The sequence below is a fragment of the Streptomyces sp. NPDC001315 genome (assembly GCF_042896175.1).
GTDB lineage: Bacteria > Actinomycetota > Actinomycetes > Streptomycetales > Streptomycetaceae > Streptomyces.
The window spans coordinates 1,545,971-1,602,286 of sequence record NZ_JBIAWZ010000001.1; the positions used below are offsets into that span (position 1 = coordinate 1,545,971).

General features: G+C 69.3%; 51 protein-coding genes and 1 pseudogene (2 of these 52 only partly in view). 21 read left to right on the forward strand and 31 right to left on the reverse strand.

What is annotated here, in order from left to right; all coding sequences use genetic code 11:
- Together ACFY16_RS06840 and ACFY16_RS06845 are read right to left on the reverse strand one after the other, a co-directional pair.
- A protein-coding gene (locus tag ACFY16_RS06840; protein WP_390645991.1) for a phosphoribosyltransferase crosses the window boundary here: on the reverse strand, positions 1-736 show its start. It extends 1,712 nt beyond the left edge of the window; 736 of the gene's 2,448 nt are visible here — the first part of the coding sequence; the start codon lies at positions 734-736; its stop codon lies beyond the left edge, outside the window.
- Positions 737-820: 84 nt separating this feature from the next.
- Positions 821-1,987, reverse strand: coding sequence for an HpcH/HpaI aldolase/citrate lyase family protein (locus ACFY16_RS06845; protein WP_390645992.1), 1,167 nt, complete (start codon positions 1,985-1,987; stop codon positions 821-823).
- 237 nt (positions 1,988-2,224) lie between these two features.
- Between ACFY16_RS06845 and ACFY16_RS06850 the strand changes: the two genes are divergently transcribed.
- Positions 2,225-3,055 (forward strand): TerD family protein, encoded by an 831-nt coding sequence (locus ACFY16_RS06850; RefSeq protein ID WP_390645993.1) that lies wholly within the window; start codon positions 2,225-2,227, stop codon positions 3,053-3,055.
- 126 nt (positions 3,056-3,181) lie between these two features.
- On the opposite strand, the gene ACFY16_RS06855 is transcribed toward ACFY16_RS06850, so the two are convergent.
- The 6 genes from ACFY16_RS06855 to ACFY16_RS06880 form a co-directional block, all read right to left on the reverse strand.
- A complete protein-coding gene (locus tag ACFY16_RS06855) occupies positions 3,182-3,919 on the reverse strand; it encodes a Tellurium resistance (protein WP_390645994.1) in 738 nt (245 codons plus the stop codon).
- A gap of 107 nt (positions 3,920-4,026) precedes the next feature.
- Complete coding sequence (locus tag ACFY16_RS06860) at positions 4,027-5,172, reverse strand: DUF475 domain-containing protein (RefSeq protein WP_390645995.1); 1,146 nt, start codon at positions 5,170-5,172, stop codon at positions 4,027-4,029.
- A gap of 161 nt (positions 5,173-5,333) precedes the next feature.
- Entirely contained in the window at positions 5,334-5,909 is a 576-nt protein-coding gene (locus ACFY16_RS06865) for a TerD family protein (protein ID WP_390645996.1), read from the reverse strand.
- Positions 5,910-6,092: 183 nt separating this feature from the next.
- On the reverse strand, positions 6,093-6,668 hold the full coding sequence (locus tag ACFY16_RS06870) for a TerD family protein (protein WP_390645997.1): 576 nt from the start codon (positions 6,666-6,668) through the stop codon (positions 6,093-6,095).
- A 112-nt stretch (positions 6,669-6,780) separates the two neighbouring features.
- Positions 6,781-7,239: a peroxiredoxin gene (locus ACFY16_RS06875; RefSeq protein ID WP_390645998.1), complete on the reverse strand. Its 459-nt coding sequence runs from the start codon at positions 7,237-7,239 to the stop codon at positions 6,781-6,783.
- 174 nt (positions 7,240-7,413) lie between these two features.
- Entirely contained in the window at positions 7,414-7,851 is a 438-nt protein-coding gene (locus ACFY16_RS06880) for a DUF3052 domain-containing protein (protein WP_351147379.1), read from the reverse strand.
- A gap of 363 nt (positions 7,852-8,214) precedes the next feature.
- Here ACFY16_RS06880 and aceE point away from each other — a divergent pair, with 363 nt between their 5' ends.
- On the forward strand, positions 8,215-10,947 hold the full coding sequence (gene aceE, locus ACFY16_RS06885; RefSeq protein WP_390645999.1) for a pyruvate dehydrogenase (acetyl-transferring), homodimeric type: 2,733 nt from the start codon (positions 8,215-8,217) through the stop codon (positions 10,945-10,947).
- A gap of 78 nt (positions 10,948-11,025) precedes the next feature.
- Positions 11,026-11,790, forward strand: a complete 765-nt coding sequence (locus ACFY16_RS06890) for a potassium channel family protein (protein WP_390646000.1) — start codon at positions 11,026-11,028, stop codon at positions 11,788-11,790.
- Between the two features lie 91 nt (positions 11,791-11,881).
- On the opposite strand, the gene ACFY16_RS06895 is transcribed toward ACFY16_RS06890, so the two are convergent.
- Positions 11,882-12,190: a small hydrophobic protein gene (locus tag ACFY16_RS06895; protein ID WP_390646001.1), complete on the reverse strand. Its 309-nt coding sequence runs from the start codon at positions 12,188-12,190 to the stop codon at positions 11,882-11,884.
- Between the two features lie 284 nt (positions 12,191-12,474).
- Positions 12,475-14,091 (reverse strand): MFS transporter, encoded by a 1,617-nt coding sequence (locus ACFY16_RS06900; RefSeq protein WP_390646002.1) that lies wholly within the window; start codon positions 14,089-14,091, stop codon positions 12,475-12,477.
- A 93-nt stretch (positions 14,092-14,184) separates the two neighbouring features.
- Between ACFY16_RS06900 and ACFY16_RS06905 the strand changes: the two genes are divergently transcribed.
- From ACFY16_RS06905 to ACFY16_RS06915, 3 genes are all read left to right on the forward strand, one after another.
- The gene (locus ACFY16_RS06905) at positions 14,185-14,826 is read left to right on the forward strand and encodes a TetR family transcriptional regulator (RefSeq protein WP_390646003.1); all 642 of its coding nucleotides are present in this window, start codon (positions 14,185-14,187) and stop codon (positions 14,824-14,826) included.
- Positions 14,827-14,921: 95 nt separating this feature from the next.
- Complete coding sequence (locus tag ACFY16_RS06910; protein ID WP_390646004.1) at positions 14,922-16,139, forward strand: alpha/beta hydrolase; 1,218 nt, start codon at positions 14,922-14,924, stop codon at positions 16,137-16,139.
- 45 nt (positions 16,140-16,184) lie between these two features.
- Positions 16,185-17,057, forward strand: coding sequence for a DUF4429 domain-containing protein (locus ACFY16_RS06915; protein ID WP_390646005.1), 873 nt, complete (start codon positions 16,185-16,187; stop codon positions 17,055-17,057).
- Between the two features lie 11 nt (positions 17,058-17,068).
- On the opposite strand, the gene ACFY16_RS06920 is transcribed toward ACFY16_RS06915, so the two are convergent.
- Positions 17,069-18,085 (reverse strand): aldo/keto reductase, encoded by a 1,017-nt coding sequence (locus ACFY16_RS06920; RefSeq protein ID WP_390646006.1) that lies wholly within the window; start codon positions 18,083-18,085, stop codon positions 17,069-17,071.
- Entirely contained in the window at positions 18,082-18,573 is a 492-nt protein-coding gene (locus tag ACFY16_RS06925) for a MerR family transcriptional regulator (protein WP_390646007.1), read from the reverse strand. The genes ACFY16_RS06920 and ACFY16_RS06925 overlap by 4 nt, the downstream gene beginning before the upstream one ends.
- Before the next feature lie 96 nt (positions 18,574-18,669).
- Between ACFY16_RS06925 and ACFY16_RS06930 the strand changes: the two genes are divergently transcribed.
- Positions 18,670-19,140, forward strand: a complete 471-nt coding sequence (locus ACFY16_RS06930; protein WP_390646008.1) for a GNAT family N-acetyltransferase — start codon at positions 18,670-18,672, stop codon at positions 19,138-19,140.
- Positions 19,141-19,159: 19 nt separating this feature from the next.
- A complete protein-coding gene (locus ACFY16_RS06935) occupies positions 19,160-19,981 on the forward strand; it encodes a serine hydrolase domain-containing protein (protein ID WP_390646009.1) in 822 nt (273 codons plus the stop codon).
- 54 nt (positions 19,982-20,035) lie between these two features.
- Here ACFY16_RS06935 and ACFY16_RS06940 read toward each other — a convergent pair whose 3' ends face one another.
- Positions 20,036-20,857, reverse strand: a complete 822-nt coding sequence (locus ACFY16_RS06940) for an SDR family oxidoreductase (RefSeq protein ID WP_390646010.1) — start codon at positions 20,855-20,857, stop codon at positions 20,036-20,038.
- A gap of 98 nt (positions 20,858-20,955) precedes the next feature.
- Here ACFY16_RS06940 and ACFY16_RS06945 point away from each other — a divergent pair, with 98 nt between their 5' ends.
- Positions 20,956-21,558, forward strand: coding sequence for a TetR/AcrR family transcriptional regulator (locus tag ACFY16_RS06945; protein WP_390646011.1), 603 nt, complete (start codon positions 20,956-20,958; stop codon positions 21,556-21,558).
- Positions 21,559-21,605: 47 nt separating this feature from the next.
- Here the strand turns inward: ACFY16_RS06945 and ACFY16_RS06950 are convergent, their stop codons facing one another.
- A complete protein-coding gene (locus tag ACFY16_RS06950; protein WP_390646012.1) occupies positions 21,606-22,262 on the reverse strand; it encodes a pirin family protein in 657 nt (218 codons plus the stop codon).
- A 95-nt stretch (positions 22,263-22,357) separates the two neighbouring features.
- Between ACFY16_RS06950 and ACFY16_RS06955 the strand changes: the two genes are divergently transcribed.
- The 5 genes from ACFY16_RS06955 to ACFY16_RS06975 all read left to right on the forward strand — a co-directional run bounded on the left by ACFY16_RS06955 (position 22,358) and on the right by ACFY16_RS06975 (position 27,304).
- Entirely contained in the window at positions 22,358-23,563 is a 1,206-nt protein-coding gene (locus tag ACFY16_RS06955; protein WP_390646013.1) for a PucR family transcriptional regulator, read from the forward strand.
- Between the two features lie 89 nt (positions 23,564-23,652).
- Positions 23,653-24,573, forward strand: a complete 921-nt coding sequence (locus tag ACFY16_RS06960; protein WP_390646014.1) for an ACP S-malonyltransferase — start codon at positions 23,653-23,655, stop codon at positions 24,571-24,573.
- A gap of 22 nt (positions 24,574-24,595) precedes the next feature.
- Positions 24,596-25,597, forward strand: coding sequence for a ketoacyl-ACP synthase III (locus tag ACFY16_RS06965; protein WP_390646015.1), 1,002 nt, complete (start codon positions 24,596-24,598; stop codon positions 25,595-25,597).
- Positions 25,598-25,698: 101 nt separating this feature from the next.
- Entirely contained in the window at positions 25,699-25,947 is a 249-nt protein-coding gene (locus ACFY16_RS06970) for an acyl carrier protein (protein ID WP_030341284.1), read from the forward strand.
- A gap of 85 nt (positions 25,948-26,032) precedes the next feature.
- A complete protein-coding gene (locus ACFY16_RS06975; protein WP_390646016.1) occupies positions 26,033-27,304 on the forward strand; it encodes a beta-ketoacyl-[acyl-carrier-protein] synthase family protein in 1,272 nt (423 codons plus the stop codon).
- A gap of 94 nt (positions 27,305-27,398) precedes the next feature.
- On the opposite strand, the gene ACFY16_RS06980 is transcribed toward ACFY16_RS06975, so the two are convergent.
- Positions 27,399-27,893 carry a DUF3145 domain-containing protein gene (locus tag ACFY16_RS06980; RefSeq protein ID WP_390646017.1) on the reverse strand — a complete coding sequence of 165 codons (495 nt, stop codon included), beginning with the start codon at positions 27,891-27,893 and terminating at the stop codon, positions 27,399-27,401.
- Between the two features lie 257 nt (positions 27,894-28,150).
- On the opposite strand from ACFY16_RS06980, the gene ACFY16_RS06985 reads away from it, so the two are divergent.
- The gene (locus ACFY16_RS06985) at positions 28,151-29,041 is read left to right on the forward strand and encodes an SGNH/GDSL hydrolase family protein (protein ID WP_390646018.1); all 891 of its coding nucleotides are present in this window, start codon (positions 28,151-28,153) and stop codon (positions 29,039-29,041) included.
- A 15-nt stretch (positions 29,042-29,056) separates the two neighbouring features.
- Entirely contained in the window at positions 29,057-30,028 is a 972-nt protein-coding gene (locus ACFY16_RS06990) for an aldose epimerase family protein (RefSeq protein WP_390646019.1), read from the forward strand.
- A 279-nt stretch (positions 30,029-30,307) separates the two neighbouring features.
- On the opposite strand, the gene ACFY16_RS06995 is transcribed toward ACFY16_RS06990, so the two are convergent.
- Together ACFY16_RS06995 and ACFY16_RS07000 are read right to left on the reverse strand one after the other, a co-directional pair.
- On the reverse strand, positions 30,308-31,096 hold the full coding sequence (locus ACFY16_RS06995) for an EI24 domain-containing protein (RefSeq protein WP_390646020.1): 789 nt from the start codon (positions 31,094-31,096) through the stop codon (positions 30,308-30,310).
- Between the two features lie 120 nt (positions 31,097-31,216).
- Entirely contained in the window at positions 31,217-32,392 is a 1,176-nt protein-coding gene (locus ACFY16_RS07000; RefSeq protein WP_390646021.1) for an endonuclease/exonuclease/phosphatase family protein, read from the reverse strand.
- A gap of 257 nt (positions 32,393-32,649) precedes the next feature.
- Between ACFY16_RS07000 and ACFY16_RS07005 the strand changes: the two genes are divergently transcribed.
- A complete protein-coding gene (locus ACFY16_RS07005) occupies positions 32,650-35,250 on the forward strand; it encodes a M14 family zinc carboxypeptidase (RefSeq protein WP_390646022.1) in 2,601 nt (866 codons plus the stop codon).
- A 151-nt stretch (positions 35,251-35,401) separates the two neighbouring features.
- Here the strand turns inward: ACFY16_RS07005 and ACFY16_RS07010 are convergent.
- Positions 35,402-35,482, reverse strand: a pseudogene (locus ACFY16_RS07010) (organic hydroperoxide resistance protein); the annotation flags it as partial.
- A gap of 2 nt (positions 35,483-35,484) precedes the next feature.
- Positions 35,485-36,507, reverse strand: a complete 1,023-nt coding sequence (locus ACFY16_RS07015; RefSeq protein WP_390646023.1) for an NADP-dependent oxidoreductase — start codon at positions 36,505-36,507, stop codon at positions 35,485-35,487.
- A gap of 100 nt (positions 36,508-36,607) precedes the next feature.
- Here ACFY16_RS07015 and ACFY16_RS07020 point away from each other — a divergent pair, with 100 nt between their 5' ends.
- Complete coding sequence (locus ACFY16_RS07020) at positions 36,608-37,051, forward strand: MarR family winged helix-turn-helix transcriptional regulator (RefSeq protein ID WP_390646024.1); 444 nt, start codon at positions 36,608-36,610, stop codon at positions 37,049-37,051.
- Between the two features lie 260 nt (positions 37,052-37,311).
- Here the strand turns inward: ACFY16_RS07020 and ACFY16_RS07025 are convergent, their stop codons facing one another.
- The 6 genes from ACFY16_RS07025 to ACFY16_RS07050 form a co-directional block, all read right to left on the reverse strand.
- Positions 37,312-37,716, reverse strand: a complete 405-nt coding sequence (locus tag ACFY16_RS07025) for a type II toxin-antitoxin system VapC family toxin (RefSeq protein ID WP_390646025.1) — start codon at positions 37,714-37,716, stop codon at positions 37,312-37,314.
- A gap of 12 nt (positions 37,717-37,728) precedes the next feature.
- Positions 37,729-37,968, reverse strand: coding sequence for a hypothetical protein (locus ACFY16_RS07030; RefSeq protein ID WP_390646026.1), 240 nt, complete (start codon positions 37,966-37,968; stop codon positions 37,729-37,731).
- A gap of 333 nt (positions 37,969-38,301) precedes the next feature.
- On the reverse strand, positions 38,302-38,700 hold the full coding sequence (locus tag ACFY16_RS07035; protein ID WP_390646027.1) for a hypothetical protein: 399 nt from the start codon (positions 38,698-38,700) through the stop codon (positions 38,302-38,304).
- 470 nt (positions 38,701-39,170) lie between these two features.
- Positions 39,171-39,395, reverse strand: a complete 225-nt coding sequence (locus ACFY16_RS07040; RefSeq protein WP_390646028.1) for a type II toxin-antitoxin system HicA family toxin — start codon at positions 39,393-39,395, stop codon at positions 39,171-39,173.
- A complete protein-coding gene (locus ACFY16_RS07045) occupies positions 39,392-39,607 on the reverse strand; it encodes a type II toxin-antitoxin system HicB family antitoxin (RefSeq protein WP_390646029.1) in 216 nt (71 codons plus the stop codon). Before ACFY16_RS07045 ends, ACFY16_RS07040 begins: the two co-directional genes overlap by 4 nt.
- A 449-nt stretch (positions 39,608-40,056) precedes the next feature.
- Positions 40,057-40,494: a winged helix-turn-helix domain-containing protein gene (locus tag ACFY16_RS07050; protein WP_390646030.1), complete on the reverse strand. Its 438-nt coding sequence runs from the start codon at positions 40,492-40,494 to the stop codon at positions 40,057-40,059.
- A gap of 311 nt (positions 40,495-40,805) precedes the next feature.
- Here ACFY16_RS07050 and ACFY16_RS07055 point away from each other — a divergent pair, with 311 nt between their 5' ends.
- Genes ACFY16_RS07055 through ACFY16_RS07065 form a run of 3 tightly spaced genes read left to right on the forward strand, consistent with a single transcriptional unit; the run spans position 40,806 to position 44,031 of the window.
- Positions 40,806-42,539, forward strand: coding sequence for a replication initiator (locus ACFY16_RS07055; RefSeq protein ID WP_390646031.1), 1,734 nt, complete (start codon positions 40,806-40,808; stop codon positions 42,537-42,539).
- Positions 42,536-42,724: a helix-turn-helix domain-containing protein gene (locus tag ACFY16_RS07060; RefSeq protein WP_390646032.1), complete on the forward strand. Its 189-nt coding sequence runs from the start codon at positions 42,536-42,538 to the stop codon at positions 42,722-42,724. Before ACFY16_RS07055 ends, ACFY16_RS07060 begins: the two co-directional genes overlap by 4 nt.
- Positions 42,721-44,031: a tyrosine-type recombinase/integrase gene (locus ACFY16_RS07065; protein WP_390646033.1), complete on the forward strand. Its 1,311-nt coding sequence runs from the start codon at positions 42,721-42,723 to the stop codon at positions 44,029-44,031. Before ACFY16_RS07060 ends, ACFY16_RS07065 begins: the two co-directional genes overlap by 4 nt.
- 132 nt (positions 44,032-44,163) lie before the next feature.
- Here ACFY16_RS07065 and ACFY16_RS07070 read toward each other — a convergent pair whose 3' ends face one another.
- From ACFY16_RS07070 to ACFY16_RS07095, 6 genes are all read right to left on the reverse strand, one after another.
- Positions 44,164-44,478, reverse strand: a complete 315-nt coding sequence (locus tag ACFY16_RS07070; RefSeq protein ID WP_390646034.1) for a hypothetical protein — start codon at positions 44,476-44,478, stop codon at positions 44,164-44,166.
- A gap of 2 nt (positions 44,479-44,480) precedes the next feature.
- The gene (locus ACFY16_RS07075; protein WP_390646035.1) at positions 44,481-51,416 is read right to left on the reverse strand and encodes an RHS repeat-associated core domain-containing protein; all 6,936 of its coding nucleotides are present in this window, start codon (positions 51,414-51,416) and stop codon (positions 44,481-44,483) included.
- A 55-nt stretch (positions 51,417-51,471) separates the two neighbouring features.
- A complete protein-coding gene (locus ACFY16_RS07080; RefSeq protein ID WP_390646113.1) occupies positions 51,472-53,421 on the reverse strand; it encodes a LamG-like jellyroll fold domain-containing protein in 1,950 nt (649 codons plus the stop codon).
- The gene (locus ACFY16_RS07085; RefSeq protein ID WP_390646036.1) at positions 53,378-55,114 is read right to left on the reverse strand and encodes a hypothetical protein; all 1,737 of its coding nucleotides are present in this window, start codon (positions 55,112-55,114) and stop codon (positions 53,378-53,380) included. The genes ACFY16_RS07080 and ACFY16_RS07085 overlap by 44 nt, the downstream gene beginning before the upstream one ends.
- Positions 55,115-55,327: 213 nt before the next feature.
- Positions 55,328-56,107 (reverse strand): GntR family transcriptional regulator, encoded by a 780-nt coding sequence (locus tag ACFY16_RS07090; protein ID WP_390646037.1) that lies wholly within the window; start codon positions 56,105-56,107, stop codon positions 55,328-55,330.
- A protein-coding gene (locus ACFY16_RS07095; protein WP_390646038.1) for a GntR family transcriptional regulator crosses the window boundary here: on the reverse strand, positions 56,104-56,316 show its end. Its footprint extends 330 nt past the window's final position; only the last 213 of its 543 coding nucleotides appear in the window; its start codon lies beyond the right edge, outside the window; the stop codon is at positions 56,104-56,106. The genes ACFY16_RS07090 and ACFY16_RS07095 overlap by 4 nt, the downstream gene beginning before the upstream one ends.

Genomic DNA, 56,316 nt, shown 5'->3' on the forward strand with positions numbered 1-56,316 from the left:
GTGCGGGCACCGCGGCCGACTCGTGCCGGGCGACCAGCTCCTGCCCCTTCTCCAGCACACCCTCCGGCAGCCGTACGGTCCCCGAGGCGGCCGCCACCAGGTCCACCCGGGCGCCGATCTCCCGAGCGAAGTCCGCCAGGCGGGCCGCGTCGGCCGCCGAGCGCATGTCGACGAGCGCGACGACGACGTACCGTCCGCGCGGATACCGCCCGTGCAGGTCCCGGATGGTGTTGAGGACCGTGTTGCCGGTGGAGAACTCGTCGTCGACCAGGACCAGCGGGCCGTCGCCGACGAGCAGCGCCGGGTCCTCGGGGAGCAGCAGGTGGGAGGTGGCGTGCGAGTGGGACTCCTCGAAGCCGCCCGCCTGGGCCACGCCGGGGACCGGGCGGCGGGTGGAGTGCAGGTAGGGCGCGAGGCCCAGGCCGTCGGCGACGGAGTGGCCGAGGCCGGTGGCGGTCTCCGCGTAACCGAGGACGACCGCCTTGCCCGCCTCCTCGGCGCCGAGCAGGTCGCGCACCCGGCGGCCGAGGGCGAAGCCGTAGCCGTAGACCACGGACGGCGACTGCGGTACGTGCTTGCCGAGGACGTTCGACACCAGCAGATGGGCGCGCTTGGGGTTGCGGCGCAGTGCCAGCCCCAGCAGGTCGCTCAGCTTGTCGTCGCCCTCGAGTTCGAGCCCGAGCCGCTGGGCGACCCAGGTCCCGGACCAGACCCCGTTGTTCACTGCGTTGTTCATACGTCCCTTGTGTGTAGCCGGCTCTTCGACGGGTTCTTCGGCGCGTTTCTTCGGCCGGTTCTGCGGCGGGTTTCTTCGGCCGGTTCAGCCGGGGATGGCGGCGGCGAGCAGGTCCACGAAGCTGACGTCCTCGTTCGCGACGCCGAAGACCTCCGCGCGCAGCATGGTCCGCTCGGCCCAGGCGCGATGCGGCTTCACCTCGTTCATCTTGTTCGTGTACGCCGACCTCAGTACACCCCCGCCACCGCGCTCGGGCCGCAGGATGTCGGCCGCGTCGCTGAACTCCTCGTGGCTGACGACGGACAGCGCGTGCACGGCCGGCACGTGGGAGGGGTGGATGCAGGTCTTGCCGAGCAGGCCGTTGGCGTGGTCCAGGGAGATCTCCCGCAGCAGCCCGTCCATCGCGTGCTCTATCAGTATCTCGCGCAGCTCGACGGCCTGTCCCTCCAGGAAGGGGCTGTGCCGCAGCATCGGCTTGAACATGCGCTCCGGGACGCGGAAGTACTCCCACACCGGCCCGGTCACCGTGAAGCCGGTGCCGTCGGCGCGGCCCAGCATGTTCACCACGTCGGCGATCACGGAGGCGACGATCTGGACGTCGTACGCCGTCATGTCGGGGGCCCGGCGCAGGCCGTAGGAGGAGCAGAAGTCGGTCACGCCCAGGCGCAGCGCGAGCACCCGGTCGCGGTACTTGTCGACGGCGCGGGCGATGCCCTCCAGGGTGTCGACGCGCGACTCGCGGTACAGCAGCTCGGGCGACTCCAGCACCGGCATCGCGAACAGACGCCGGCCGCTCGCCGTCTCCGCCGTGGACAGCGCCTCCAGGAAGGGGATGCCGCGCTCCTCGGTGAACTTCGGCATGACGAACCCGGACAGCCGCCGGACGGTGGGGCCGAGGCGTCGGACCAGATCGGGGATCTGCTCGGGGGTACGGACCCGGATGAACAGCAGCGGGAGGTCGGTGCCGGTGCGGGCGTCCAGGTCCGCGAACTGACGGACGAGGTTCTCCTCACCGTGCTCGACGTCCGCGTCGTCGATCGAATCCTCCAGGCACAGCACCATCGAGACCACGCCCCGACCGGCCTGCTTGACGATGTCGTCGGCCAGCTGCGGCCGGGTGGCCGGGCTGTAGAGCGTGGCGCCCAGGGCCGCGGAGAGCAGCCGGGCCGGGGAGTCCGTGGTGAACTCGCACGGCTCCTGGTGGAAGAGGTGCTGCCGCACCTCAGGGGCGATATGCCCGAAATGACGCATTGAACTCCCCCGTGGTGACGGAACGTGGTGTGTATGTGCCGGTCAATGTGCCTGTGAATGTGTCTGTGAAGTGTCTAGAGGTGGCCGGTAATAGTACGTAGGGATCCATGTCGGAGGTTCCCTCCGGGCGTGAAGTTCAGGTAACGCTGACAAACACACTCGGTCACCGTGCTGGTCACCGTGCCGGGGGTCCACCCCGCATTGTCGTGGTCAGGACCGAGAGGGCAGGATGACCGCATGACGCACGCGATGCTGAAGGGGTCGAACGTCCCGGTCGAGGTCACGACGGTGCGCGCCGTGCTGCGCTGGACGCCCGGGCAGGGGGTCCCGGATGTCGACGCCTCCGCGCTGCTCCTCGGCCCCGACGGTCGTGTGCGCTCCGACGAGGACTTCGTCTTCTACAACCAGCCCCGGCACCCCTCCGGGAAGGTCTGGCGGCTCGGCAAGAAGCGGGTCGCCGAGGGCCTCACGGATACGATCCAGACAGATCTCGCCGGTGTCGAGTCCGGCGTCGGTCAGATTCTGCTGGTCGCTTCGGCGGACGGCGTCACCTTCGACCGCGTACGGTCACTGCGCATCCTGCTGTACGACGCCTCGGTCGCCGACGGGGAACCGCTGGCGCATTTCGACGTCAAGCCGGAGACGGGCGAGGAGACCGCGCTGATCTGCGGTGAGCTCTACCGGCGCGGGGAGGGCTGGAAGTTCCGGGCGCTGGGCGAGGGCTACTCGAACGGGCTGAAGGGCCTCGCGACCGACTTCGGCATCTCGGTGGACGAGGCGGAGGCGGTGGAGGAGTCGCAGGCGGTCCAGCCGACGCCGCCCACCACGTCCCAGCCGCTGCCCCCGGAGCAGCCGACGGGCGCCCCCGTTCAGCCGGCGTACGGCTACCCACAGCCGCCCGCGGCGACCCAGCCGGCCTACGGGTACCCGCAGCCGACCAGCCAGCCCGCGTACGGCTATCCGCAGCCGACCAGCCAGCCGGCGTACGGATACCCGCAGCCGGTGGCCGCGGCCCCCGCGACGGAGTTCCGGCTGCCGCCGCAGGGGCCGCAGTTCATCGGGCGCTGAGCGCTGCGCTGGAAGCGCGATGACGAACCCGCGGGCCGGTGGGGGCCGGCCGTGCCCACGCGGCGGAGCCGCATGTCGACACAGCCCCGCGCCCTCGAGGCAGCAGGGGCTCGGAGGGCTCGCCGGTCAGCGCTCGGCCTTCGTCTTGTAGCCCCGCCCCCACTGCAACCCCCACCCGTACAGCCGGTCGAGCTCCGCCTGGAAGCCGTACACGAACTTCACCTCGCGGCGGACGATGAGCTCGTCCTTGACGTTCTCGATCATCACGACCGCGCAGGAGCGGGCCTGGGGGTGGCGTTCGTCGAGGCCGACCTCGATGCGCGGGCCGTTGCTCGGGTACAGGGTGACGATGGCGTGGGTGCGGTCAAAGGCGGGGGTCTGGTCGTAGATGTACACGAACACCAGGAGGCGTTTGATGTCGTCCCGGTGGTCGAGGTTGACGTAGACCGTCTCGCCGGACGCCGAGCCGAAGCGGTCGTCGCCGCTGAGTTTCACGTACGGCGGCGCGTTGACGTCGCCGAGGTAGCCGCCGAGGGGCTGGACCACGCCCTTGGTGCCGTCCTTGAGCTCGTAGAGGCAGCCGAGGTCGAGGTCCACGTTGACCATGCTCTGGCTGTGACCGATCACTTCAGCCGGCCTGAGGGCCTTCAAGGGGTGCCGCAGCAGGCTCTCCCGCTGGGAACCGCCGATGTCGGAGGTCCGCATCCGCCAGGTCAGGTTGATGCGCAGGTTGCCGGTGGCCGCGCCCTGCTTGGTGAGGGAGACCTGGTGGTGCCGTTTGGTCAGTTCGATCGCGTTGCTGGCCGCGCTGCCCGAGTCGAAGTCGGCCTCACGCCCACGCCACAGCCCGTCGAAGAAGCCCATGCCGCCCCCACCCCCACCTTCACGTTCACTCGAAAAGCCGACGGGGCGGCCGGAGGACACGTCCTCGCCGGCCGCCCCGCACTGAGCGTTCCTCACTCAGCTGGTGATCACACCCCGGACGAGACTTCAGCCTTCTCGTCCGAGCCCGCTTTTCCCTCGGCCGCTGCCAGTGCCCGGTTGCGGCGTACGGAGGACCAGAAGGACCAGCCGATCAGGACGACGCCGACGAGGCCGGTGATGACCTCGTTGATCTCGTACTGGATGGTGATCATGAGGAGCACGGCGAGCGCGCCGATCGCGTAGTGGGCGCCGTGCTCGAGGTAGACATAGTCGTCGAGGGTGCCCTGGCGGACCAGGTACACGGTCAGCGAGCGGACGTACATGGCGCCGATACCCAGACCCAGCGCCATCAGCACGATGTCGTTGGTGATGGCGAAGGCACCGATCACACCGTCGAAGGAGAAGGACGCGTCCAGGACCTCGAGGTAGAGGAACATGAAGAACGCGGCCTGGCCCGCGAGGACGATGGCCGGCTTCTTCTTGCCGGTCCGCTCGGCCTCCTCCTCTTCCTCGTGCTCGCGCTCCTCCTCTTCCTCGAGCTTGTCCTCGAAGAAGCCGGAGAGGCCGCCGACCACCATGTAGGTGATCAGGCCCGCGATGCCGGAGATCAGCACCGTCTGCGCCTTGTCGACGTGCGTGCCACCGTGCTGGTGGGCGTGGGTCGCGAAGGTGAAGGAGGTGATCAGCAGGACGATCAGGGCGATGCAGACCGACAGCATGTCGACCTTGCCGAGCTTGGCCAGCGGCCGCTCGATCCAGCGCAGCCACTGGACGTCCCGGTCCTCGAAGATGAAGTCGAGGAAGATCATGAGCAGGAACATGCCACCGAAGGCGGCGATCGCCGGGTGGGCGTCGGTGACGAGCTCCTGGTAGCGGTCCTTGTTGTTGAGCGCGAGGTCGACCGCGTCGATCGGACCGATCTTGGCACTGATGGCGACGATGACGACGGGGAAGACCAGCCGCATGCCGAAGACGGCGATCAGCACACCGACCGTGAGGAAGATCTTCTGCCAGAAGGCATTCATCTTCTTCAGGATTCCGGCGTTGACCACCGCGTTGTCGAACGACAGCGAGATCTCGAGGATGGAAAGGATCGCCACGATGCCGAAGGCCTCCCACCCCCCGTAGAAGACCGCTGCGACCAGGCCGAGCGCGGTAATCGCGAACGACCAGCCGAAGGTTTTCAGAAGCACTGGCTACCCAATCCTGTGTGTACGGGTCTCCCCCGCGCCGTACTCGGCTTTACGAAGTGTTGACCACAGAGTCTAGATGCAGGGGACTCCGGGCAGCATGGTCGGGCCCAGGCGCCCGGAGAATCGCAGGTCCGAGGGGTCCGGCAGCTAGCCACGTGCCTTCACGAAACGTTGACCCCGAAGTCCAGAGCGATGCCTCGCAGACCCGACGCGTACCCCTGTCCCACGGCTCGGAACTTCCACTCGCCCTGGTACCGGTACACCTCGCCGAAGATCATCGCCGTTTCCGTGGAAGCGTCCTCGCTGAGGTCGTAGCGGGCGAGTTCCTGGCCGTCGGCCTGGTTGACGACGCGAATGAAGGCATTGCTGACCTGGCCGAAGGTCTGGCCGCGCTCGTCGGCCATGTGGATGGAGACGGGGAAGGTGATCTTGTCGCACTGGGCGGGCACCTTGGAGAGGTCCACAAGGATCGACTCGTCGTCGCCCTCGCCCTCACCGGTGAGGTTGTCGCCGGTGTGCTCCACGGAGCCGTCCGGGCTCTTGAGCTGGTTGTAGAAGACGAACCACTCGTCGCCCAGCACCCGTCCGTCCTTGCACAGCAGCGCGCTGGCATCCAGATCGAAGGGGGCTCCGGTGGTGGAGCGCGCGTCCCAACCGAGCCCGATCATCACCTGCGTGAGGTTCGGCGCGGCCTTGGACAGGGAGACGTTGCCCCCCTTGGCGAGCGTGACGCCCATGATGCTGGTCCTCCCCTAGGTGGTGCTTCTTCGGTTGTCCTGCGCGTCCGGCGCCACCCGTAAACGGTGCGGCGCCGGACGGGTCTGACGCCTTTGAGGTCGGTCGGCGTCTCGGACGTCGGTCACGCCTTTGACGTCGGTCGCCTCCGAGGCGTCGGTCAGGCCTGAGACGTCGGTCGTGTCTCAGACGTTGACGCCGAAGTCCTGCGCGATGCCGCGCAGGCCCGAGGCGTAGCCCTGACCGATGGCACGGAACTTCCACTCCGGGCCGTTGCGGTACAGCTCGCCGAAGACCATGGCGGTCTCCGTCGAGGCGTCCTCGGAGAGGTCGTACCGCGCGATCTCGGCGCCGCCGGCCTGGTTCACCACGCGGATGAACGCGTTGCGTACCTGGCCGAAGGACTGCTGGCGGTTCTCGGCGTCGTAGATCGAGACCGGGAAGACGATCTTGTCGACGTCGGCCGGGACGCCGGCGAGGTTGACCTTGATCTGCTCGTCGTCGCCCTCGCCCTCACCGGTGAGGTTGTCGCCGGTGTGCTCGACCGAGCCGTCCGGGCTCTTGAGGTTGTTGAAGAAGACGAAGTTGGCGTCATTGCCGACCTTGCCCGACGTGTCCAGCAGCAGTGCGCTGGCGTCCAGGTCGAAGTCGGTACCGGTGGTGGTGCGTACGTCCCACCCCAGGCCCACGATGACCGCGGTCAGGCCCGGGGCCTCCTTGGTCAGGGAAACGTTGCCGCCCTTGCTGAGGCTGACTCCCACGAGTCCTCCATTGGTGTCCAGGGGCGGGGTGCCCCGTCGTGCTGTGACATCGGATCAACGAGTCGATCCTAGTAACGGGTTCCCGCCCCCCGCAGGCCCTGGAGCTGAAGAATCACAGGGTGTCGAGCGCCTTGACGTACTCGTTCAGGTCACGCGCGTCCGGCAGGGCGTTGATGACGGTCCAGCGCACGACGCCCTCCTTGTCGATGACGAAGGTGCCGCGCACCGCGCAACCCTTGTCCTCGGCGAAGACGCCGTAGGCGCGCGAGACCTCGCCGTGCGGCCAGAAGTCGGAGAGCAGCGGGTACTCCAGGCCCTCCTGCTCGGCGAAGACGCGCAGGGTGTGGATGGAGTCGTTGGACACGGCGAGGAGCTGGGTGTCGCGCTCGGAGAACTGCGGCAGGTTGTCACGCAGCTCGCACAGCTCGCCGGTGCAGACGCCGGTGAAGGCGAAGGGGTAGAAGAGCAGGACCACGTTCTTGCTGCCGTGGAAGTCGGAGAGCTTCACGGTCGCGCCGTGGTTGTCCTTGAGCTCGAAATCGGGGGCCTTGTCGCCGACCTGGATCGCCATCGTCGTGCTTCCCTCTCGGTGGGCTGCTCGGGTGAGAGCGCTGAGAACAACGCTGAGAAATCTGCGAACGCTGAGAACACCGAACGCTGAGCACACCCTACGCAGCACGCACGACAGGCCTGCGGACGGGCTGACCTTGACCGTCAGCCCGTCCGGGGGGGGTGGGAGCGGGACTTACTTCTTGGTCTTGGCCGCCTTCGGGGTCAGCAGCCGACTGCCGATCCAGTCCTTGCCCACGCTGACGCTCTTGGAGGCCGACAGCCCCGCCGTCGTCGCGGCTTCCGAGATGTCGCTCGGCTCCACGTAGCCATCACGTCCGGTCTTCGGCGTGAGAAGCAGGATCGCACCGCCCTCTTCGATGTACGTGGTGGCGTCCACCAGTACATCGGTCAGGTCGCCGTCCTCGTCGCGGAACCACAGCACCACGGCATCGGCTACGTCGTCGTAGTCCTCGTCCACCAGGTCGCTGCCGACTACTTCTTCAATGGCCTCGCGGAGTTCCTGGTCTACGTCGTCGTCGTAGCCGATCTCCTGGACCACCTGCTCGGGCTGGAACCCCAGCCTGACGGCAGGGTTCGTCCGCTCCTCCGCGTGGTCCGCGGTCGCGCTCACGGGTTGCCTCCTGATCATGTCTTGGTGAATATCTCAGCCACGCGCGTGCGCGAAGCATTGGCCGTAGTCCACACGGGCGGGGCGGATCGCGCAAGTACCCGGCGGTTCAGACCGCCGAAACGGTGACGATCCGGGCCGTGTCGCCCCAACTCCAGGCACGCCGTCGCGGCCGAGAGTGACCCACACCACACCCTTGTGCCCCCTTTGTCCGTTTGGGAATCCGATGAGGCGGACGCAGATCCGGGTTACCTCTGAGTAGAGATGACGTTTCTCTCCCCGAGGTACACGATGGGGGACGGTGCAGAGATATCGAGAACCCGGGAAAGAACAGCAAAAACAGCCCTCTGACAGGTAAGGAACAGCGTGGCTTCCGGATCCGATCGAAACCCGATCATCATTGGCGGCCTTCCGAGTCAGGTTCCTGACTTCGATCCCGAAGAGACCCAGGAGTGGCTCGACTCCCTGGACGCGGCCATCGACGAGCGCGGCCGGGAGCGTGCCCGGTACCTCATGCTCCGGCTGATCGAGCGGGCCCGCGAGAAGCGCGTGGCCGTGCCGGAGATGCGCAGCACGGACTACGTCAACACCATCCCCACCAGGGCCGAGCCCTTCTTCCCGGGCAACGAGGAGATCGAGCGCAGGATCCTCAACGCGACCCGCTGGAACGCGGCCGTGATGGTCTCGCGCGCCCAGCGGCCGGGCATCGGCGTCGGCGGCCACATCGCCACCTTCGCCTCCTCCGCCTCGCTCTACGACGTCGGCTTCAACCACTTCTTCCGCGGCAAGGACGAGGGCGACGGCGGTGACCAGGTCTTCTTCCAGGGCCACGCCTCCCCGGGCATCTACGCGCGCGCGTACCTGCTGGACCGCCTGAGCGACCAGAACCTCGACGCGTTCCGTCAGGAGAAGTCGAAGGCGCCGTACGGGTTGTCCTCGTACCCGCACCCACGGCTGATGCCGGACTTCTGGGAGTTCCCGACCGTGTCGATGGGCCTGGGCCCGATCGGCGCGATCTACCAGGCCCGCATGAACCGCTACATGCACGCGCGCGGGATCGCCGACACCTCCAGGTCGCACGTGTGGGCGTTCCTCGGCGACGGCGAGATGGACGAGCCGGAGTCGCTGGGCCAGCTGACCATCGCCGCGCGCGAGGGCCTGGACAACCTGACCTTCGTCGTCAACTGCAACCTCCAGCGGCTCGACGGCCCGGTGCGCGGCAACGGCAAGGTCATCCAGGAGCTGGAGTCGGTCTTCCGCGGCGCCGGCTGGAACGTGATCAAGCTGATCTGGGACCGGACGTGGGACCCGCTGCTCGCCCAGGACCGCGACGGCATCCTCGTCAACAAGATGAACAGGACCCCGGACGGCCAGTTCCAGACGTACGCGACCGAGTCCGGCGCGTACATCCGCGAGCACTTCTTCGGGGACGACCAGCGGCTGCGCGCGATGGTCGAGAACATGACCGACGACCAGATCCTGCACCTGGGCCGCGGCGGTCACGACCACCGGAAGATCTACGCCGCCTTCAAGACCGCCGTCGAGCACGAGGGCCAGCCCACGGTCATCCTCGCGAAGACCATCAAGGGCTGGACGCTGGGCCCGAACTTCGAGGGCCGCAACGCCACGCACCAGATGAAGAAGCTGACGGTCGCCGACCTCAAGGGCTTCCGGGACCGCCTGCACCTGCCGATCTCCGACAAGGAGCTGGAGTCCGGCCTGCCGCCGTACTACCACCCGGGTCGCGACTCGGAGGAGATCCAGTACATGCACGACCGGCGCAAGGGGCTCGGCGGGTACGTCCCGACGCGTGTCGTGCGCGCGAAGCCGCTGGCCCTGCCGGACGACAAGACGTACGCGACCGTGAAGAAGGGCTCCGGTCAGCAGTCGATCGCCACGACCATGGCGTTTGTGCGACTGCTGAAGGACCTCATGCGGGACAAGGAGATCGGCAGGCGATTCGTACTGATCGCACCGGACGAGTACCGCACGTTCGGCATGGACTCCTTCTTCCCGAGCGCGAAGATCTACAACCCGCTCGGGCAGCAGTACGAGTCGGTGGACCGCGACCTGCTGCTGGCCTACAAGGAGTCGCCCACCGGGCAGATGCTGCACGACGGCATCTCCGAGGCGGGCTGCACGGCGTCACTGATCGCCGCCGGCTCGGCCTACGCCACACACGGCGAGCCGCTCATCCCGGTCTACGTCTTCTACTCGATGTTCGGTTTCCAGCGCACCGGCGACCAGTTCTGGCAGATGGCCGACCAGATGGCACGCGGTTTCGTCCTGGGCGCGACCGCCGGACGCACGACCCTGACCGGCGAGGGGCTCCAGCACGCGGACGGCCACTCACAGCTGCTCGCCTCGACGAACCCCGGCTGTGTCGCCTACGACCCGGCGTACGGGTACGAGATCGCGCACATCGTGCAGGACGGTCTGCGCCGGATGTACGGCCCGGACAGTGAGGACGTCTTCTACTACCTCACCGTCTACAACGAGCCCATCCAGCACCCGGCCGAGCCGTCGGACGTCGACGTGGACGGCATCGTCAAGGGCATCCACCGCGTCGCCGTCGGCTCGGCGGGCTCTGTTCCGGCGCAGATCATCGCGTCGGGCGTGGCCGTTCCGTGGGCGCTGGAGGCGCAGCGGTTCCTGGCCGAGGAGTGGAACGTACGCGCCGACGTCTGGTCGGCGACCTCCTGGAACGAGCTGCGGCGCGAGGCCGTGGAGGTCGAGCGGCACAACCTGCTGCACCCGGAGGAGGAGCAGCGCGTGCCGTATGTGACGCAGAAGCTGAGCGTGGCCGAGGGACCGTTCGTGGCGGTTTCCGACTGGATGCGCTCGGTTCCGGACCAGATCGCCCGGTGGGTGCCGGGGACGTACCAGTCGCTCGGCGCCGACGGGTTCGGCTTCGCGGACACCCGTGGCGCGGCCCGGCGGTTCTTCCACATCGACGCGCAGTCGATCGTGGTGGGGGTGCTGACCGAGCTGGCGCGCGAGGGCAAGGTCGACCGGTCGGTCCTGAAGCAGGCCATCGACCGGTACCAGCTGCTCGACGTCGCGGCGGCGGATCCGGGGGCGGCCGGAGGCGACGCGTAGCGCGGCGCGGCCTGAGCGGGTGAAGGGCGGCGGGGCTCGTGGTCCCGCCGCCCTTTGCGCGTTCCTTACGATGCGGTCATGCAGGAACAATCGGCGCAAGCCCGCTGGGAGCAGCGCACCCAACGGCCGCTGCTGGCCCTCGCCGTGCTGTTCGCCGTCGCCTACGCCGTGCCGATCGTGGACAGTTCGGCCGGGCACTCGCTGACGGCCGCGTGCACGATGACCGAATGGGTGGTGTGGGGGGCGTTCGCCGCCGACTATCTGGTGCGGCTCGCGACAGCGCCGCACCGCCGGGAGTTCGTCCGCACACACTGGCTGGACCTGTGCGCGGTGGTGCTGCCGATTCTCCAGCCGCTGCGGCTGCTGCGGCTGGTGGCGACGCTGACGCTGGTGGGGCGGCGGGCGCGGATGGCCTCGCAGATCCGGCTGACGACGTACGTCGCCGGGGCGGTCGTCGGGCTGCTGATGTTCGGGTCGTTGGCCGTGCTGTCGGTGGAGCGGGAGTCGCCGAACGGGAACATCCGGACGCTGGGTGACGCGGTGTGGTGGTCCTTCACGACGATGACGACCGTCGGATACGGGGACCACGCGCCGACCACCGGACTGGGGCGGATGCTGGCCGTGGGGCTGATGCTGTCCGGGATCGCCCTGCTGGGTGTGGTGACCGCGAACATCGCCGCCTGGTTCATCGCGCGGTTCGAGAAGGACGATGTGGAGGAGCGGCGGCAGACGGAGGCGATCGAGAAGCTGGCGGAGGAGGTCCGCGCGCTTCGGGAGGAGGTCGCGGAGTTGGCCCGTGCGGGGGGCTTGCCGGAGAGGGTCGGGGAGGAGCAGCCCCGCTGACCTGCTGACCGGCGCCGGGGCGGGGGTGGGGCGCGCAACCCTGCGCCTGCGGGGTGCGCCCGCGCCCACCCTCCCCCAGCGGCTGTGCCGGTTACAGCAGGCCGTTGCCCGGACCTGCCGCTCCTGCCAGCCAGATGATCGCCAGCAGGGTGTCTATCGACCCCAGTACGAAGGCGATCAGGGCCGGGATCGGGCGGGTGCCCGACAAGGTGCGGCCCATGGCGAGCCAGCCGCAGACGATCGCCGCGGGGCCGAGGATGATCCCCAGCACGAAGAAGCCGGCGACCGCGCAGATGACTCCGATGATTCCGAGCGTTGCGCGATCCGGCCCGGTCCGTGACCCCATCCGGCCACGTGAGCGGGGGTACCTGCGCGTTCCGTGTCCGAAGCCCGCCATCATCAACTCCCAGAACCCCGGGGTGAGTTGGTTGTGTGTCGGGGTCCGGTGGTGCGAGTACCCCCGATACGGGCTTCAAGTCCTCGGCCCACGGGCCTCGGCGCGCTGTCCCCCTCCGGCAGCGCGCCGCAGCCCGGGCCTCCCTCCGTGGTGTACGAACTTGCCTGTGGAACATGCCGTACCGGAGGGCTTGACCCACTGTGACGTGCGGCGCGTACCGGTGGACAGGGATCTTGAGCGTTGTCACCCTGATAGGGGACCCAAGTTGAAATCCCGTCAGAGTTCCGCTAGATGTGCGCCGCTCCCGCGCCCGCCTCCGCGTTCTCACCGCGCTTGGTGAGCAGGGCGACGAAGACCGCCACCACCGCCACGCCGGCGGCGACGAGGGACGCCAGGCTCATGCCGGAGATGAAGGTGTCGTGCGCGACGTCCGTGATCTTCGCGGCGATCGCCTCCGGGGTGCCCTTGGCCACCGGCGCCACACCGACCTGGACCGCCTCGGAGGCCTGGTCCAGCTGGGTCGGGGTGAGCTGCGGAAGCCCGGCGTCCTTCCAGTTGGCCGGGAGGTCGCTGTCGACCTTGGACGCCATCACGGCGCCGAGGACGGCCGTGCCGAGGCTGCCGCCGATCTGCATCGCCGCCTGCTGGAGGCCGCCGGCGACACCGGAGAGCTCCATCGCGGCGTTGCCGACGATGACCTCCGTGGCGCCGACCATGACCGGCGCGAGGCCGAGGCCCAGCAGGGCGAACCAGAGGGACATGGCGGCGCTGCCGGTGTCCGTCTCCAGCGTGGACATGCCGTACATGGCGAGCGCGGTGGCCGCCATGCCGCCGGCCAGCGGGATGCGCGGGCCCAGCTTGGTGATCATCGCGCCGGCCAGCGGCGAGCCGACGATCATCATGCCGGTGAGCGGCAGCAGGTGCAGGCCGGCGTCGATCGGGCTCATGCCGTGCACGTTCTGCAGGTAGAACGTCACGAAGAACAGGCCGCCCATGAAGGCGATGGCCATCAGGACCATCAGGACCACGCCCGCCGACAGCGGGACCGAGCGGAACAGCGCCAGCGGGATGAGGGGTTCCTTGACCTTCGTCTCCCAGACGGCGAACGCCGTGAAGAGCACGACGGAGCCGAGGATGAAGGCCCATGTCCTTCCGTCGCCCCAGCCCCACGCCGGCGCCTTGATCAGGGCCCAGACCAGGCAGAACATCGCACCGGAGAGCAGCGCGATGCCCAGGATGTCGAAGGAGCGCGGGGCGTTCTCGGCGCGGTGGTCGAGCAGGATCAGGACGCCCAGGACGAGGGCGACGATGCCGACCGGCACGTTGATGAAGAACACCGACTGCCAGCTGACGTGCTCGACGAGCACACCGCCGAGGATCGGGCCCCCCGCCGTGGAGGCACCGATGACCATGCCCCAGATGCCGATGGCCATGTTGAGCTTCTCGGCCGGGAAGGTGGCCCGCAGCAGGCCGAGCGCGGCCGGCATCAGCAGCGCGCCGAACAGGCCCTGGAAGACGCGGAAGGTGACGACGAGCGCGATGCTGTCGGACAGGCCGATGGCGCCCGAGGCGGCGGCGAAGCCGACCACGCCGATCAGGAAGGTCTGCCGGTGGCCGAAACGGTCACCGAGCTTGCCCGCGGTGATCAGGGAGACCGCGAGGGCGAGGAAGTAACCGTTGGTGATCCACTGGACCTGGGCGAAGGTGGCGCCGAGGTCCTTCTGGATCGCCGGGTTGGCGATGGCCACGATGGTGCCGTCGAGGGCCACCATCATGACGCCCACAGCGACGGTTATGAGGGTGAACCACGGGTGGCCGCGCAGCCCCTTGGCCGGCGGCACGTCCGACGGGGCTGCAGGCGCCTTGTCCCCCGGCCCCGTCGTGTCGATGGTCTGACTAGTCATGCGCCCCACGCTAGTGACAGCCGCTGACAATTGACAATCGAGTTCACAAGTCGGTAACTGTCACGCCCCGCACCGAACAGACAGGAGTCACCCATGGACACGGCGACGGCACCGGGGCTGCGCGAGCGCAAGAAGCGGCGCACCCGGGGCGCGCTGCTGCGGGCCGCCCTGGAACTGTTCACCACGCGTGGGTACGAGGAGACCACCGTCGACGAGATCGCCGCGTCCGTCGACGTCTCGCAGCGCACCTTCTTCCGCTACTTCGCCGGCAAGGAGGAGGCCGCGTTCGCCGTCCAGAAGATGGTGGAGGCGCACTTCGTCGCGCTGGTGGGCGCGCGGCCGCCGCACGAGGCCCCGATGGAGGCCATGCGCAAGGCCGTCCTCGACGGCTGGGACACCCTCAGCGAGGCCATCGCGGCCGTCGCCCCCGTCGAGCTGTACGTGCGCATGTACCGGACGATCGAGTCGACGCCCGCCCTGCTCGCCGCCCATCTGCGCCGCTCCGTGGAGACGGAGGAGAAGATCGCGCGCGTGCTCGCCGAGCGCGAGGGTCTCGACGTGGACGCCGATCCGCGGCCGCGCCTCGCGGTGGCCGTCTTCGGCGGGGTGATACGGGTGACGGAACGTCAGTGGAGCACGGGTGCGGACTTCAGCCCGGAGGCGATCAGGGAGTTGACCGCCGCGTACCTCGATCAGGTCGGACCGGCGCTCACCGGGCACTGGCGCGCCCCCTGATTCCATCGTCTGAGGTCATCGTCACGTTCATCGAAACGTGATCCCTGTCACTCGGTTAACGCGAGACCCTCTCGTTCTCCTAGTGTGTCCTCCCAGTGACTTCCTTCGACACCTCCCCGCAACTCAACGTCTGGCGCGCACTGCTCGCTCTGGCCGTTGTGTTCGTGATGCTGGCGACCACCGGCTGGACCGCTCTGCGCCAGCACCGGGAGACCTCCGCCCTCCAGATCTCGCTGACGGCATGGCAGCAGGGCAGCGTCGACGGGCACCGGCTGCCGGACCCGCACGCGGCCCCCGACCGCCTCTCCCGGTTCTTCGCCTCGCTCACCGCACAGCAGCGCAACCGGCTCGCACATCGCTACCCGCTCGCGGTCGGCAACATGAACGGCGCCCCCGTCAAGCTCCGCTACCGCGCCAACCGTGTCGCGCTCGACCAGGCCCGCGAGGTCGAGAGCGAACGCATGCACGACAGCAGGCTCAGTCCGGCCGGGCAGCAGGAGGCGGGGCGCCGTATGCACCGCTTCGAGTCGATGATGAGCGGTGGCCGCCAGATCCTCGCCTTCGACCCGGAGGGCTCCGGCCGCGCCGCCGAGGTGCTCGGGGACCTCGACGAGGCCGAGCGGATCTCGGTCGTCGTCCCCGGCGTCGACACCGACCTGCTCACCTTCCAGCGCACGAACCGCCAGTACTCGGCACCCGTCGGCATGGCCACGTCCCTCTACGCCGCCGAGCGCGCGGCGAGCCCCACGACCCGTACGGCCGTGATCGCCTGGGCCGACTACACGGCACCCGCCGGACTCGGCATCGACTCGGCCACCGCGATGCGCGCCGAGGACGGGGCCGTCCGGCTGAACGCGTTGCTGCGTGCGCTGCCCGGCGGCTCGCCGGTCTCCATGTTCTGCCACAGCTACGGCTCCGTGGTCTGCGGGGTCGCCGCGCGCGGCATGCCGCGCCGGGTGACCGACATAGCCGTGGCCGCCAGCCCGGGCATGCGGGTGGCCAGTGCCTCGCACCTGGGCACCTCCGCCCAGGTGTGGGCGATGCGGGACGCCGACGACTGGGTGCAGGACGTGCCGTACCTGGAGGTCGGGGGCCTCGGTCACGGCGCCGACCCGGTGTCCGCCGCGTTCGGTGCGCGGGTGCTGTCGGCGCGGGACGCGAAGGGTCACAGCGGCTATTTCGAGCCGGGCACGGACAGCCTGCGCAACCTCGCCGACATCGGCGCCGGCGTGTACCAGGCGGTCGAGTGCGCACACGACGATGACGGGTGCCGGGCGGGTCTGCCCGGCAAGGCGACGGCAGGACGCGCGTAGAGGCGCAGAAACTGCGGTCTGCCCGGGGAGGCGACGGAGGAGCGCATGCCGCATACGATGAGCCGCATGGGTGACGTACTGGCCGGATTTCATGCCGTCTGGGAGTTCGACTCCGACTCCGTGCTCATCCGCTACGAACGGGGGATGCGAACACCCAAGCTGTTCCAGGCGCTGGGCGAACGACGCATCCCCCTCACGGCGATCGAGGGGGTGACCCTGACCCCCGGCAAGCGCGGCACCGTGGTCCTGCGCGCCGAGCCCCGGCCGGGTGCCGACCCGCTGATGGAGGCGGCCGCCGGACAGCTCAAGGAGGGCGCCGATCCCTACCGGCTCGTACTGCCGGCCGAGCGCGAGACGCTCGCCGAGTACTACGCCGACGAGCTGCGCGACCGGCTGACCGAGTCCGGACCGGCCGACCGCCATCTGGTGCCCGCGCCCGAGCCGCCCCGGCAGTTCAAGGCGTACGACGCGAAGGTGTCCTTCGACGGCCGGACGGTTTCCTTCCGCTGGTTCTGGACGGGCGCGTCGTCGGCGAAGTGGAAGGCCGGCGACCAGAGCTTCCCGGTCACCGGCCTCGCCGGGGTCGAGTGGCGTTCCCCCGAGGTCTTCGAGGGGCATCTACGGCTGCTGCGGCGCGACGCGACGGCACAGCAGCCCGCGCAGGCCGATCAGGATCCGGCGGCGGTGGTGTTCGGGCTGGGATACGGGCCCGTGCACGAATCGCTGCCGTTCGCCGCCACGGTGCTGGCGGCGGTACGGTCCAGCGCGCCGGTGCCTGCGGTTTCCGCGGCTGCCCCGCGCCGCGATCCCGCCGACGTCGCCGAGCGGATTCGGCAACTTGGGGAACTGCACCGGGCGGGGCTGGTCACGGACGAGGAATTCTCGGTGAAGAAGGCGGAGTTGCTGGCGGAGCTGTGATTGCTCCCGGACTACTCCCGGCCCGCCGACGCGAAGGACATGTCCGGGTAGCGCGTGCCCGCCACCTTGTCCGCGATCGGCTCCAGCAGGGCCAGTTCGTCGTCCGTCAGGACGATTCGCGTCGCCGCCACGTTCTCCTCCACCCTCGCGCGCCTCGTCGTGCCCGGGATCTGCACCACCGGCAGGCCGTGCACCGTCGAGCGCTGCTGGACCCAGGCCAGCGCGATCTGGGCGAGGGACGCGCCGTGGGCCTCCGCGACCGTGCGGATCGGCTCCAGGAGGGCCGCGTTCGCAGCCGCGTTCTCGCCGTGGAAGCGGGGCATCGTACGGCGGACGTCGTCGTCCGACAGGTCCTTCGCGGCGTCGGAGAAGCCGCCCGTGAGGAAGCCGCGGCCGAGCGGCGAGTACGGCACGAGGGCCACGCCCAGCTCGGCGGCGGCCGGCACCACCCGGGCCTCGATGTCCCGGCTGAACAGCGACCACTCCGACTGCACGGCGGCGATGGGGTGCACGGCGTGCGCCGCGCGCAGCTCGTCGGCCGTGACCTCGCTCAGGCCGAGATGCCTGACCTTCCCCGCGCGCACCAGCTCGGCCATCGCGCCGACGGTCTCCTCGATCGGCACGTTCACATCGCGCCGGTGCATGTAGTAGAGGTCGATGACGTCGACGTCGAGGCGTTCGAGGCTGCCCTCGACGGCCTGGCGGACGTACGGCGGGTCGTTGCGGATGATCCGCTTGCTGCGGTCCCCGGTCGGCACCCGGACACCGAACTTGGTCGCGATCACGACCTCGTCCCGGTGCGCCTTGAAGAACGGTGAGAGGAAGCGTTCGTTGGCGCCGTCGCCGTATCCCTCCGCGGTGTCGTAGAGCGTGACGCCCAGCTCCAGCGCGCGTTCCAGGGCGGCACGCGATTCCTGCGCGTCGGGCGTGCCGTACGCCCAGCTCATGCCCATGCAGCCGAGTCCCTGAACGCCGGCCTCGGGGCCGCCGTCACCGAGCCGTGCCGTGGGAATCCTGCCGTCGGTCATCCTGCCCGCTCCGTTTCGTAGACGCGCCCGGCGTCCGAGTAGAAAGTGATCTTCCGGTCGAGCACGGCGAGCGTGTCCCGGAGTTCGGCGATCCGCGCCTGGACGTCCCGCCGGGTCGCCTCCAGGAGGTCGCGCCGCTCGTCGTAGGTGTTCTCGCCCTCGCGCACCAGTTCCGCGTACCGGACCATGTCGGCGACCGGCATGCCGGTCAGCCGCAGCTTTCCGACGAGGTCGAGCCAGTCCAGGTCGCGATTGCTGTAGCGGCGCTGGCCGGTGTGCGAACGGTCGATGTGGGACATCAGGCCGATCCGCTCGTACCAGCGCAGGGTGTGCGCGGTCAGACCGGTGAACGCGACGACTTCGCTGATCGTGTACGTGTCCTGGCCGTCGGGGCGCGGATGCCCGGGGGGCGGGGCGGAGCAGGTGTCTACGGGTGCGGGTGCTGGGCCTTGCTCGGTGGCCGCGGGCGTGGTCTGCATCACCGTCATGGCCTCCACGCTATGGCCTTCGAGTGCACTCCAAGCAAGCGGAAAAGGTAAGAAATCCACGGGACGTGGCGTGATCAGGGTGGTTAGCGTGCGGGCATGAGTCTCGTACGCCGTGCCGTGCCCGAGGACGCGCAGGAAGTGCTGCGCCTTCGCCAAGTGATGATCGATTCGCTGTTCGCCGCAGATCCGTCCACCGACTGGCACGCGGAGTCCCTGCCGACGCTGCGGGCGAGGCTGTCCGAGCCCGGCGGGGACTTCGCCGCGTTCGTCGTGGACCATCCGGAGCGGCCGGGGGCGCTGGCGGCGCTGGTGGCCGGGACGATCGAGTACCGGATCGGTCGGCAGGGCAATCCGCGGGGGACGATCGGCTTCGTCTTCAGCGTCGCCACCGACCCGGACGCGCGCCGCCGCGGATACGCGCGCGCGTGCATGGACGAACTGCTGGAGTGGTTCCGGGCGCGCGGCGCCGCCCAGGTCCACCTCACCGCGTCGGCGGAGGCCGAGCCCTTGTACGCCTCCCTCGGCTTCAAGCCCAAGCCCGACCCCCTGATGGAGCTGAAGCTCTGACGCACTTAGGCTCGACGTCATGTCCTTGAAGAGCTTGACGTTGATCGAGAACTGGCCGGTTCCCACCACTGCGGCGGGTGTCGTACGGGCCGACGGCACGGTCCTGGGGACCCACGGGCCGGTCGGGCAGCGCTTCTCGCTGGCCTCGGTCACCAAGCCGCTCGCCGCGTACGCCGCCCTCGTCGCCTACGAGGAGGGGGCGATCGAGTTCGACGAGCCGGCCGGTCCGGCCGGTTCGACGGTCCGTCATCTGCTCGCCCACACCTCGGGGCTGGCCTTCGACGAGCACCGGGTGACGGCGGCGCCCGGGGAGCGGCGGCTGTACTCCAACGCGGGCTTCGAGCAGCTCGGGGACCACATCGCCAAGGCGACGGACATCCCCTTCGCCGAGTACCTGCGGCAGGCGGTGCTGGAGCCCCTCGGCATGACCGCGACGACCCTCGACGGCTCGCCCGCGAAGGACGGCGTGTCGACGGTGGCGGACCTGCTGCGGTTCGCCGCGGAGGTGCAGGCGCCGCGGCTGCTCGATCCGCGTACGGTCGCCGAGGCGATGACCGTGCAGTACCCGGGCACGAAGGGCGTCCTGCCGGGCTACGGCCACCAGAACCCGAACGACTGGGGTCTCGGCTTCGAGATCCGGGACTCCAAGTCGCCGCACTGGACGGGTTCTTCGTCCTCACCGCGGACGTTCGGGCACTTCGGGCAGTCCGGTACGTTCCTTTGGATCGACCCGGACGCGGGGGCGGCGTGCGTCGCCCTGAGCGACCGCCCCTTCGGCCCGTGGGCCGTCGAGGCCTGGCCGCCCCTCACCGACGCGGTGCTCGCGGAGCTCGCTCACTGACGCGACGGCTCCCGGTCGTGGCCGCGGCCGTCACCGGCACCGTCACCGTCACCGTCACCGGAAGGCAGCCGCGTTGCGTTCGGCCCAGGCGGCGAAGCTGCCCGGCGCACGGCCCAGGACGTGGGCGACGTCGGGGCTCGGCCGCCGCTCGTCCTCGGTCGGTTCGCCCAGGATGGCCAGGGTGCCCTCGACCACGGGCAGCGGCATGAACCGCGCCATCAGTTCGTGCGCCTCCTCACGGGTCTGCTCGACGAAGCGCACCGGTTCGCCCAGCGCGGTCGCGATCGCGGCCGCGCGCTCGCGCGGGGTGGTCGGCGCGGGACCGGTCAGGGTGTAGGTGGCCCCGAGGTGCGCGCCCTGTCGCAGGGCGGCGGCGGCGACCGCGGCCACGTCGTCGGGGTCGACGAAGGGCAGGCCGACGTCACCGAACGGCGCCGCGGCCTCCCGCCGGGTTCGGATCGACTCGGCCCACGCGAAGGCATTGGTCGCCATCCCGCCCGACCTCAGAACCGTCCAGTCGAGCCCGGACTCCCGTACGGCCGCCTCGAATCGGCCCGGGTGCCGGTACGCCTGCGGGCGGGTCCCCGCGCCCTGGGAGGACAGCAGCACCACCTTGCGGATCCCGGCGGTCTTCGCCGCGTCCAGGACGCCGTGCGGGTCCTCGCCCGCCACCAGCAGGAACAGCGCCTCGGCGCCGTCGAAGGCGGCCCCGAGGCCGACCGGCTCGGCCAGATCGGCCGCCACCGCCCGTACCCCCTGCGGCACATCGGCCCGGGTGATGTGCCGGGCCACCGCCGTCACCGGCAGCCCGGCCTCGGTGAGCATCCGTACCAGCGCCCGCCCTACGTTCCCGGTCGCGCCTGTCACCACGAACATGTCGATCTCCCCGCCCCAGAAGTTAGTCAGTCAGCTAACTGACTCGGTCGATCGAGACGCTAGCACAGGCCGGCCACCGGCTGTCTATAGTCAGTCGGGTGACTGACTCAAAGGACTCAGGGGATTCCCGGCGCTCCCGGACGAAAGCCCGCGGCAAGCGGCAGCAGCTGACAGCCGCCGCGGCCCGGGTCCTGCACGAGCAGGGCGTGGAGCGCACGACCATCGCCGACATCGCCCGCGCCGCCGATGTCCCGACGGGAAACGTGTACTACTACTTCAAGACCAAGGACGAGCTGATCGAGGCCGCCCTCTCCGAGCACGCCAGCCATCTGGAGAGCCTCACCGGCCGCCTCGACCAGCTCCCCGACCCGCGCGAACGCCTCAAGGCGCTCATCGACGCCTGGGTCGGTCAGCGCGACATCGCGGCCCGTCACGGATGCCCCACGGGCACCCTCGCCGCGGAACTCGACAAGCGGGCCGAGGGCGGTCTCGACATCACGGCGGGCCTGGTCATACGGAAGCTGCTGGACTGGGTGGAACAGCAGTACCGCCAGATCGGCGTGACCGACCCCGAGGGCCACGCGCTGGCGCTGGTCGGCGCCTACCAGGGCATGTCCCTGCTCTCCAACGCCCTGCGCGACCCGGAGATCATGGCCCGCGAGGGGGCCCGCCTCACCCGCGAACTCGACAGCCTGGCGTGAGGAGAGAAGGGAGGAGAGAAGGAACACAGCGGCGACCTGTCGGCGCGTCAGCCTGCCGTCATCTCCCAGAGCAGCAGCTCCGCCCCCGTCACCCCCACCGCCTCCAGATCCTTCGCCTCCGTGATCCGCGCCGCGTCGCCCGCCGCCAACTCCTCGCCGTCCAGCCGCACTTCACCGCGCACGACATGGACGTACACGTAGGGCGCGTCCGGTACCGCCGTCCGCTCCCCCGCACCCAGGCGCCGTACATGGAGCATCGCGCCCGCCTCCGGGACCGCGTACGGAGTGGAGTCGGCGATGCCCCGGACGATCTCGTAGGAGGGGTCGCCGCCGGGGGCGCGCGGGGCCAGCCACATCTGGACGAAGGTCAGCGGGGTCTCGGCGTCGTTGCGCTCCACGTGCCGGACGCCGGCCGCCGCGCTCAGGCGCTGCACGTCCCCGGGGCGCACCACCGTCTCGTGGCCCGTGGAGTCGCGGTGGGTCAGCTCGCCCTCGGCCACCCACGTCACTATCTCCGTGTGACTGTGGGGGTGCTCGTCGAAGCCGGCGCCGGGGACGAGGTGCTCCTCGTTGCAGGCGATCACCGCGCCGAAGCGCAGGTTGTCGGGGTCGTAGTGCGGGCCGAAGGAGAAGGCGTGCCGGGAGTCGATCCCGGCCTCCGGGTCCCCTCCGCGGTAGCGCTCACCTGCGCGCCGTACGTCCATCACGTCCCCCACCGTAGACCCGCTCAGGACCTGCCGAGGACCGCACCCGCGACCCGGCGGCACACGCTCCCGTCCCGATAAGGCAGTCTTGTCCCGTGCCCGAACCCGAAGCCAGCAAGCCCAGAACCGCAGTGCACGACGTCCACCAGCACTCCGCGACCCTGAAGCGGCTGGAGAAGTCCGCCGGGACTCTCGCCGCCCAGGCCATCGCGCGGATGGACGAGACGCTGCCGTGGTACCGGGCCATGCCCCCGGAGAACCGTTCCTGGATCGGGCTCGTCGCGCAGGCGGGAATCGCCGCCTTCACCGAGTGGTTCCGGCGCCCCGACGCCCCACAGGCGATCTCCACCGATGTGTTCGGGACCGCGCCGCGCGAGCTGACCAGGGCCATCACCCTGCGGCAGACCGTCGAGATGGTGCGTACCACCATCGAGGTCATGGAGAGCGCGATCGACGAGGTCGCGGCCCCCGGGGACGAAGGCGTGCTGCGCGAGGCTCTGCTCGTCTACGCCCGCGAGATCGCCTTCGCCACCGCCCAGGTCTACGCCCAGGCCGCCGAGGCACGCGGTGCCTGGGACGCGCGGCTGGAGTCGCTCGTCGTCAACGCCGTGCTCAGCGGAGAGGCCGACGAGGGCGCGGTGAGCAGGGCCGCCGCGCTGGGCTGGAACGCGCCCGAGCATGTGTGCGTCGTGTTGGGGACCGCCCCCGACGGTGACTCCGAACTGACCGTGGAGGCCATCCGGCGGGCCGCCCGGCACGCCAAGCTCCAGGTGCTCACCGGGGTGCTCGGCAGCCGGCTCGTGGTGATCGCCGGCGGCAGCGACAACCCCCTCGCGGTGGCCAAGTCGCTGATCGGGCCGTTCGCACAGGGGCCGGTCGTGGCCGGTCCCGTCGTGCCCGATCTGCTCGCCGGGACCCGGTCCGCACAGGCCGCCGCGGCGGGCCTGAAGGCGTGTTTCGCCTGGCAGGACGCCCCGCGGCCGGTGCTGGCGGACGATCTGCTTCCGGAGCGCGCGATCGCTGGTGATCCCGGTGCGCGCGAGCAGCTGGTGGAGGAGATCTACAGACCGCTGGAGGAGGCGGGCTCGGCGCTCCTGGAGACGCTCAGCGTCTATCTCGAGCAGGCGAGCAGCCTCGAGGGCGCTGCCCGGATGCTGTTCGTTCACCCCAACACCGTGCGCTACCGGCTTCGACGTGTGACTGACGTCACGGGTTGGTCGCCTTCCGATGTACGATCCGCGTTCACATTGCGCATCGCGCTGATCCTGGGGCGTCTGGCCGATGGAGATCCGCAGACCTAGGCTTTTGTCGGGGGCCCACAAAACCCCCTCCTGTTCTTCGTCCTTGTCCTCACGGGCGGCCGTGGCCGTCCCCAAGAGAGAGTGTGAGAGTGCTCGTACTCGTCGCTCCCGGCCAGGGCGCTCAGACGCCCGGCTTCCTGACCCCTTGGCTCGAACTGCCCGGTTCCGCCGACCGCCTCGCCATGTGGTCGGACGCCATCGGGCTGGACCTCGCCCACTACGGCACGAAGGCCGACGCGGACGCGATCCGGGACACGGCTGTCGCGCAGCCGCTCCTGGTCGCGGCCGGGCTGCTGTCCGCCTCGGCACTCGGTGACATCGCGGACATCGGGCCGGGCGCGGTCGCGGGCCACAGCGTCGGCGAGATCACCGCCGCCGCCTTCGCGGGCGTCCTCAACGACGCCGCCGCGCTGGCCCTCGTCCGCAAGCGGGGCCTGGCCATGGCCGAGGCCGCCGCGATCACCGAGACCGGGATGTCGGCGCTGCTCGGCGGCGACCCCGAGGTGACCGTCCCGCACCTGGAGAAGCTGGGCCTGACCCCGGCCAACGTCAACGGCGCCGGCCAGATCGTCGCCGCGGGCACGCTGGAGCAGCTCGCCGCGCTGGAGGCGGACAAGCCCGAGGGCGTGCGCCGGGTCGTCGCACTGACGGTGGCCGGCGCCTTCCACACGCACCACATGGCCCCCGCGGTCGAGAAGCTGGCCGAGGCCGCCAAGGAACTCACGCCCACCGACCCGAAGTTCACCTACGTCTCCAACAAGGACGGGCAGACCGTCGCCACCGGTGACGAGGTCGTCGCGCGGCTGGTCGGCCAGGTCGCCAACCCGGTCCGCTGGGACCTGTGCATGGAGACCTTCAAGGAGCTCGGCGTCACGGCCCTGATCGAGGTGTGCCCCGGCGGCACGCTGACCGGCCTCGCCAAGCGTGCGCTGCCCGGCGTCAAGACGCTGGCCCTGAAGACCCCCGACGACCTCGACGCGGCTCGCGAGCTCATCGCCGAGCATGCCTGACGCCCCAAGGAGCCGACCGATCATGCCGAAGATCAAGCCCAGCAAGGGCGCCCCGTACGCGCGCATCCTCGGCGTGGGCGGCTACCGTCCCACCCGGGTCGTGCCGAACGAGGTGATCCTCGAGACGATCGACTCGTCCGACGAGTGGATCCGCTCGCGCTCCGGCATCGAGACACGGCACTGGGCGAACGACGAGGAGACCGTCGCCGCGATGTCGGTCGAGGCGTCCGGCAAGGCGATCGCCGACGCCGGGATCTCCGCCGAGCAGATCGGCGCCGTCGTCGTCTCGACCGTCTCGCACTTCAAGCAGACCCCGGCCGTCGCCACCGAGATCGCCGACAAGCTCGGCACGAACAAGGCCGCCGCCTTCGACATCTCGGCCGGCTGCGCGGGCTTCGGCTACGGCCTCACCCTCGCCAAGGGCCTGATCGTCGAGGGGTCGGCGGAGTACGTCCTCGTCATCGGCGTCGAGCGGCTGTCCGACCTGACCGACCTGGAGGACCGGGCCACGGCGTTCCTGTTCGGCGACGGCGCGGGCGCGGTCGTCGTGGGCCCCTCCAAGGAGCCGGCCATCGGCCCGACCGTCTGGGGCTCGGAGGGCGACAAGTCGGAGACCATCAAGCAGACCGTGCCGTGGACGGACTACCGCGACGGCACGGTCGAGAAGTTCCCCGCGATCACCCAGGAAGGCCAGGCGGTCTTCCGCTGGGCCGTGTTCGAGATGGCCAAGGTCGCCCAGCAGGCGCTGGACGTGGCCGGGATCACCTCGAGCGATCTGGACGTCTTCATCCCGCACCAGGCGAACGAGCGGATCATCGACTCGATGGTGAAGACACTCAAGCTGCCGGAGACCGTCACCGTCGCCCGGGACGTCCGCACCACCGGCAACACCTCGGCCGCCTCGATTCCGCTCGCGATGGAGCGGCTCCTGGCGACCGGCGAGGCGAAGAGCGGCGACACCGCGCTCGTCATCGGCTTCGGGGCGGGTCTCGTGTACGCCGCGACGGTCGTTACCCTCCCCTAGGCACTCCGTGCCGGATCATCATTCCGGTACGGGAACCGCAACACCCGCCGCTCACCGCGGCGGGCGCCACACCCTCTGGAACACTACGAAGGAGCGCCGACATGGCCGCCACTCAGGAAGAGATCGTCGCCGGTCTCGCGGAGATCGTGAACGAGATCGCCGGGATCCCGGTTGAGGACGTCCAGCTGGACAAGTCCTTCACCGACGACCTGGACGTCGACTCGCTGTCCATGGTCGAGGTCGTCGTCGCCGCCGAAGAGCGCTTCGACGTCAAGATCCCGGACGAGGACGTCAAGAACCTCAAGACCGTCGGCGACGCGACCGACTACATCCTCAAGCACCAGGCCTGAGCCACCCCTTAGGCCGGGAGCTGCCGGCCCCGCCACCCGGCGGTGGCGCCGCTGAATCCTCGTATCCGTTGGAGAAAGAATTCCCGTGAGCCCGACCAATCGCACCGTGGTCGTCACCGGTATCGGCGCAACCACACCGCTGGGTGGCGACGCAGCCTCTACCTGGGAGGGTCTGATCGCCGGTCGTTCCGGCGTCAAGCCCCTCGAACAGGACTGGGCGGCCGATCAGGCCGTCCGAATCGCGGCCCCGGTCGCCGTGGAGCCGACCGAGGTCATCCCGCGGCCGCAGGCCCGCCGTCTGGACCGTTCCGCGCAGTTCGCGCTGATCGCGGCCCAGGAGGCCTGGGCCGACGCCGGTTTCACCGCCAGGGCGGGTGAAGACGCGAGCGTCGACCCCGACCGCCTCGGCGCCGTCATCGCCTCCGGCATCGGCGGTGTGACGACCCTGCTCGACCAGTACGACGTGCTCAAGGAGAAGGGCGTCCGCCGCGTCTCCCCGCACACCGTCCCCATGCTGATGCCGAACGGTCCGTCGGCCAACGTGGGCCTGCTCGTGGGCGCCCGTGCGGGTGTGCACACTCCGGTCTCCGCCTGCGCGTCGGGCGCCGAGGCCATCGGCTACGGCATCGAGATGATCCGTACCGGCCGCGCCGACATCGTCGTCGCCGGTGGCACCGAGGCGGCGATCCACCCGCTGCCCATCGCCGCGTTCGGCAACATGATGGCGATGTCCAAGAACAACGACGACCCGCAGGGCGCCTCGCGCCCCTACGACGTCGCCCGTGACGGCTTCGTCCTCGGCGAGGGCGCCGGCGTGATCGTCCTGGAGTCCGCCGAGCACGCCGCCAAGCGCGGGGCCCGTGTCTACGCGGAGGCGGTCGGCCAGGGCATCTCCGCCGACGGCCACGACATCGTGCAGCCCGAGCCGGAGGGCCGCGGTATCTCGCACGCCCTGCAGAACCTGCTCGACAGCACCGACCTGAACCCGGCGGAGATCGTGCACGTCAACGCGCACGCCACCTCGACGCCGGCCGGTGACATCGCCGAGCTGAAGGCGCTGCGCAAGGTCTTCGGCGACGACGCCGACCACATGGCGGTCTCCGCGACCAAGTCGATGACCGGTCACCTGCTCGGTGGCGCGGGCGGTATCGAGTCCGTCGCGACCGTCCTCGCCCTGTACCACCGGGTGGCTCCGCCGACCATCAACGTGGAGAACATCGACCCGGAGGCGGAGGCCAACGCCGACGTCGTCCGCGGCGAGGCGCGCAAGCTCCCCGTCGAGGGCCGTATCGCCGCGCTGAACGACTCGTTCGGCTTCGGCGGCCACAACGTGGTGCTGGCGTTCCGCACGGTCTGAGACGCCCCCGTACGCACGTGAAGGGCCCCCACCGGCTGGTGGGGGCCCTTCACGTGTGCTGAGCGGACGTCAGCTCACGCGTGCTGAGCGGATGTCAGACCACTTGGTGCAGCCAGCGCACCGGCGCGCCCTCGCCCGCGTACCGGAACGGCTCCAGTTCGTCGTCCCAGGGCTTGCCCAGCAGCTTGGCGAGTTCGGCCTCGAGGTCGGTCTCGCCGCGCTGGGAACGCTGGAGGGCGGCGCGCAGCCGGTCCTCCGGGATGAGGATGTCGCCGTGGATGCCGGTGACGGCGTGGTAGATGCCGAGCTCGGGGGTGCAGCTGTAGCGCTCCCCCTCGGCGGTGGGGCAGGGCTCGGCGGTGACCTCGAAGCGCAGCAGGTGCCAGCCGCGCAGGGCGGAGGCGAGCTTGGAGGCGGTGCCGACCTCACCCTGCCAGGAGAACTCCGAGCGCCAGGTGCCGGGCGCGGCGGGCTGCCGGATCCAGTCGAGGTTGACGCGCGTACCGAGCACCCCGGCGACGGCCCACTCGACGTGCGGGCACAGCGCGCGCGGCGCGGAGTGCACGTACAGAACTCCACGTGTCGTCACCGGGACCTCCGGGCAGAGCGGGACATCTTGCTACTGGGGCCAAGCGCAGTGGCACGTCGGCCACCTGATGGCGAGGCTACCGTGCGGCGGCGCAAGGAGTGTGACGTACCGTCGGTCCCGGCGCCCGGAAACGTCCGCCATTCACCCAGGGGGACGCTTGTACAGGGGTGTGCCGTTGCACCGAGTCGGGGCGGGAACCCTCGCGCGTTGTCATGGGGGGGGAAGACTTGCCGGACGACCGAGGGGATCACCAGGGGATGCGGAAGCGAAGCAACCGTGCGCGAGCCGTCGTCGCCGTCGTGGCGGCGGCCGTTCTGGGGGCCGCCGGGTGCGACGCCGTCGGCGGTGGGTCCCCGGGCCCGAGCGGCCCGCGGGCCGAGGCGAAGCCGTCGCCCACCGCGGTCTGGGACCGCAGCCCGGACTCGATCGCGGCGGTCGGCGACTCCATCACCCGCGGCTTCGACGCCTGTGCGGTCCTGTCGGACTGCCCGGAGGTGTCCTGGGCGACGGGCAGCTCGGCGGAGGTCGACAGCCTCGCCGTGCGGCTGCTGGGGAAGACCGGCGCGGCCACGCACAGCTGGAACTACGCGATGACCGGGGCCCGCATGGCCGATCTGCCCGCGCAGGTCGGGCGGGCGGTGGTCCGGCGGCCGCAGCTGCTGACGGTGATGGTGGGGGCGAACGACGCCTGCCGGTCGACGACCTCGGACATGACGTCGGTCGCCGACTTCCGGGCGGACTTCGAGGAGTCGCTGCGCACGCTGCGCGAGGAGCTGCCGAAGACGCAGGTGTACGTGGCGAGCGTGCCGGACCTGAAGCGGCTGTGGTCGCAGGGGCGCACCAACCCGCTGGGCAAGCAGATCTGGAAGCTGGGCATCTGCCCGTCCATGCTGAGCGACGCGGACGCCCTGGACGCGGCGGCGACGACGCGGCGCGACACGGTGCAGGACCGGGTGGAGGGGTACAACAAGGTCCTGGAGGAGGTCTGTGCGAAGGACACGCGGTGCCGCTTCGACGGGGACGCGGTGTTCGACTACCACTTCGGCACGGACCAGTTGAGCCACTGGGACTGGTTCCACCCGAGCACGGTCGGTCAGGCGCGACTGGCGGAGATCGCGTACCGCACCGTCACGGCGCGGGAGCCGTGACCTAGTGTTTCCCACATGAGCGAACTTTTCGGCACACTTTCCGATGGCACTCCGGTCCACCGCTGGACCCTGGAGCGGGCCGGCGTGCGGGTCCGGATCCTGTCCTACGGCGGGATCGTGCAGTCCCTGGAGGTCCCCGACCGGGACGGCCGGTCCGGGAACGTGGTGCTGGGGTTCGCCGGCCTGGACGGCTACCTGACGCACACGGAACCCTACTTCGGCGCCCTGATCGGCCGGTACGCCAACCGGATCGCGGGCGGCCGCTTCCCGCTGGACGGGCTGTCGTACGCGCTGGAGCCCAACAACGCGCCGAACTCGCTGCACGGCGGTGAGCGCGGCTTCGACAAGCGCGTCTGGGAGGTGACGCCGGTCGAGCACGGCCTGCGCCTGAGCCGGGTCAGCCCGCACGGCGAGGAGGGCTTCCCGGGCCGGCTGGAGGTCTCGGCGACGTACACCCTGGACGCGTCCGGCGCGCTGCGGATCGCGTACCAGGCCACGACGGACGCGCCGACGGTCGTCAATTTCACCAACCACAGCTACTTCGACCTGGGCGGCGCCGGGAACACCGGCGGGCACGAGCTGCGGCTGGCCGCCTCGCGCTACACGCCGGTCGACGCGGACCTGATCCCGACCGGCGAGCTGGAGGACGTGACGGGCACGCGCTTCGACTTCCGGGCAGTCCGCAAGGTGGGCGCCGGCTACGACCACAACTTCGTGCTCGACAAGGGTGTGACACCGGCCCCCGAGGAGGTGGCCGAGCTGCACGACCCGGCGTCCGGGCGGGTGCTGACGGTGGCGACGACCGAGCCGGGGATCCAGGTGTACACCGCGGACCACCTCAGCGAGCCGTTCGCGCCCGGCGACGGCGTCGCGCTGGAGACGCAGCACTTCCCGGACTCGCCGAACCGTCCTGAGTTCCCGAGCACGGAGCTGCGGCCGGGCGCGGTGTTCCGGTCGGAGACGGTCTACGCGTTCTCCACGCGCTGAGGCTGGGAGTGCCCGGGAGGCCCGGAGAGAGAATGAGCCCCGGTCCGGAGGTCAGGTCACCGGACCGGGGCTGCTCTGAGGGGGCGCGAGGGCCCGTGTCAGACGTTAATGGTCATGGTGACCCCGTGGTCGACGATCGAGCGGCCGAGGCGAAGTTCGTACGAACCCTTCACAAATGCCCACGAGCTCGCCTTCTCGTCCCAAATCTCGAAGGCGCGGCAAACCGGAGGGCGGCGCAGCTGCGGGCGATTGTGGCGGTGGCGTCCGACGCCGCCCCTGTCACGAGGTGAGGTTCTCCTCTTCACGGGCCTCTTCGTCGGCGATCTCCTCGCCCCGCAGATCGCGGGCGAGGAGGGTCGCGCCCGCGACCGCGCCCGGCATCAGGAAGACCGCGACGAACGGGACCAGGAAGGCCAGGCCCAGTGGGGTGCCGAAGCCCCAGATCAGGGTCTTGCGGGAGCGGAGGAGGGCGAGGCGGTCGCGGAGTTCGACGCCGCGGCGCTGAAGGGCGACGGCGGCGAGTTCCTCGGTGAGGAAGAAGCCGGTGACGAAGAAGCCGATCACCGGGACGGCCGTCTGGCCGACGACGGGGAGGAAGCCGAGGGCGAAGAGGAGGATGCCCCACAGGACGGCGCGGACGACGATGCGCAGGCCGTCCCGCGCCGAGATCCACAGCTCACGCCAGAGCGGCAGGTCCGACTCGGGTGCGGTGCCGTCGGGCGAGACGTCACGGTCGACCTTCTCGGAGAGGTTCTCGTAGAAGGGCTGGCCGATGACGAGCGTGACGGCGGTGAAGGTGAGGACCGACAGCAGGAGGCCCAGGGCGAACAGCACGGCCGTGAGGAAGCCGCGGAACAGGCCCTGCCAGGGGCTCGACCAGTCGTCCGCGAACGGGGTCGCCCAGGAGACGAAGTCCTCGCCCCACAGGGCCAGACAGACCAGCGCCGCCGCGTAGACGACGAGGGTTATCAGGCCTGGCAACAGGCCGAAACCGTACTGCTTTCCGTGCCGGGCCACCCAGCGCTGGCCCTGCAGAAGATAGCTGAAACCCACCCCGAGATCGCGCATGGCCGAACTCTATCGAGCGGTTCCCTGCACCTTTCGCCGAGCGTGCGATCACCCTGCGCCGAGCTGATCGTTCCTCCCGCCGAACCGGTCGTCTCCCTGCGCGGAGCCTTTACGCGGTGTTCACCAGCTGATTCCGGCCGCCACCGGCCGGTGATCGCTGCCTGTGGCCGGCAGCAACCACGAGCTCTCCGGCTCCACGCCCCTGACGAGGATCTGGTCGATCCGCACCACCGGGAACCTCGCCGGCCAACTGAAGCCGAAGCCGTCCCCGGCCTCCTCCTGGGCCGAGCGCAGCCGCGAGGTGATGCCGTCGAACGCGCGGTCGTCCGTGGTGCCGTTGAAGTCGCCGAGCAGCACCACCCGCTCGTTCTGCTCGGCGGCGATGGCCTCGCCGAGCGCCTGCGCGTTCCTGTCCCGATGAACCGTCGAGTAGCCCGCCCTGGGATTCACGCGCACGGACCCCAAGTGGGCCACGTACACCGCCAGCGCCCCGTGGTCTGTGGTCACCGTTGTGCGCAGAGCCCGGTTGTAGGGCATCTTGTCCTCGGCCGACTTGGTGTCCGCCAGCGGCCCGACGTCCTGCTTGATGTCGACCGGCCGGGTGTCCGACAGCGGCAGCTTGCTCCACAACCCGACCGTGCCCAGCACCGCGTGGTACGGGTAGGCCTTCGCCAGCCCCTTCTCGTACGTGCCCCGGGCCTGCGCGGTGATCTCCTCGAGGGCCAGTATGTCCGCACCGGAGGCGACCAGGGCGCGGGCGGTGCCGGCCGGGTCGGGGTTGTCGGCGTCGACGTTGTGACTGGCCACGGTGAGGTCGCTGCCCGAGTGGGACTTGTCGCTGAGCAGCCCGCCGAAGAGGTTCAGCCACACCATGACCGGCAGCACCAGCGCGACCACCGCGGAGGCGGAGCGGCGCCAGAGCGCCCCGGCCAGCAGCACCGGGACGAACAGGCCGAACCACGGCAAGAAGGTCTCCACCAGGCTGCCGAGGCCCCCGCGATCCGTGATCTTCGCGTGCAGCAGCATGAACAGGCCGAGCAGCAGCGCCAGCGCCGCGAGCACCGGGCCGCGTCTCCAGGGCCCCGGCCGGGAGGCGGCGCGGATCGCCCGGCGGATCGCCCGGCGCAGGCCCGTGCGCCGGGTACCGGAGCCGGAGTCCCGGCGGCCGGCGCCGCCCTGTCCGGTCTCCGCCGTGTCCAGGGTCTCGGCGCGCTCCTCGGCTTCTGCCTGTTGCCGCGCATCCGCAAAATCGCGTATTGGTCCACTCACTTGCTGAATGTCCTCATTGTTGTTCATCCTCGACGATCAGTACACGCACGCTTCGAGGCTATGAGTCGGCACATATCGTCGGCGTATCGAAAACCACATCGGCGTTCGGCGTATCGAAAACCACATACGTGCCGGCAACACCACGCCGCCTTGACGCGCGGGCCTCTTCGGGCGCCTCGCGTACGCCATCTGGGCCATCGGTGACACCAACAGCCTCTTGTTGCTGTTGAGTCGAACAGGTACACCTCGCCGTACCGATCTCAGGAAGCCCGGAGGAGGTACGCGTGCGCACCGCGAGAACCGTCCCTGCGAGATCCGTCCCCGCGAGAACCGCCCTGATCGCTGCCCTCACCCTCGCCCTCACCTCGGCGAGCTCGCTCCTGCTCACCCCCCACACCGCGGCCGGCGCCGAACCGAAGGCCGTCACCCGGGAAGGTGCCGGACCGGACCGGGGCAGCGCCGCCCGGTCCCCGGCGAGCACCGCCCGCGGGGCCCTCACCGCACCCGTCACCGATCTGTCCGACGCCGACGCCGATGCCGACGCCACCCGTGGCTACCCCCGGCAACAGGTCCTCTCCCCCGATCCGGAGAACCCCGCCGACAAGTCCATCAAGCTCGGCCTCATCCCGTACCACGCCATCGCCCCGAAGCTGAACGCCTTACAGGCCCTCGGCGACCGGGTGAGCGTCGAGGTCGCCGGGCGGTCGGCGGGCGGGCACCGGCTCTATCTCGTCACCGTCACCGCCCCGGAGACCGCCCCTCGGGCCAGGGCCCAGGAGCGGATGCGCGAGCTCATCGAGAACGCGCCCGCCACGGCGGCCGAGTCCCCTGAGATCAAGGCCGATTACAAGACGCCCGTTTTCGTCGACAACAACATCCACGGCAACGAGTGGGAGGGTACCGACGCCTCCCTGAAGCTCATCGAGCAGCTCGCCACCGCGAACGACGCCAGGACCGCCGACCTCCTGGCCCACACCCGCCTCTACTTCAACATCACCGCCAACCCGGACGGCCGTATCGCCGGCACCCGCGCGAACGCCAACGGCTTCGACCTGAACCGGGACTTCGTCACCGCCTCGCAGCCCGAGGTGCGCGCGATGCGTCGGATCGGCATCGACAAGCAGCCGGCTGTCATGCTCGACCTGCACGGCTACGTCAACGGCACCCTCATCGAGCCGACGACACCGCCCCACGGCGAGAACTACGAGTACGACCTGTTCCTGAAGAACACCTACGCCAACGCCCTCGGCATGGAGGCCGCCGTCAACGGCCTCGGACACACCCCCGCGAAGGACGGCGTCCAGCCCGCCCAGATCCCGTTCCGCGACCAGCAGGAGGGCTGGGACGACTGGCCCCCGATCTTCACCCCGCAGTACGCGGCCTTCCACGGCGCGGTCGCCGCGCACACCGTCGAGATCCCGATGACGGTCAACAACTCCGCCTACGACAAACTGCCGGTGGACGAGCTGCGGCGCCGGTCCGCCATCAACGTCGACGTCGCGGGTGCGGCGATCCGCGCGACCCTCGACTACGTACAGACCCACCGCGCTTCCGTCGTCGCCGACCAGATCGAGGTCTTCCGGCGGGGCGCGACCGGCGCAGCGCAGGTTCCCGTGTCCGAGGAGACCGTGCCGGGAGTTCCGGGCATCGGGCCGGAGGACGTCTACACGACCACCTTCCCGCGCGCCTACGTCATCCCGGCGGGCACCGGGGCGCAACGCTCGGCCACGGCCGCCGCCCGCCTCGTCGACCACCTGATCGCCAACGACGTCCGCGTCTCCCGCGCCACCACCGCCTTCCGGCTCGGCGGACGGACGTACGCGCAGGGCTCGTACGTCGTCGACATGCACCAGCCCAAGCGGGGTCTGGCGAACGTCCTGCTGGCCGACGGCCGGGACATCAGCGACAGGGTGTCGGTGATGTACGACATCTCGGGCTGGAGCCTGGGCCGGCTGTGGGGCGCCACGGTGCGGCCGGTGACGGGCGGGACCCTGTCCGGGGTGTCGCTGCGCCAGGTCACGGCCGCCGCGCACGTCGGGTACGTGGCCCCGCGCGGCACGCTGCGCCTGCGCCTCGACGACCCGAGCGGGATCGCCGCCCTCAACTCGCTGCTCCGACAGGGGGTTTCCGTACGTCAGGCGGCGGACGGGAGTGCGATCGTGCCCGGGTCGGCGCGCGCCCTGGCCGAGGAGGCGGCACGGACGTACGACGTCGCCTTCGACGCCACGACCCTCCCCGGTACGGTTCCGCTGCACCGCGTCCGCGTCGCCGCGGCCGTCACCCCGGGCGAGCTCTTCGCCCTGCGCGAGATGAACTTCGAGGTCACGCCCGTCTCGACGGACGTCCTCAACGCGGGCTTCGACTGGTCGGCGGCGGACGTGCTGTTCGTGTCGGCGGGGCTGGGGTACGACGGCCTGATCCCGGCCGCCCGCACCGCCCTGGACGCCTTCCTGGCCGGGCACGGACTCGTCGGGCGCGGCACGACGGGAGCGGCGCTGAACGCCGCCGCCGGGCTGCTGGCGGTGAAGCCCGTCGAGGGCAACGGGGCCGCCAACGGCGTGGTCCGCGTGGTGAATTCGGGTCCGGTCACCGCGAGCGCGCCCGACCACGGCTTCGTCTACGCGCCCGTCTGGTTCACCGATCTGGGGCCCGGCGTACGCGTGGAGCAGTCGTACGCCGCCGGGAACCCGCTCGTCTCCGGCCACTGGCGGCCGCTGAAGGACGGCTCGGGAGGGCCCGCCGCGGCGGGCGGGCAGGCCTCGGTCGTGAGCGGCCCGCACGCTGTCCTGTTCGGTACCGAGCCCCTCTTCCGGGACCACCCGAAGGGGGACTTCCCCCAGGTCGGACAGGCGTTGATCGCCATGGCACACGCGCACGGCGGCTGAAGTCGCCGAAGGCACCGCGGCGCGGGCGGCTGCCAGGCCTTCGCGGATCCGCGCACCGGACCGGCCTACGGCTACCCGCGACGCCGGTTCGCCTATGAAGGCCGCACCCCACGTCCAGGAGTGCGGCCTTCATCGTGAGCAACGACCGCCGTCAGACGAGCGTCACGGTGATGTCGCCGCGAGTCGCCTTCGAGTACGGACAGACCCGGTGGGCCTTCTCGATCAGAGACCGGGTCAGAGCTTGACGATCATCTTCCCGGTGTTGTCGCCGCGCAGGACACCGAGGAACGCCTCCAGATTGTTCTCGATGCCCTCGACGACGGTCTCGCGGTACTTCAGCTCGCCGGAGCGGATCCAGGCGCCGACCTCCTGGACGAACTGCGGCTGGAGGTCGTAGTGGTCGCCGACCAGGAAGCCCTCGATGCGGCCGCGGGTCTGGATGAGCCGGGCGAGGTTCTTCGGGCCGGGCACGGGCTCGGTGCTGTTGTAGACGGAGATCATGCCGCAGATCGCGATCCGGCCGTCGCGGTTGAGCTGCCCGATCGCGGCCTCCAGGTGATCGCCGCCCACGTTGTCGAAGTAGACGTCGACACCGTCCGGAGCGGCCTCGCGGAGCTGCTCGCCGACCGGGCCGTTCTTGTAGTTGAAGGCGGCGTCGAAGCCGTACTCCTCGACGAGCAGCTTGACCTTCTCGTCGGACCCGGCGGACCCGATGACGCGCGAGGCGCCCTTGAGCTTGGCGATCTGCCCGACCTGGCTGCCCACGGCACCCGCGGCCCCGGAGACGAACACGGAGTCGCCCTCCTTGAAGGAGGCGGTGCGCAGCAGACCGGCGTAGGCGGTGAGACCGGTCATACCGAGAACACCCAGGTACGTCGACAGGGGCGCGGCCTCCGGGTCGACCTTGACGATCTGCTTGGCGTCGACCGTGGCGTACTCGCGCCAGCCGCCGAAGTGGAGCACGTGGTCGCCCGGGACGATGCCCTCGACGCCCGAGGCGACGACCTCGCCGACGGCGCCGCCCTGCATGGCCTTGCCCAGCTCGAAGGGGGCCACGTACGACTTGGCGGCACTCATCCGGCCGCGCATGTACGGGTCGACGGAGAGGTACTTGTTGCGTACGAGGACCTCGTCGGCGCCGGGCTGCCTGATCTCCGCCTCGACCAGCGCGAAGTCCTCGGGCTTCGGCCAGCCGACCGGCCGGCTGAGCAGGTGCCATTCACGGCTGACGGCGGGGAGCGTGGGGGTGTCGGACATGGAACCTGGGCCTTTCTCACATGCTTCAAATACTTCAGTACCTGAAACAACCATGCTCCTGAATATTTCAGGATGTCAAGTAAAGGGGTACCCTGAAGTCATGCCCACCCCACAGCAGACGCGCCGACCCGACGCCCTGACCATGGAAGTCGTCGAACTCATCGGCGAGGTCGTGTCCCGGTTCTACGAGGACTACGAGGCCGCCGCCGGAGACCACGCCCTCACCGGCGCCCAGGCCCGCCTGCTGAGCCTGCTCTCCCTGGAGCCCCTGCCGATGCGCAAGCTGGCCCAGAAGCTGAAGTGCGAGCCGTCGAACGTCACGGGCATCGTCGACCGCCTGGAATCCCGCGGCCTGGTGGAACGCCGCCCCGACCCCCATGACCGCCGGGTGAAGCTGGCGGCGGCGACGGAGGAGGGACGGCAGGTGGCCAAGGGCCTGCGGGAGGGCCTGCGCTTCGCGCGGGAGCCGCTGGCGGGGCTGTCGGACGCGGAGCGGCTGGTTTTGCGGGATTTGCTACAGCGGATGCTGGCGGCAGGACTTTGACAGGCCGCCTCGCTCGGTGAGTCTGCGGTAGCAGACGAGAGTGCGGGCGAGGAAGCGCTCGGCCCTGCGTTCGTAGCGGCGGTGGAGGCGTCGGCAGCCGGGCAGCCAGGCCGCGCGCCCGCCAGCAAACGGTACGTGTGCCGGGCAGCCCCTTTTCACCTGCATTTTCGCAGGTGACGCCGATCCGTACGTCCGTGGGAGTCCGCTGACATACGCCGTTGGTGGACGCGGTTGCCGTCAGCGTTGCCGTCAGACCGCTGCTACTCGATGCCGAGGATGCGGAGGCCGTGGTGGAGGCGGAAGTCCTCGTAGTCCTTAAGGTTGAGGGTGGCCAGTGGCAGGTCGTAGGTGAGCGCGGTGGCGGCGATCCACATGTCGTTGGTGGGGCGGGGCCGTCCCCGCTGTATCCCTGCCGCGGAGAGCCGTCCCCAGGTGGTGGCGACGGCCTCATCGCCGGGCAGAACGGGGATGGCAGTGAGCCAGTCGGCGAGTTCCTGGCGGCTGCGGGTGCCCCAGTGGCGGATCTCCATCCACTTGGTGAGCTCGCCGTAGGTCACGAAGGTGATCAGCGGTTTGCGGCCGATGAGCCGGGTTGCGAGCAGGCCGGTCAACTTGCGCTTGTGCAGCAGGGACGCGACGTCGGTGTCGAGGATGACGGGTTGCATGCGGTGGTGGCCTCAGGCTGCGTCTCGGTGGCGCTCGGCGTACGTGAAGGCGAGGAACTCGTCCAGTTCCTCGTCCGACTCGAAGGTGTCGGCAGCGAGGTCGTCCAGGGAACGGATCGGCTGGGTGCCCTTCGCCGCCAGGAGCTCCTCGACCGACAGGCGCGGCCTGGGCTGCGGGTAGCTGAAGTCTTCGGGGGCGGGCGTGCTCATCAGGACCTCCAGGAGGGCGGAAACCGGCTCCACGGCCAGCATACGGTCGCTCTCACCTGCTGACATCAGGCTTCGCCACAGGGAGCGAGCCCTCGAACGCGTGTGCCGCGAAGCCCTCTGCCGGGGGTGGCGTCGGCACGGGTTCATATCCGGCCGATCTGGGCCACCGGGTGTCGGCGCGTCGGGAGATCCTGCGGTCGACTGGCTGTTCCGGGGTGCTGGTTGTGCGCGGCTAGGGGCCGGCTTCGGTGAGCGGGGCGGCACCGTAGCGGCCGGGCCCGCACACCGGCCGGCAATCCCTGCCGACGAGAAGCATTGCTAAGCGATGAACCCCACGAGCTGGGTTGGTGGGGTTTATCGCGGAGGCCGTTACGATCAATAATCTCCGGCTTCGGGGTTTTCTATGTACGCGCGAAGCCGCTCACGCATCACCCTCCGATATTCCTGAGGGTCTGAATCATAACGGGCGCATTTGGCCTGCCAGGACTGCAGTTCATTCTCGATCTCATCCAGCGACCAGATATATTCCTGGCTGCTTCCATGGCGGACCACGCCAGGCCTCTCGGAATCCGCTACCAGATCGAATCCGTGCAGCCGCTGAAGTGCGGCGCGAACCATGGGATCATGAATCCTGTCCTCTTCGTCCCCGACCCACTGCTCTGCCCAGTCATGCACTTCACGCCTCGAGGTCGTGCCCGCAAGCAAGGCCAACCAGCAACCCTCCACGTCGCTGCGACTGGGAATCCAGCCTTCCCTGGGAATGCTATCTGTCACGAGTCTTCTCCCATGACCAACGGCCGTCCTCAACTCTGCGCTCAATCGAAACGTCCGACATTCCCTCAATGACCGTGGTGGGCTTCCCGCTCGGGTTCGACATGTCACGAATCACGACCTGACTCGTCCCGTCACCATTACTCAGGGTCTTCACAATCTGCCCGTCGTCTTGGACATACATATCGCCCTTCGACCACACCTCGTCTACATCGACATCGCGATGCGCCTGCCGAAAGGTGCCATGGATGTCGCGACCGGAAGTCGATCCGGACGGGCAGTTGTGCACCAAGACGGGAGTGTTGCCCGCCAGCACATAGTACGTGTGCTACGCGGCCCCTCTCTACCTGCGTTTTCGCAGGTCAAGCGATATTCGGCGGTCCGCTGAGGTACGAGTTCGGCCGGGGTTGTTCGTGGTTGTTGCCGTCGCTACTGCCGTCAAGGGTCGAGCTGGCCCGGTCTGGGCTTTTGGGTTATTTGAGGTGCTCGGTGAGGTCGTCCACGGTCCAGTCGGCTTGGCGGAGGATGGAGCGGAGGGTGCCGGGCGCGAGAGAGCGGTGCAGGGGCACGATGACGGTGCGGTCGTCCTTGCGATACTTGGCGTGGCTGCCCCGGGTCGCGATGTGGCCGAAGCCGGCGCGTTCGAGCGCCTTGGTGATCTCGGTGCCGGACAGGCCATGGGGGACGGCGGGGCTCATGCGACGCGGACCTCGATCGGTGCGGTGATCACGTCGGCAACGACCTCGGGGGCGGGGGCGTCCTCGAAGTACAACTCCAGCGCCTCGCGGAGGTTGGCCAGGGCTTCCTCGATGCTCTCGCCCTGGCTGGTGACCTCGACCTGGAGACAGCGGGCCACATACCACTCGTCCTCACGGATGATGGCGGCGGTCAGGTGCAGTGCGTGCGTCATAGATGAAAGTCTGGCATGCCGGGCGACGCCGTCAGAGTTTTTCCGGCCGCGGACCACCGCATACGGTGAACCTCCGGCGACGTGCGGTCGGGGACGATTGCCCCGCCGGAGGCGACGCCAGCCACCGCCCTCGGTGAGCCCGGCGACGGACGTGAAGGGTCGGCCCCCTGGCTGGCCCTGTGCCTGCGATCCGGCCGTAGGACGGTCGTAGGCGACAACTTGCTGTGCGAAGCGCGAGGGCTCCACGCCCACAACTTTCTCCCGGCCGTGCCAGGTTGGGCCCAGCTCGTACCTGGGTCCGGCCGTCTGCCAGCACCTCGCGCGGGCCTCGGCTGCTCGCTCAACGGCGGGTTTGTCGGCGTCGGCGGCCCACACCAGTGGGCGGGAGCCGCCTTGAACCTCGTAGAGAAAATCTGAACGCACGCCCCCAGCCCGCCCGGCACGGCGGGTCAGTGGCCCCGCTCGCCGCCGCCTGACTCCAGGGTCTCGACGCGGCCACGAAGGTCGGCAATCTGCTGAACGGCCTCGGCCAGCGCCCGTTCCAGCGCCTCGACGCGGGCCGCCGTCCCGCCGACGGGTGCGGTCGCCTCCGCGCCGTCGAGGTCATCAGCGTCGGCGACGTGGTCGTGGTGGACGACGAAGGCGCCCTTGCCGGGGCGGGAGACCGCCCACCCCTCCTGCTTCAACAGGGCCATGGCCTTCTGCACGGTCAGGCTCGCCGCCCCGAACTCCCGCATCAGCACGGCCTGCGTCGGCAGCGCGTCCCCCGGCCGCAGCTCACCCGAGCGGATCCGCTCCCGCAGGGTCTCGGCGATCACCTCGAACGTCAGCTGCACCCCGCCACCAGCCGGCCTGCGCCCGCGCCGCCCCACCATCACTCCGGTCACCCCCGCTTCCCACGCCCTCTACCAGCAAAATGCGGCCCGTCCAAACCGGGAAACCGGCCCCACACTACCCGCGTCCCACCACCCGCAAGAAAGGAATCAGGAGGGATGCACTTGAATGCGCCTGTGAGGCGATGTTAACGTCACGCACCCGCCGGTGATCACCACCGAGCCCCGCCGACCAGGCCCCCCTGGTCCGGCCCTCGCGCCCCACTTCGAGGCGCCTGTTCCTCTGTGAGCCGATCACTTCGGCCTGCCCACGCCGCCCCGCGCCGTACCGCTTCCGCGCTCCCGCCGAAAGGCCCCATTTCCGCATGCCCGCACAGCTCCAGCTCCCGTACCCCGCGACCGTTCCAGCCGCCTCACGTCCGTCGCCGACGTTCACGACACCGACCTGCCCGGCGGACGTCAGCGCCTCACCGGCAGGGCGGTCGGCGCTGGAGCGCCGCGCCAGGCTCACCGGCAGGCTGGCGAAGCTCGCCGCCACCGGCCAACTCGCACCCCTCGCACGACAGATCAGCGCGCTCGGCGGCTGCACGCATCCGATCCGCCTCACCGGGCACCGCAGCCGTCTGGACAGCGCGACCGGCGAGATCCTCGACCACTTCAACTCCGGCAGGCTCCCGGCGGGCGAACTGCTGGTGCGCTGCGGCAACCGCCGCGCCACCCGCTGCCCCGCCTGCTCCACCGTCTACCGCTACGACACCTACCAGCTCATCGCCGCCGGACTGCGCGGCGGCAAAACCGTCCCCACCAGCGTCGCCGCCCACCCCCGTGTCTTCGCCACCCTCACCGCACCCGGCTTCGGCCCCGTCCACAACCAGCCCGACACCGGCCGCTGCCACTGCGGCCAAGTCCACTCCGACAACGACCGGCTGCTGGGCACCCCGCTCGACCCCGAGCGGTACGACTACGCGGGCGCGGTGCTGTGGAACGCACATGCCCCAGCGCTGTGGGCCCGCTTCACCACCCACCTGCGGCGGGAGATCGCCAAGGCGGCTGGGGTGACGCAGCGGGCCCTGCGCCACCACGCCAAGCTTTCCTATGCCAAGGTCGCCGAGTACCAGAAGCGGGGTCAGGTCCACTTCCACGCCATCATCCGCCTCGACGGACCCACCGGCCCCACCAGCACCCCGCCCGCCTGGGCCACCACCCAACTCCTCGACCACGCCATCCGCGCCGCCGCCATACGCACCCGCGTCCACCACGAGGGCGAACCGCCGAAGCAACCACAGCCCGCCGGGCACATCCCCGCCTCCTCGCCTCAAGGCTCAGATCGGGCGGGGTGGTTGGTGTTCCGGTTCGGGCGGCAGATCGACGTCCGGGCGATCCGCGGCACCGACTTCACTGGAGACGGCCCGGTCACCGAGCGGCACGTCGCCGCCTACATAGCCAAGTACGCCACCAAGGGCGCCGAGACCACCACCGGCACCCTCGACCGCCGCCTCCGCCTCCTCGCCGAACTCGCCACCCACGACATCACCGATCACGCCCGCATGATCCACACCGCCTGGCACCTCGCCACCAACCGCCGGCACGCCCACCTTCGCCTGCGCCAGTGGGCCCACATGCTCGGCTTCCGAGGCCACTTCTCCACCCGCACCCGCCACTACTCCACCACCCTCGCCCACCTCCGGGCCGAACGCACCGCCTGGCGAACCCGCCGACCCGACACCCAGACCACAGCCCCAGCACCGGCTGAGGCACAGACCGGGCAGACGGACGGCAGGCCGATCGGTGACCAGGCCGGACACTCCACCGACCTGGCCGCCGGTCACCGCCCCGGTCACCGCAACATCGCCGGTCAGCGCGTGGACTCGGATACGACGCTGGTCATCTCCCACTGGCAGTACGCCGGAACCGGCCTCCTGCCCGAACTCGAACACCTCGCCAACCTCCTGACCGCAAAACGGCAGACCCGACCCGAGCAACCGACCCGAACCCGGTCGGAGCACTCCAGTGACCACGCTGACCACTCCGCCGGTCACCTGGTCGGTCACTCCACTCACCGGCTGACCAGTGCTATCCGGACGGGGGCCCTCGCGTGACCGCCGGCACAGAACTCCTCACCGTCCCCCAGGTCATGGAACGCCTCCAACTCGGCCGCACCGCCGTCTACGACCTCATCCGCACCCGGCAACTCGCCTCCCTCACCCTCGGCCGAGCCCGCCGCATCCCCACCCACGCCCTCACCGACTTCATCCACACCCGCCTCGACCAGGAAGCCGCATGACGACCACACCCCGCGACACCCCCGCCTCCCGCCGCGTGCGCGCGAACGGCGACGGCACCGTCTACCAGCGCAAGGACAGCCGCTGGGAGGCCGCCGGATACGTCCTCGCCCCCGGCAACACCCGCAAGCGCATCCGTGTCTACGGCACCACCCGCAAGGAAGCCCTCGCCAAGCTCACCGAGAAGATCGCCGCCAGCAACCGTGGTGTCCCCGCTCCGTCCGCGCAGGGCAGCCTGGCTACGTACCTGACGTACTGGCTTCAGAACGTCGCCGTCCATCAGCTCCGCGAGAACACCCACACCCGCTACACCGCCGTCGCCCGGCTCTACCTCATCCCCGGACTCGGACGGAAGAAGCTCGCCAAGCTCACCGCCAAGGACGTCCGCACCTGGCTCAACCAGCTCCGCACCACCTGCCAGTGCTGCACCCGCGGCCTCGACACTGCCCGCGACCAGCCCCGCTGCTGCGCCGCCAGCAAGTGCTGTTCCAAGCGGCTCTCACCGCTGACCCTGGCCTACGTGCACTCCGTGCTCAAGTCCGCACTGGAGCACGCGGTACGCGAGGAGGAAATCCCGCGCAACGTCGCCCGAAACGTCCGCACCGGCACACCACGGCCCCGCCGCTTCGAACCCCTCACCGCCGCGGAAGCGCGCGAGTTCCTGGCCGCCGTCAGCGGTCACCGGTTGCAGCCGCTGTTTGAACTCGCCCTGCACACCGGGCTCCGCAAGGGCGAACTCCTCGGCCTGCGCTGGGAAGACCTCGACCTGGCCGGCGGAACCGCCAGCATCCGCCGCACCCTCCAGCGCACCAACTCCGGCGGCCTGACCGCCCTACCGACCAAGACCCAAAGTTCCGAACGGCGCATCGCCCTGCCGACACCATGCCTGCGCTCCCTCGAACAACACCGCGACCGACAGCGCCAGGAACGCAAGGCGGCAGGCAAGGACTGGCCGGACAGCGGCTACGTCTTCACCCGGCCCAACGGTGCCCCGATCGAAGGGGCCACTCTCACCCGGCACTTCACCGCCCTGCTCCACCGGGCCAGGCTCCGCCGCATCCGGTTCCACGATCTCCGGCACTCGGCGGCGACCCTCCTCCTGGAACAGGGCGTCGAACTCGTCGTCATCAAGGAACTCCTCGGCCACGCCCACATCGGCGTCACCGCCACCGTCTACGCCCACGTCCGACTCCGCCTCCAGCGCGACGCCATCGACCTTCTTGGCAGCGCCCTCCGCAACCCCTCCAAGATCACCGGCGACCCCGACGACGGCGACGACCCAACCCTGTGCGCCGCGCCCGTCCGCTGACGTTGCCGTCAACTACTGCCGTCAGGAACGTCAGAAGCCCCACCGAAGGTCCTCTTCGGTGGGGCTTCTCCTTGCGGCGAGCGAGGCCCTGCACGTGAAAGGCGCTCACGCACAGGATGACCTGTACCGCAGTTACTCGACCCGCTTGAGGGACATTTCATGGTCGCCATTAGCAACCATTTCTCGCACTGCTGCGAACATTTCACGGACCCCCGGACGGCGAGTCAAAACCAAATCAGGGCAGGTGAAATACGATCCGTTCAGGCATTCACCAGTCGCCTGCCATCTATCCAAGATTCGGCCCAGCTCTAGATACGTCAAGAAGGTCACAGACCACCTTCCCCCACCAGGGAGCAGGATCCAACCATCGGCGTTCTCGACCTCGTCTGGCGCATCCTCGCCCAGCTCCACCTGGAGAGTCAGGCCTTCTTCGCTGATCTCGTACATACCTAGTTTCCGTACATATCCGTGAGGCGACTGATGACCTTAGACTCGTTCGACTTGTCGGCCTTACCAACGATCTGCATACCATCGTCAGTATTCCGGAAGAAGACGCGACCTCCATTGCGGCCTCGCAGGTACGAAACGTCCGTGCCAGAAAGGGACTTATTCCCGAGACCGGGGTTCGTGTTACCGCCCCGGAACTGCATGACCAGATCGTCCATTTCCTTCTGGATTCGCTGATTCTTTCCGGCCGCTTCCGCCGCCTTCACGAGATACGGGTCGTCGTGAATAGCGGAGGTTACTCCACAAAGCCCGTTCGAGTTGTGGACGAGAACCGGCGTGGCCCCAGCGAGTACATAGTACGTGTGGACGTCGCTGACGGTCAGGTCGTATGTCACCTGTTGCTGGGTGAAGTGGCGGACCGAAGCGATTTTGACGCTGTGGCCGTCCGCGTCACGCAGGGTCATGCCGGCTCGCAGTTCGCCGGCGTCGAGCCAGTTGTCGGCGGAGGGTGACCAGAAGGGGTGGGTGGTGGTGGCGGTTACGGAGCCCGCCGAGTGGTCGTCTCCGTCTCCCTGCAGAGTGATCTGCACGAATTCCTTGTCGTGCTTGGTCACTATGGTTCGCACGACTTCGTGAGCGCCGGTTTCACCGGTGTCAGGGTCTGTGGATTCGACCTTGTCCCCGACTTCAACGTCCTGAATGGCCTCTGCCGTGCCGTCACTCAATTGGACTTCGGTTCCGGCGACGAAACTGTGAAGACAGCCGGACTTTCCGCCTAGTCCCGTACCGAGTGCCGGGGACTCGCCGCCGTATTCTGAACCAATTGCAAAGCCGTTAGCGATTGCCGTCCACATGCCGTATTCGAGCCCTGATGGACATTTCTTCCCCGCAGCTAGGCAGGCATAGCCCTTGGTGTTGTTCACATCGGTCTTGACGGGGCTGGTCGACGAAAGCTCGGCGCATGACTCGAGCCCGTAAAGATCACACAGGCTGGACATTTGATCGCGGAAGGCCTCGATGTACTGAGGGGCTTCCTTCCAGGTGGTCGGTACGTTGACCCCTGGGAATACGGAGACGTATCCGTCTCCGTTGTAATCGAGCTGACTTTCGCTCTCTTCCTCCCAAGTCACGGTCCCGCGGTCGTTGTCCAGCGTCACGCCGGAGATATCGTCGGTGAATTGGCCACGATGCTTCGAGGCTCCGCCTCCGCACTCGCCGTACCCGCCGTAACAGTTCGCGAGCCGGAGGCCGCTCGGGTCGCTGAAGGTGGCCGGGTTGTTGTCGGCGTAGGCGTAGCCGTTGAGTGACTGCGGGTCGCTGGTGTCGAGGATGGGGTCGATGCTGATGAACCGCCCGACAGACGGGTCGTATTCGCGGGCACCCACGTGGGTCAGGCCCGTGTCGGCATCGGCAGACATGCCGAGGAAGCCCTTGTCGTCAGGCCAGACGCCGGTCGTCGGACCCCGACTCGCCCCGAACGGGGTGCTGTAGCGCTTGGTGACGGCCTGGGTAGAAGCGTCTACAGCGATGGAACTGGTGCCGTGCTGGTCAGCCGCCAGCCACATCAGCGTCGAGGTACCCGACTTATTGCTGCGCAGGGCGATCGTGGATCCGGCGCCGGTGTAGTACCGCTGGGCCCAGTACTTCGCGGTCGATGTCGACGTGTCGAGGTGGACCTCGGTGGCACCCAGGTAGAGCACCGTTTCGCCGCCGGTGTTGCGGCGGATCAGGAGGTTGCCGTCGGCGTCGTAGATGTAGCCGGTGGTGCTGGTGCCCTCCTTCACCGTGTCGAGGCGGTCCTCCGCCGACCAGGTCAGGCTCTGGGTGGCCGTGCCGTCGGGTCGGGTGGTGGTGTTGCCGGTGGTGTCGTAGGCGTAGGCGGAGGTGACGCCGGTGCAGGTGGAGCCGGTGGTGGTGGCCGTGAGGCGGTGGACCTTCGTGGCGTCGTAGCAGTAGGTCCTGGTCGTGTTCGCGCCGGTGGTGTGGCTGGTCTCGGTGCCGCGCAGGCCCGAGTCCTTGTAGGTGTACGACGTCCAGTAGGGGGCGGCGCCGCCGAGGTTGGCCGTGGTGCGGCCGGAGTCGGCGCAGTCGGCCGTCGACGGGGTCCAGGACTCCAGCAGGCGGCGGTGGCCGTCGTAGGTGAAGCACTGGTAGTCCGTGGAGCCGGTGCCGCCCAGGGACGTCGGGTCGTTGATGGAGGTGACGTTGCCCGCGTCGTCGTAGGCGTAGTTCAGTTCCTGGAGCTTGTAGGCGTGGGTGTCGTCGGTGACCGAGGAGCGGGTCAGGCGGTCGGTGCCGGATTCGTACAGGTTGCTGATGTACGCCTTTTTGATGCCCGCTGCTTCGGAGGTGCCCAGGGTGAGCACCTCGGGCTGACCGAGGGCGGAGTAGCTGGTGTCCAGCAGATAGTCGCTGGCGCCACTGGTCTTGGTGTTCAAGCCGAGCGTGTCGTACTCGTAGTCGACGTACTCCTGCGCGAGGCCTCCGGCAGCGGGCTCCGCGATGTATTGCTGGGTGCCGTCGATGTTGTAGTACGTGGAGAAGGTCAGCGTCGCTGCAACGGCCTTCGAGGTGACGAGCGGGTCGGTCGACGGCAGGGCCAGCTGGGTGGTGGTGGCCCGGTACAAGCTGTCGTAGGCCGTCACCTTGCTGGTGTAGGCGCTGCCGGTGACGCCTCCGACGTAGCTGGTGGAGGAGTCGAGTTGCCCCTTGAGCAGGGTGTCGTACGCGTACGCGGTGAGCTTGTTCGCGTCGGTCTGTTCCTCCGTGGTGGAGGTCAGGTCGGCGGTGGCGGGGGCGGACCAGGTGCCGGTGGGGCGGCCGAGGATGTCGTAGGCGGAGATGGTGACCCGGCCGGCCGCGTCCTTGGTCCAGGAGACCTGGTCCAGGTTGGTGTAGCCGGTGGTCGTCGTGCCCGTGTCGGGGTCGGTGGCTGTGGTCTGGCGGCCGTACAGGTCGTAGGCGTACGACCACGTGCTGTCCGGGCCGGTGACGGTGTCCTGCTTGCCGTCGCGGGTGTAGGTGAACTTCGTGGCGGTGTAGGAGGCTCCGACGGTGGCACCGTAGGCGGTGTCGGCGGGGCTCGTGCCGGCGTACTCCCGGGTTTCGACCGTGCGGCCCTGGGCGTCCACGATCGTTCGGGTCGCCGAGCCGCCTGTGGTTGCCGTGGAAGCGGTGGAGTCACCTGTGTAGGTGGTGCTGGTGGTCCATTTCTTGATGCCGTTGGCGTAGAAGTCGCTCGTCACAGGGCGTTCAGCACCGTCGTACACGGTCTCGGTCTGCTTGGGGCTGTGGCCGTATTCGACGCGGGTGTACGTGCCGTTCGGGCCGGACGTCGTGTCGAAGGCGTCGGCGTACGACTGGTAGGCCAGACCGCGGCTGTCGTACCGGGTGTCGGTAAGCAGTCGACCGCCCTGCGGGGTCGGGGTCTGGGTCTGCAGCGACCGCAGCAGCGAGTCGTAGATCGTGTAGCTGGTGTTGTACGTGTCGCCGTCCGCCTTCAGGACCGAGGTCGAGGTCCACGACGGTGCGCTGTTGGTGACGGAGTAGGCGTAGGCGTAGTTGGCGGTGGCGTTGCCGGCGTGAGAACGGTTGGGCAGCCAGGTAGCGGTGGCTCGGCCAAGGGCGTCGTACGTCGTCTCGGTGATCTTGTTGTTGACGTCGTAGACCTTGGTCGGCAGGCCCCGGGCGTAGTCCGCGTAGGTGTACGTGCTCTGCGACTTGGCGTTGGTGACCTTGGTTTTGGTCAGCGGGCCTGCGGCAACCGGGGTGTAGGTCGTGGTGGTGGTGTTGCCTGCCGTGTCGGTGACGGAGGCGACCCGGCCGAGGACATCGGCCGTTGTCCGGCTGACCGTCTGCCAGCTGGCCGGATACCGCTCGCCGCTCGTCGCCGACGCCGGGTAGGCGGAGGCGCGGCCGGTCCAGGTGGGCTCGCCCAGGGTCGGGGTCTGGGACGCGGACCAGGCGGTGGTGGTGGACGGGCCGTCGTAGACGACGGCGGTGTCGGAGAGGACGTCTCCGCGGGAGGCGACCGAGGTCGGCAGGGACAGGTCCGTCTCGACGGTGGTGCAGGCCCGGCCGACCACCCGGGTGCGGGTGACCAGGGAGTTGATGCCAAGCGTGGCGTTGGCCGCGTACCAGGTGCGGGTGCAGGTCTCGTCGCCGGTGATGGCGGTGTCGCCCGCGTCGTACACCTTCAGCGGCTGGCCGTAGTCGTCCCACTCGGTGGTGGCAGTGGTACGGGTGCGCCAGCTTGCCTTGGCCGTCAGGTAGGTGTGGGTGTACGTCTTCTGCGTGCGCACGTAGTACGCCTCGATGTCCGCGTACGACTTGTGCTGCGTGGCGGTACGGCGGGACCACGGATCGTTGACGGTCACGGTGACCGGGCTCGAGCCGTCATAGGTGATCTGCTCGCGCAGGAAGCCCGCGTAGGGGTCGCTGTCGGTCTGGTCGGCCACGTCCAAGCCGGTGAAATCGATGCCTGCGACCGAGACGGAGCGGGTGACGGTGGTGTCCTTGCGTTTGTCGCCGTCCATGCCCTGGAGGTAGAGCGAGACGGTCTTGGTCTGAGTCTTGCCCGCGATGCCCTTGGTGACGGTGACCTTGCCGTAGCCGCGCCAGACGGACCAGGTGCGCTCGTCCTCGGGGGTCAGCGGGTCGTCGTCGTAGTGCCAGGCGGGGTCGGCGTAGCTGTAGGCGCTCTCGGTGTTCACGCCGATGCCGGTCGGGTCAGCGGTGTTGACGGCCGTGACGCGGTACTTGTGGAACCAGTCGAGGGACGCGTCCTGGGCGCCGTTGACGTGCCAGTACTGCGGGTAGCAGGACTTGCTGTTGTCGTCCTCGGCGGCCGGCATGTTCGAGCCGCGTACGCATTCCGCCCCGGAGAGGGTGACTGTGGTGATGGCGCCGGTCTCGGAGGTGACCGTCCTGACGCGGGGACGGGTCAGCGGCAGGATGTCGTCCGTGGCGTCGACCCGGTTGGGGCGCATCTCGTAGGTGAAGGTCACCGGGTCGAGCGCGATGGCGGTGCCGTTCTTGCCTGTGTGCCGGAGGGACTTGAGCGTCAGGGTCTGGTCGGAGGTGTCGCCGATGTCGCCGCCGTCCAGGTACTCCTGGGTCAGGTCCCAGCTGTCGACAGCGGTGAAATCGCTCGCGGTGGCCGACCAGGCGTAGGTGGAGACGGTGGTCAGGCGCTTGCGGGTGAAGAAGGACGGGCTGGTCGCGTCGCAGTCCCCGCCTGAGGCGCAGATGGAGTCGAAGGGGACGTCGGGCCAGTTGTCCGCGGTGGACTCCTTCAGGTCCGAGCAGTCGGAAGCGGTGCAGCGCTCGTCGTAGGAGAAGGTGACCTTGTCGGAGGTCACGCCGGAGAACAAGGTGTCCTTGTTCTGGCCGTAGAGGATCTTGGTGAGGTAGCCGCCCCGCGTGTACTTGGCGGTGGACGTGTCGGCGCCGTTCTCGGCGTAGTAGTTGGTCTCCGGGGTGTACCAGTACGTCATGGCGTTGCCGCGCGGATCCACGACGTAGTCCAGGTTCCAGCGCCAGGCCTGGGTGACAGAGCGGTCGGCGAAGGCGGAGCCCTGATCGTAGCCGGGTTCACCGGAGTCGTCGCCGTAGACCGGGACCGTCCACACGGAGTTCGTGGCGTCGTCGGTGCCCGCGCCGGTGAGCTTGTTGAGGCCGAAGACGTACTGGGTGCCGTCGCCGGTGGTCACGGTCCAGTACTCGCCGTTGTTGTCGCCGTTGTCGGCGCCCGTGGAGCGGGTGACGGTGGAGGCGTCGTCGGAGCTCAGCCGCCAGACGCCGCTCGTGTCGTCCTTGACCAGTTCGCTGGACTTGCCGTTGAGGACGATGGAGGCGTTGTCGTACTTCCAGCACAGGTCGTACTTGTCGTCCTGGCCGTCCTTGTCGCAACTGCCGTAGGAGCGCTCGATGTAGGACGAGGAGGAGATCTCGAAGCCCTCGCCGATCTGGCTGCCCTGGTTGTTCGTGGAGGCGGTGCGGCCGTCGATGCTGCCGGAGTCGTACCACAGCGACACGCCGGGAGTGGGTCCGGCGGCGGCAGGCGGGACGGTCATGTCCGACGTCCAGGTGAAGGCACCCGAAGAGCCGCCCGCCTCCCAGGTGGAGGACGGGGAGAGTGGGCTCGCGGTGTAGTCGCCCGCGCCGGACGCGGACGCGCCCGTGGCTGCCGCCAGGGCCAGGACCGTCACGGCCGCGGAGTTGGACGACGACAGGCTCGTGGTGCCGCTGGTGGGGGCGGCGAGGGTGACGTCGGCGGTGACGGTCTGCCCGGAGATGTCGTTGTGCGAGTCGAGCGGCGTCCGCTTGCGGCAGGCGGCCTTGTTCGGGGTGGTCAGCGCGCAGGCCTGGAGGCTGTACAGCCGTAGGCGCCCGGACCAGTCACCGCCGTAAGCGGAGGCGAAGGCCGAGTAGTCGACAGTGATCTTGGCTGTACCCGGATCGGCGGCGGACGCCGTCAGGACCACGCCCTTCACGCCTGCGGCCTCGGTCTTCCCCCGGCTCTGCACCGAGACCCGGGTGTTGCCCGAGGCGCCGTCGGCGGTGCTCTCGAGCGCCACCGGCAGGCCACCGGCGGTCAGCCGGGTGGTGTTGCCGTTGCCGGTCAGCCCCACGGCCGCCGAGGCGGCCTTCGGCCAAGTGGCGGTCTGCTGCTGCCTGGCGCGTAGCGCTTGGGCGGTGTTGGCCTTCCGGGTCGCGGCCACCCGGTCCCGGGCGGCCTTGGCGCCCAGTCCGGTGACCGCGTGGACCTTGGCTACCTCCTGCTCGGGCGCGTCGGGACGGCCCAGTCCACCACCGTCGGAGGCCTGGGCTGCCGGGGCCGCGACCCCGATGGGCACGATGAGAGCCAGCACGAGGGCCGGAAGTACCCTGCGTCTGCCGACGCCTTTGAACCAGCGGGCTCGTATACCGGCGCTCATGACACGACTCCCCAAGTAAGCGCTGCGGGCAGAGGAAAGACGGTGGAACAATCGGTCAGGCACCGGTGGTGCCCACGGTCTCGCTGGTCTGCTGCTGGCCGGACATGGCCCCGGCCCAGATGCGCACATCGGTGACCCGGCCGGCCAGGTAGTGCTGCCAGGCCGAGTTCACGAAGCCCTCGCCGACCGCGAAGTCATCGGAACCGGCCACCGCGGTGTAGGCGAGGGACGAGTCGTTCTGGTTGTCGCCGATGTACAGGCTGATGGTGTTGGTGTAGGCGTCGAACACGCCGGTCAGCTGGGTCACACTGTTGGCGGAGACGGTCACGGCCTCGTCGGAGACCACCGCCGTCCAGGAACCGTCGGCGTTCAGGCGGCCGAAGTACCAGTAGCCGACAGGCAGTTTCGCTTCGGTCTCCGGATCCACGTCCGTGCCGGTCTTCTCGAACCACAGGCCCCAGGACGTTCCGTCGGTACCGCGTTGACCGATGACCTGGGCGCGGTAGTTGTCAGGCTTGGCGGCCATGGCCTCGGTGTCCAGCTCCACCGCCGCCGTGGCCGTGAAGGAGCCGGACTCGTCGACGATCGGCCCGGCCGTCGTGGCCGCGTCGTCCGTGCCGTCGAGCACGATCGCCTCGCCGTCCAGGGCCGCCCCGCCGCTGAGGGTGAGCGTCCGGCCGTAACCGGTGACGGTGTCTGCCAGGATGGTGCCACTCGCTCCCGCAGGGTCCCAGGCGGCCATCAGCTCGACGTCCGCGGTACCGTCCGCATCCAGCAGCCGGGCCTCACTGGCCACCAGCGAGTCAACCGCGTCCTGGGTGAGCTGCTGTTGCCAGACCGCCACCTCGTCGACGCCGCCCCGCCAGTAGTCCTGGTAGGTACCCGGCTTGTACGCGGCCCGGCCGAACTGCAGCGCCCCATCCGCCACCGTCGCGTCCGACGTGCTGGGCAGCGCCACCGGCCCGCCCTGGGGACGCCCATTGACGTAGAGCCGGATGGTCCGGTTCTCAGCGTCGTAGGCACCCGCCAAATGGGTCCACGTCTTCAGCGAGACCCCGGCGGCGGTGGCGCTGGCGCCCTGGTACTTCCGTACGCCGCTCTCGTACCAGTTCCACAGGAACACCCAGCGCTGGATGCCCTTCGAGTAGTACAGGGAGAAGCCGACGCCGTCGCTGCCGGTCTCCGCGACCACCGTGCGGTAGGCGGAGGAGTCCGTGAGATAGGCCCACGCCGAGACCGTGAACGACGACTTGGTGTTGACGACCGACTCCGATGTGGCCGCGTACCCGGACTGGCGCGTGGTGTCGGAGGTGTCGTTCAGCCACAGCGAACGGTCGCTGTCGCCCCGGCGGGCCAGCGGGGACCAGTCCGCACCGGCGGTGTACAGCGTGGCATCGTGCCGGGCGCCCACGGTGGCCGTGTCGGCGGCCGTCGTCTTGCCCGACTGAGGATCCGCATCGTCGAAGTGCCAGCGGCCGACGGCTCCCTGTCCCTCGCCGACCTTGAACTCCACGATCGTCTTCGCGCTCCAGCCGTTGGGGTCCTTCGCTCGGACCTGAAGCTGCGTCAGGCCCGCAAGCCGCGGGGTGATCCAGGGCTTGACCGTCGAGCCGGCTATCTCTGCCGACCAGGTCGCGTCGGTGGAGAGCTTGTACTGGTAGGAGGTGTTGGTGGCGTCCCCAGCCGCCGGGGAGAAGGTGAACTGCGCCTTGGTGCCCGGCTGGCCGGCCGCCGCGCAGTCGTCGGCGGTGCACGCAGAGTACGGGGTGCCGAAGGTGATGACCGGCGCCTTGGGGGCAGTGGTGTCGATCTTGAAGTAGCACCAGTCCTGGGTGGTGACGGTGCTGTGCGACTCCAGGTAGCTGGCGTCGTCGTTATACAGCGAGCGCGTGAACACCGCGAGCCGGTACAGCACGCCGTCGGTGAGCGCGATCGGCGACTCGTACTGCACCAGGCCGTTGTCACCGACGGATCCGTCGGTGGGCCGTACCGGTTCGGTCGCCACTGCCCAGCTGCCGTCGCTCAGCTTCTTCTGGATGTAGAAGTGGGCCCGCAGGTGGGCACCGCCCTCCCCACCCGCCGCAGTCTGGGGCCGCGCGGACAGCATCGGCTTCGGAGCAGCGATGATGTCCGGGGTCGGTGGAGTTGTTCTCGCAGCTCATGTTGGTGCCCTGGATGATGCCGGCATTGGTCGGCGGAGCGGGCAGACCGACGAATTTCACGGACAGTACGGCGTCGTCGTCGAACCGCTTCCAGCCGTTGGGGTCAGACTCGTCGTGCGCCTTCACCATCAGCGTCAGACGGGAGAAGTCACCAGCGGCGAACTTCTTCACTGTCGACGTCAGGTTCTCGTAGCTCTGCGCCGGGTCGTCGTTGAACTCGATCGGCGCATCCGGCTGGTCCGGGTCGCACAGCGAACCCCTGCCCGCCGCCACGGTCCGGTCGCCCATGACGTCCCAGTTCGACGTCGGGCCCGGCCAACGCGTCGCCGAGGAGATGTCGCCGGTGCGCACCAGGTCGACGACGGTCTTGGTGCACGACATCGACCAACGCTCGGTGACCCGGAAGGTCGCATCCAGCACGCTCTTGCCCGCCGGCTTGGTCGGCGCGAACTCGAAGTACATGCGCTGCTTGTAGCCCGAACCGCAGTAGTAGGCGTAGCCACCGGTGACGTACGTGCCGCACAGGCCCACGCCCTCGCCGTCGTCGCCGCCGGAGAAGTTGTAGAAGGTGTCGCCGTCCGAGGACAGCACCGTGCGCTCGGACTCCTCCAACGCCACGTCGGGATCGATGTACAGCGGGTAGACCGTGTCCGAGCCGCCGAGCAGGCCCGCGTCCGGTTCGACCACGACCGAGTCCTGGGTCAGCTTGACGGGCAGGACAGCCGAAGCGTCGCCGTCGCCAGGCCCGTCGGCCGGGTCGGCGGAGGACTCTCCGTCGCCGTCCTGGACGGGGTCGCTGTCGGAAGTGGAGGCCGGCGACAAGGTGGAGGTTCCGGTCGCGTCGGCGTCACCGGCCGAGTCCCACATCTGCGCGGCTGGGGAACGGAACACCGTATTGCCGTTCTCGTCAATCGCGGCCAGGCCACCGCCGGTTCGGCTGCCGACCGTCAGGCCCCGCGTCTTGAGCGAGAACTCGATCTTCTTGAGCTGCGGGTTGGTGGCGGCCTCGGCGGACTTGACGATGAACACCTGCCGGACGCCCTCGACCGTGGCGGTCATCCGCAGATCCACTCCGGGCAGTACGTCCGCGTACGTGGCCGAGGCTCCAACCAGCGTGGGGACTGGCAGTGCGCCTGGCCAGCCCAGACTCAGCGACCGCCCTTCCTCCGCCAGCCGCACCAGACCGTCGCCGTCACCGCCCGCCGAGAGCGAGATGTCGGCCACCGTCGCCTTGGGGCCGACAGAGCCGTCTGCCCGGCGCTCCAGCGTCGCGTCCGGCGTCGCCCACGACCCGTCCGGCTTCGCCACGCGTACTGGAACGGCCGACTGCTCCAGGGTGAACGAGTAACCGTCCGGGTTCGCATAGGTCGTGGAGTACTCCCCGCGCTCACCGGCGACCTCCACCTCGTCCCCGGAGGCCGCCGCCTGCTCCAGCGCGGCCGAGGCCTCGGACGTCGTCGGCTTCGCCTCGTCGGCTCGCGCTTCCGGGGTGGCGACACCCAGCGCGGGCAGAACCGCCAACAGTGCCGTGACCATCAGGCCGGAGACGAATTGTCTCGCTCGGCCGGCCCGCGGCTTTTCCAGGCAGCTCGAAGTATCCCCGTTCGCGTCCCCACCCCTGGCTCACGCGATCTTCACGAGTACTTGAGGATCAGACCAGGATTGACCGCACACGGTCAAACAAAATCCCGATGAACGCCACAGGGTGGTTTTGGTGGCCGACAGGGCCGTGGCGGTACCGCAACGCCGTCACTCGGGCACGAACTCGTACCGCACCTCGTAGAGATGCCCCGCCTTCACCATGACCGTCGCCTCGACCGGCCGTTCATGGTCGCTGTGGACGACGCGGAGGGTTCGCAGGACCGGCATGCCGCTGGTGAGATGGAGGGCCTGGTACTGCTCCTGAGTGGGAATCCTGGCGGAGACACGGTCCACGCTCTGGCGGGGCGGATAGCCGAGTTCCGCCAGGAGTGCGGGAGTTCCGCCCTTGATTCGGCGGCGGTCCGTCAGGGCCGTGCCCCGGGCGATGTCCAACGGGTAGTAGGACTTGACGAGTTCGGCAGGCTCGTCGTCGACCAGGACGATCTGACTCCGGAGCAGAGCTGTTGCGTCCTCCGGGAGACTCAAGGCCGTACGAACATCGGCGGGCGGGTGGCACTCCGTCACGTCGAGGATCACGCTGCGGGCATGTGTGCCGTGCTTGGCCGCCTCGGTGAGCCACGGGTACGACTGCCCGGCACCGGCCGACGCGAGGGATGCGGCGGGCCGTACGGTGCGTTGGCGGTGCTCTCGGACCGTGACCGCCGCCCCCGCCCGGCCGACCACGAGGCATTCGTCCTTGAGGAGTTGCAGGGCTTTCTGCACAGTGGCGTTCGAAGCGTCGAAGCGGTCCTTGAGCTGTGCCGTGGAGGGCAGGTTCGCCCCTGGCGGCAGTTCTCCGCTCATGATATCGTCCCGCAGATCGGCCGCGATCCTCTCATGCAGCGAGCGACGGTCGGGGGCGTCCGGTTCGGCCTTGGGCACGATCATCCGATCCTGATCTGGTAGCGCAGTCTCTGCCGGAGGGCGGGCATCACCATACGGTCGACCTGGATCGGCCGGTCGTCGCGGTCCAGGGTGAGTCTGGTCAGCCGTAGAACGGGCTCTTCCGGCGCTGTTCGCAGCACGGCCCTCTCCTCATCCTCCGGCATGGCGGCCGTCACGTCCTCACGGACGAGGACGCCGACATGGCCCAGTTC

What these genes read in the sequence shown, in the direction of transcription:
- ACFY16_RS07055 (WP_390646031.1), top strand. Translation starts at nt 40,806, where the DNA reads ATGCCCGCACAGCTCCAGCTCCCGTACCCCGCGACCGTTCCAGCCGCC.
- ACFY16_RS07000 (WP_390646021.1), bottom strand. Translation starts at nt 32,392, where the DNA reads ATGAACAACAATGAGGACATTCAGCAAGTGAGTGGACCAATACGCGAT.
- ACFY16_RS06925 (WP_390646007.1), bottom strand. Translation starts at nt 18,573, where the DNA reads ATGACGGTGATGCAGACCACGCCCGCGGCCACCGAGCAAGGCCCAGCA.
- ACFY16_RS07070 (WP_390646034.1), bottom strand. Translation starts at nt 44,478, where the DNA reads ATGTACGAGATCAGCGAAGAAGGCCTGACTCTCCAGGTGGAGCTGGGC.
- ACFY16_RS07065 (WP_390646033.1), top strand. Translation starts at nt 42,721, where the DNA reads ATGACGACCACACCCCGCGACACCCCCGCCTCCCGCCGCGTGCGCGCG.
- ACFY16_RS06930 (WP_390646008.1), top strand. Translation starts at nt 18,670, where the DNA reads ATGAGTCTCGTACGCCGTGCCGTGCCCGAGGACGCGCAGGAAGTGCTG.
- ACFY16_RS06915 (WP_390646005.1), top strand. Translation starts at nt 16,185, where the DNA reads ATGCCGCATACGATGAGCCGCATGGGTGACGTACTGGCCGGATTTCAT.
- ACFY16_RS06845 (WP_390645992.1), bottom strand. Translation starts at nt 1,987, where the DNA reads ATGCGTCATTTCGGGCATATCGCCCCTGAGGTGCGGCAGCACCTCTTC.
- ACFY16_RS06890 (WP_390646000.1), top strand. Translation starts at nt 11,026, where the DNA reads ATGCAGGAACAATCGGCGCAAGCCCGCTGGGAGCAGCGCACCCAACGG.
- ACFY16_RS06970 (WP_030341284.1), top strand. Translation starts at nt 25,699, where the DNA reads ATGGCCGCCACTCAGGAAGAGATCGTCGCCGGTCTCGCGGAGATCGTG.
- ACFY16_RS07020 (WP_390646024.1), top strand. Translation starts at nt 36,608, where the DNA reads ATGCCCACCCCACAGCAGACGCGCCGACCCGACGCCCTGACCATGGAA.
- ACFY16_RS07090 (WP_390646037.1), bottom strand. Translation starts at nt 56,107, where the DNA reads ATGATCGTGCCCAAGGCCGAACCGGACGCCCCCGACCGTCGCTCGCTG.
- ACFY16_RS06875 (WP_390645998.1), bottom strand. Translation starts at nt 7,239, where the DNA reads ATGGCGATCCAGGTCGGCGACAAGGCCCCCGATTTCGAGCTCAAGGAC.
- ACFY16_RS06865 (WP_390645996.1), bottom strand. Translation starts at nt 5,909, where the DNA reads ATGGGCGTCACGCTCGCCAAGGGGGGCAACGTCTCCCTGTCCAAGGCC.
- ACFY16_RS06850 (WP_390645993.1), top strand. Translation starts at nt 2,225, where the DNA reads ATGACGCACGCGATGCTGAAGGGGTCGAACGTCCCGGTCGAGGTCACG.
- ACFY16_RS06940 (WP_390646010.1), bottom strand. Translation starts at nt 20,857, where the DNA reads ATGTTCGTGGTGACAGGCGCGACCGGGAACGTAGGGCGGGCGCTGGTA.
- ACFY16_RS07030 (WP_390646026.1), bottom strand. Translation starts at nt 37,968, where the DNA reads ATGCTGGCCGTGGAGCCGGTTTCCGCCCTCCTGGAGGTCCTGATGAGC.
- ACFY16_RS06905 (WP_390646003.1), top strand. Translation starts at nt 14,185, where the DNA reads ATGGACACGGCGACGGCACCGGGGCTGCGCGAGCGCAAGAAGCGGCGC.
- ACFY16_RS06950 (WP_390646012.1), bottom strand. Translation starts at nt 22,262, where the DNA reads ATGGACGTACGGCGCGCAGGTGAGCGCTACCGCGGAGGGGACCCGGAG.
- ACFY16_RS06895 (WP_390646001.1), bottom strand. Translation starts at nt 12,190, where the DNA reads ATGATGGCGGGCTTCGGACACGGAACGCGCAGGTACCCCCGCTCACGT.
- ACFY16_RS07075 (WP_390646035.1), bottom strand. Translation starts at nt 51,416, where the DNA reads ATGAGCGCCGGTATACGAGCCCGCTGGTTCAAAGGCGTCGGCAGACGC.
- ACFY16_RS06990 (WP_390646019.1), top strand. Translation starts at nt 29,057, where the DNA reads ATGAGCGAACTTTTCGGCACACTTTCCGATGGCACTCCGGTCCACCGC.
- ACFY16_RS06935 (WP_390646009.1), top strand. Translation starts at nt 19,160, where the DNA reads ATGTCCTTGAAGAGCTTGACGTTGATCGAGAACTGGCCGGTTCCCACC.
- ACFY16_RS07040 (WP_390646028.1), bottom strand. Translation starts at nt 39,395, where the DNA reads ATGAGCCCCGCCGTCCCCCATGGCCTGTCCGGCACCGAGATCACCAAG.
- ACFY16_RS06995 (WP_390646020.1), bottom strand. Translation starts at nt 31,096, where the DNA reads ATGCGCGATCTCGGGGTGGGTTTCAGCTATCTTCTGCAGGGCCAGCGC.
- ACFY16_RS06965 (WP_390646015.1), top strand. Translation starts at nt 24,596, where the DNA reads ATGCCGAAGATCAAGCCCAGCAAGGGCGCCCCGTACGCGCGCATCCTC.
- ACFY16_RS07045 (WP_390646029.1), bottom strand. Translation starts at nt 39,607, where the DNA reads ATGACGCACGCACTGCACCTGACCGCCGCCATCATCCGTGAGGACGAG.
- ACFY16_RS06920 (WP_390646006.1), bottom strand. Translation starts at nt 18,085, where the DNA reads ATGACCGACGGCAGGATTCCCACGGCACGGCTCGGTGACGGCGGCCCC.
- ACFY16_RS07085 (WP_390646036.1), bottom strand. Translation starts at nt 55,114, where the DNA reads ATGGTCACGGCACTGTTGGCGGTTCTGCCCGCGCTGGGTGTCGCCACC.
- ACFY16_RS06900 (WP_390646002.1), bottom strand. Translation starts at nt 14,091, where the DNA reads ATGACTAGTCAGACCATCGACACGACGGGGCCGGGGGACAAGGCGCCT.
- ACFY16_RS07025 (WP_390646025.1), bottom strand. Translation starts at nt 37,716, where the DNA reads ATGCAACCCGTCATCCTCGACACCGACGTCGCGTCCCTGCTGCACAAG.
- ACFY16_RS06855 (WP_390645994.1), bottom strand. Translation starts at nt 3,919, where the DNA reads ATGGGCTTCTTCGACGGGCTGTGGCGTGGGCGTGAGGCCGACTTCGAC.
- ACFY16_RS07015 (WP_390646023.1), bottom strand. Translation starts at nt 36,507, where the DNA reads ATGTCCGACACCCCCACGCTCCCCGCCGTCAGCCGTGAATGGCACCTG.
- ACFY16_RS06985 (WP_390646018.1), top strand. Translation starts at nt 28,151, where the DNA reads ATGCGGAAGCGAAGCAACCGTGCGCGAGCCGTCGTCGCCGTCGTGGCG.